The organism is Streptomyces monashensis (assembly GCF_001866665.1).
In the GTDB taxonomy this organism is placed as follows: Bacteria; Actinomycetota; Actinomycetes; order Streptomycetales; family Streptomycetaceae; genus Streptomyces; species Streptomyces monashensis.
The window spans coordinates 56,645-112,624 of the sequence record NZ_MLYO01000035.1; the positions used below are offsets into that span (position 1 = coordinate 56,645).

General features: G+C 72.5%; 51 protein-coding genes, 1 other RNA gene and 1 pseudogene (1 of these 53 running past the window's edge). 26 read left to right on the forward strand and 27 right to left on the reverse strand.

From position 1 onward, the window contains the following. Positions 1-282 precede the first annotated feature (282 nt). Positions 283-1,317, forward strand: a complete 1,035-nt coding sequence (locus BIV23_RS21430) for a LacI family DNA-binding transcriptional regulator (RefSeq protein WP_071382533.1) — start codon at positions 283-285, stop codon at positions 1,315-1,317. A gap of 68 nt (positions 1,318-1,385) precedes the next feature. Further along, positions 1,386-2,282, forward strand: coding sequence for a phosphatase PAP2 family protein (locus BIV23_RS21435; RefSeq protein WP_079173279.1), 897 nt, complete (start codon positions 1,386-1,388; stop codon positions 2,280-2,282). On the opposite strand, the gene BIV23_RS21440 is transcribed toward BIV23_RS21435, so the two are convergent. Continuing rightward, positions 2,264-5,278, reverse strand: a complete 3,015-nt coding sequence (locus BIV23_RS21440) for a bifunctional [glutamine synthetase] adenylyltransferase/[glutamine synthetase]-adenylyl-L-tyrosine phosphorylase (protein WP_071382534.1) — start codon at positions 5,276-5,278, stop codon at positions 2,264-2,266. The genes BIV23_RS21435 and BIV23_RS21440 overlap by 19 nt on opposite strands. 963 nt (positions 5,279-6,241) lie before the next feature. Between BIV23_RS21440 and BIV23_RS21445 the strand changes: the two genes are divergently transcribed. Genes BIV23_RS21445 through BIV23_RS21455 form a run of 3 tightly spaced genes read left to right on the forward strand, consistent with a single transcriptional unit; the run spans position 6,242 to position 9,415 of the window. Further along, entirely contained in the window at positions 6,242-7,129 is an 888-nt protein-coding gene (locus BIV23_RS21445; RefSeq protein ID WP_071382535.1) for an alkaline phosphatase family protein, read from the forward strand. A gap of 1 nt (position 7,130) precedes the next feature. Next, positions 7,131-8,399 carry an MFS transporter gene (locus tag BIV23_RS21450; protein WP_079173280.1) on the forward strand — a complete coding sequence of 423 codons (1,269 nt, stop codon included), beginning with the start codon at positions 7,131-7,133 and terminating at the stop codon, positions 8,397-8,399. Continuing rightward, the gene (locus BIV23_RS21455; RefSeq protein ID WP_071382536.1) at positions 8,396-9,415 is read left to right on the forward strand and encodes a TolB family protein; all 1,020 of its coding nucleotides are present in this window, start codon (positions 8,396-8,398) and stop codon (positions 9,413-9,415) included. The genes BIV23_RS21450 and BIV23_RS21455 overlap by 4 nt, the downstream gene beginning before the upstream one ends. A 9-nt stretch (positions 9,416-9,424) precedes the next feature. On the opposite strand, the gene BIV23_RS21460 is transcribed toward BIV23_RS21455, so the two are convergent. The 4 genes from BIV23_RS21460 to BIV23_RS21475 form a co-directional block, all read right to left on the reverse strand. Continuing rightward, positions 9,425-10,396, reverse strand: coding sequence for an antibiotic biosynthesis monooxygenase (locus BIV23_RS21460; RefSeq protein ID WP_071382537.1), 972 nt, complete (start codon positions 10,394-10,396; stop codon positions 9,425-9,427). Next, the gene (locus BIV23_RS21465; protein ID WP_071382538.1) at positions 10,393-13,119 is read right to left on the reverse strand and encodes a molybdopterin-dependent oxidoreductase; all 2,727 of its coding nucleotides are present in this window, start codon (positions 13,117-13,119) and stop codon (positions 10,393-10,395) included. Before BIV23_RS21465 ends, BIV23_RS21460 begins: the two co-directional genes overlap by 4 nt. Continuing rightward, positions 13,116-13,943: an FAD binding domain-containing protein gene (locus tag BIV23_RS21470; RefSeq protein WP_071382539.1), complete on the reverse strand. Its 828-nt coding sequence runs from the start codon at positions 13,941-13,943 to the stop codon at positions 13,116-13,118. Before BIV23_RS21470 ends, BIV23_RS21465 begins: the two co-directional genes overlap by 4 nt. Positions 13,944-14,171: 228 nt before the next feature. Beyond that, positions 14,172-15,533, reverse strand: a complete 1,362-nt coding sequence (locus BIV23_RS21475) for a glutamine synthetase family protein (protein ID WP_071382540.1) — start codon at positions 15,531-15,533, stop codon at positions 14,172-14,174. A gap of 328 nt (positions 15,534-15,861) precedes the next feature. Here BIV23_RS21475 and BIV23_RS21480 point away from each other — a divergent pair, with 328 nt between their 5' ends. Beyond that, positions 15,862-17,055, forward strand: a complete 1,194-nt coding sequence (locus BIV23_RS21480) for a globin domain-containing protein (protein WP_071382541.1) — start codon at positions 15,862-15,864, stop codon at positions 17,053-17,055. Between the two features lie 86 nt (positions 17,056-17,141). Here the strand turns inward: BIV23_RS21480 and BIV23_RS21485 are convergent, their stop codons facing one another. Further along, complete coding sequence (locus BIV23_RS21485) at positions 17,142-17,582, reverse strand: RrF2 family transcriptional regulator (RefSeq protein WP_071382542.1); 441 nt, start codon at positions 17,580-17,582, stop codon at positions 17,142-17,144. 137 nt (positions 17,583-17,719) lie between these two features. On the opposite strand from BIV23_RS21485, the gene BIV23_RS21490 reads away from it, so the two are divergent. From BIV23_RS21490 to BIV23_RS21510, 5 genes are all read left to right on the forward strand, one after another. After that, positions 17,720-18,409 (forward strand): thioredoxin-like domain-containing protein, encoded by a 690-nt coding sequence (locus BIV23_RS21490; RefSeq protein WP_071382543.1) that lies wholly within the window; start codon positions 17,720-17,722, stop codon positions 18,407-18,409. Next, positions 18,406-19,044: a DUF305 domain-containing protein gene (locus tag BIV23_RS21495; protein WP_071382544.1), complete on the forward strand. Its 639-nt coding sequence runs from the start codon at positions 18,406-18,408 to the stop codon at positions 19,042-19,044. The genes BIV23_RS21490 and BIV23_RS21495 overlap by 4 nt, the downstream gene beginning before the upstream one ends. A gap of 270 nt (positions 19,045-19,314) precedes the next feature. Continuing rightward, complete coding sequence (locus BIV23_RS21500) at positions 19,315-21,264, forward strand: S53 family peptidase (RefSeq protein WP_071382545.1); 1,950 nt, start codon at positions 19,315-19,317, stop codon at positions 21,262-21,264. A gap of 372 nt (positions 21,265-21,636) precedes the next feature. Beyond that, positions 21,637-22,182: a hypothetical protein gene (locus tag BIV23_RS21505; RefSeq protein ID WP_071382546.1), complete on the forward strand. Its 546-nt coding sequence runs from the start codon at positions 21,637-21,639 to the stop codon at positions 22,180-22,182. Positions 22,183-22,576: 394 nt separating this feature from the next. Further along, positions 22,577-23,044, forward strand: coding sequence for a hypothetical protein (locus tag BIV23_RS21510; protein WP_245790599.1), 468 nt, complete (start codon positions 22,577-22,579; stop codon positions 23,042-23,044). A gap of 47 nt (positions 23,045-23,091) precedes the next feature. Here the strand turns inward: BIV23_RS21510 and BIV23_RS21515 are convergent, their stop codons facing one another. From BIV23_RS21515 to BIV23_RS21530, 4 genes are all read right to left on the reverse strand, one after another. After that, complete coding sequence (locus tag BIV23_RS21515; protein ID WP_071382547.1) at positions 23,092-24,309, reverse strand: MFS transporter; 1,218 nt, start codon at positions 24,307-24,309, stop codon at positions 23,092-23,094. Between the two features lie 90 nt (positions 24,310-24,399). Then, positions 24,400-25,437 (reverse strand): endonuclease/exonuclease/phosphatase family protein, encoded by a 1,038-nt coding sequence (locus tag BIV23_RS21520; protein WP_079173281.1) that lies wholly within the window; start codon positions 25,435-25,437, stop codon positions 24,400-24,402. Between the two features lie 188 nt (positions 25,438-25,625). Beyond that, the gene (locus BIV23_RS21525; protein ID WP_425443507.1) at positions 25,626-26,285 is read right to left on the reverse strand and encodes a TetR/AcrR family transcriptional regulator; all 660 of its coding nucleotides are present in this window, start codon (positions 26,283-26,285) and stop codon (positions 25,626-25,628) included. A gap of 105 nt (positions 26,286-26,390) precedes the next feature. Then, complete coding sequence (locus BIV23_RS21530) at positions 26,391-27,977, reverse strand: MFS transporter (protein ID WP_177239984.1); 1,587 nt, start codon at positions 27,975-27,977, stop codon at positions 26,391-26,393. 178 nt (positions 27,978-28,155) lie between these two features. Here BIV23_RS21530 and panB point away from each other — a divergent pair, with 178 nt between their 5' ends. The 3 genes from panB to BIV23_RS21545 all read left to right on the forward strand — a co-directional run bounded on the left by panB (position 28,156) and on the right by BIV23_RS21545 (position 31,077). Then, positions 28,156-29,022 carry a 3-methyl-2-oxobutanoate hydroxymethyltransferase gene (gene panB / locus BIV23_RS21535; RefSeq protein WP_071382549.1) on the forward strand — a complete coding sequence of 289 codons (867 nt, stop codon included), beginning with the start codon at positions 28,156-28,158 and terminating at the stop codon, positions 29,020-29,022. A gap of 214 nt (positions 29,023-29,236) precedes the next feature. Further along, positions 29,237-30,265, forward strand: a complete 1,029-nt coding sequence (locus BIV23_RS21540; RefSeq protein WP_071382550.1) for an ATP-binding cassette domain-containing protein — start codon at positions 29,237-29,239, stop codon at positions 30,263-30,265. Next, positions 30,262-31,077 (forward strand): ABC transporter permease, encoded by an 816-nt coding sequence (locus BIV23_RS21545; protein ID WP_071382551.1) that lies wholly within the window; start codon positions 30,262-30,264, stop codon positions 31,075-31,077. Before BIV23_RS21540 ends, BIV23_RS21545 begins: the two co-directional genes overlap by 4 nt. Positions 31,078-31,090: 13 nt before the next feature. On the opposite strand, the gene BIV23_RS21550 is transcribed toward BIV23_RS21545, so the two are convergent. Further along, entirely contained in the window at positions 31,091-34,357 is a 3,267-nt protein-coding gene (locus BIV23_RS21550) for an AfsR/SARP family transcriptional regulator (protein ID WP_071382552.1), read from the reverse strand. A 182-nt stretch (positions 34,358-34,539) separates the two neighbouring features. Here BIV23_RS21550 and BIV23_RS21555 point away from each other — a divergent pair, with 182 nt between their 5' ends. Further along, complete coding sequence (locus BIV23_RS21555) at positions 34,540-35,340, forward strand: site-2 protease family protein (RefSeq protein WP_071382553.1); 801 nt, start codon at positions 34,540-34,542, stop codon at positions 35,338-35,340. Here BIV23_RS21555 and BIV23_RS21560 read toward each other — a convergent pair. The 3 genes from BIV23_RS21560 to BIV23_RS21570 all read right to left on the reverse strand — a co-directional run bounded on the left by BIV23_RS21560 (position 35,330) and on the right by BIV23_RS21570 (position 37,440). Beyond that, on the reverse strand, positions 35,330-35,521 hold the full coding sequence (locus BIV23_RS21560; RefSeq protein WP_071382554.1) for a hypothetical protein: 192 nt from the start codon (positions 35,519-35,521) through the stop codon (positions 35,330-35,332). The two genes, BIV23_RS21555 and BIV23_RS21560, sit on opposite strands and share 11 nt — an antisense overlap. An 84-nt stretch (positions 35,522-35,605) precedes the next feature. Beyond that, a complete protein-coding gene (gene npdG / locus BIV23_RS21565; RefSeq protein WP_071382555.1) occupies positions 35,606-36,319 on the reverse strand; it encodes an NADPH-dependent F420 reductase in 714 nt (237 codons plus the stop codon). A gap of 38 nt (positions 36,320-36,357) precedes the next feature. Then, positions 36,358-37,440, reverse strand: a complete 1,083-nt coding sequence (locus BIV23_RS21570) for a sialidase family protein (protein WP_071382556.1) — start codon at positions 37,438-37,440, stop codon at positions 36,358-36,360. A gap of 126 nt (positions 37,441-37,566) precedes the next feature. On the opposite strand from BIV23_RS21570, the gene BIV23_RS21575 reads away from it, so the two are divergent. The 3 genes from BIV23_RS21575 to BIV23_RS21580 are packed head-to-tail and all read left to right on the forward strand — an operon-like array spanning position 37,567 to position 39,616. Continuing rightward, positions 37,567-38,166, forward strand: coding sequence for a hypothetical protein (locus BIV23_RS21575; RefSeq protein ID WP_071382557.1), 600 nt, complete (start codon positions 37,567-37,569; stop codon positions 38,164-38,166). A 10-nt stretch (positions 38,167-38,176) separates the two neighbouring features. Beyond that, positions 38,177-38,320 carry a hypothetical protein gene (locus tag BIV23_RS50430; RefSeq protein ID WP_177239985.1) on the forward strand — a complete coding sequence of 48 codons (144 nt, stop codon included), beginning with the start codon at positions 38,177-38,179 and terminating at the stop codon, positions 38,318-38,320. Positions 38,321-38,326: 6 nt separating this feature from the next. Then, positions 38,327-39,616, forward strand: a complete 1,290-nt coding sequence (locus BIV23_RS21580; RefSeq protein WP_177239986.1) for an MFS transporter — start codon at positions 38,327-38,329, stop codon at positions 39,614-39,616. On the opposite strand, the gene BIV23_RS21585 is transcribed toward BIV23_RS21580, so the two are convergent. After that, a complete protein-coding gene (locus tag BIV23_RS21585) occupies positions 39,617-39,850 on the reverse strand; it encodes a hypothetical protein (RefSeq protein ID WP_071382558.1) in 234 nt (77 codons plus the stop codon). Between the two features lie 58 nt (positions 39,851-39,908). Between BIV23_RS21585 and map the strand changes: the two genes are divergently transcribed. Together map and BIV23_RS21595 are read left to right on the forward strand one after the other, a co-directional pair. After that, positions 39,909-40,766, forward strand: a complete 858-nt coding sequence (gene map, locus BIV23_RS21590; protein WP_071382559.1) for a type I methionyl aminopeptidase — start codon at positions 39,909-39,911, stop codon at positions 40,764-40,766. Positions 40,767-40,866: 100 nt separating this feature from the next. Then, positions 40,867-41,514 carry a biliverdin-producing heme oxygenase gene (locus tag BIV23_RS21595; protein ID WP_071382560.1) on the forward strand — a complete coding sequence of 216 codons (648 nt, stop codon included), beginning with the start codon at positions 40,867-40,869 and terminating at the stop codon, positions 41,512-41,514. Here the strand turns inward: BIV23_RS21595 and BIV23_RS21600 are convergent. Next, a complete protein-coding gene (locus tag BIV23_RS21600) occupies positions 41,511-42,155 on the reverse strand; it encodes a PhzF family phenazine biosynthesis protein (protein ID WP_071382561.1) in 645 nt (214 codons plus the stop codon). The two genes, BIV23_RS21595 and BIV23_RS21600, sit on opposite strands and share 4 nt — an antisense overlap. A gap of 47 nt (positions 42,156-42,202) precedes the next feature. On the opposite strand from BIV23_RS21600, the pseudogene BIV23_RS52010 reads away from it, so the two are divergent. Both BIV23_RS52010 and BIV23_RS21605 read left to right on the forward strand, forming a co-directional pair. Next, positions 42,203-42,346: pseudogene (locus BIV23_RS52010) on the forward strand (iron transporter); the annotation flags it as partial. Continuing rightward, positions 42,300-43,316, forward strand: a complete 1,017-nt coding sequence (locus BIV23_RS21605; RefSeq protein ID WP_071382562.1) for an SCO2278 family lipoprotein — start codon at positions 42,300-42,302, stop codon at positions 43,314-43,316. The pseudogene BIV23_RS52010 and the gene BIV23_RS21605, both read left to right, overlap by 47 nt. A 27-nt stretch (positions 43,317-43,343) precedes the next feature. On the opposite strand, the gene BIV23_RS21610 is transcribed toward BIV23_RS21605, so the two are convergent. The 5 genes from BIV23_RS21610 to BIV23_RS21630 all read right to left on the reverse strand — a co-directional run bounded on the left by BIV23_RS21610 (position 43,344) and on the right by BIV23_RS21630 (position 48,555). Further along, complete coding sequence (locus BIV23_RS21610) at positions 43,344-44,072, reverse strand: bifunctional DNA primase/polymerase (RefSeq protein ID WP_071382563.1); 729 nt, start codon at positions 44,070-44,072, stop codon at positions 43,344-43,346. Between the two features lie 153 nt (positions 44,073-44,225). Further along, a complete protein-coding gene (locus BIV23_RS21615; RefSeq protein WP_071382564.1) occupies positions 44,226-44,840 on the reverse strand; it encodes a TetR/AcrR family transcriptional regulator in 615 nt (204 codons plus the stop codon). 26 nt (positions 44,841-44,866) lie between these two features. Then, a complete protein-coding gene (locus BIV23_RS21620; RefSeq protein ID WP_071382565.1) occupies positions 44,867-45,862 on the reverse strand; it encodes a small ribosomal subunit Rsm22 family protein in 996 nt (331 codons plus the stop codon). Positions 45,863-46,138: 276 nt separating this feature from the next. Further along, positions 46,139-47,320, reverse strand: a complete 1,182-nt coding sequence (locus BIV23_RS21625) for a serine hydrolase domain-containing protein (protein ID WP_245790593.1) — start codon at positions 47,318-47,320, stop codon at positions 46,139-46,141. Further along, positions 47,260-48,555 (reverse strand): multidrug effflux MFS transporter, encoded by a 1,296-nt coding sequence (locus tag BIV23_RS21630; RefSeq protein ID WP_071382566.1) that lies wholly within the window; start codon positions 48,553-48,555, stop codon positions 47,260-47,262. Before BIV23_RS21630 ends, BIV23_RS21625 begins: the two co-directional genes overlap by 61 nt. Before the next feature lie 157 nt (positions 48,556-48,712). Here BIV23_RS21630 and BIV23_RS21635 point away from each other — a divergent pair, with 157 nt between their 5' ends. Further along, positions 48,713-49,471, forward strand: coding sequence for an SDR family oxidoreductase (locus BIV23_RS21635; RefSeq protein WP_071382567.1), 759 nt, complete (start codon positions 48,713-48,715; stop codon positions 49,469-49,471). Positions 49,472-49,757: 286 nt separating this feature from the next. On the opposite strand, the gene BIV23_RS21640 is transcribed toward BIV23_RS21635, so the two are convergent. From BIV23_RS21640 to BIV23_RS21650, 3 genes are all read right to left on the reverse strand, one after another. Continuing rightward, positions 49,758-50,987: a D-alanyl-D-alanine carboxypeptidase family protein gene (locus BIV23_RS21640; protein WP_079173282.1), complete on the reverse strand. Its 1,230-nt coding sequence runs from the start codon at positions 50,985-50,987 to the stop codon at positions 49,758-49,760. A gap of 243 nt (positions 50,988-51,230) precedes the next feature. Then, the gene (locus BIV23_RS21645) at positions 51,231-52,220 is read right to left on the reverse strand and encodes an aldo/keto reductase (protein WP_071382569.1); all 990 of its coding nucleotides are present in this window, start codon (positions 52,218-52,220) and stop codon (positions 51,231-51,233) included. An 83-nt stretch (positions 52,221-52,303) separates the two neighbouring features. Further along, positions 52,304-52,630 carry a hypothetical protein gene (locus BIV23_RS21650; RefSeq protein ID WP_071382570.1) on the reverse strand — a complete coding sequence of 109 codons (327 nt, stop codon included), beginning with the start codon at positions 52,628-52,630 and terminating at the stop codon, positions 52,304-52,306. 129 nt (positions 52,631-52,759) lie between these two features. On the opposite strand from BIV23_RS21650, the gene BIV23_RS21655 reads away from it, so the two are divergent. Both BIV23_RS21655 and BIV23_RS21660 read left to right on the forward strand, forming a co-directional pair. After that, positions 52,760-53,305: a DoxX family membrane protein gene (locus BIV23_RS21655; RefSeq protein WP_071382571.1), complete on the forward strand. Its 546-nt coding sequence runs from the start codon at positions 52,760-52,762 to the stop codon at positions 53,303-53,305. 46 nt (positions 53,306-53,351) lie between these two features. Continuing rightward, the gene (locus tag BIV23_RS21660) at positions 53,352-53,690 is read left to right on the forward strand and encodes a MazG-like family protein (RefSeq protein ID WP_071382572.1); all 339 of its coding nucleotides are present in this window, start codon (positions 53,352-53,354) and stop codon (positions 53,688-53,690) included. 62 nt (positions 53,691-53,752) lie between these two features. Here BIV23_RS21660 and rnpB read toward each other — a convergent pair. From rnpB to BIV23_RS21675, 3 genes are all read right to left on the reverse strand, one after another. Further along, positions 53,753-54,157: RNase P RNA component class A (rnpB, locus tag BIV23_RS21665), an RNA gene on the reverse strand. A gap of 195 nt (positions 54,158-54,352) precedes the next feature. Beyond that, positions 54,353-54,610, reverse strand: coding sequence for a hypothetical protein (locus BIV23_RS21670; RefSeq protein WP_071382573.1), 258 nt, complete (start codon positions 54,608-54,610; stop codon positions 54,353-54,355). Between the two features lie 29 nt (positions 54,611-54,639). Next, positions 54,640-55,287: a TetR/AcrR family transcriptional regulator gene (locus BIV23_RS21675; RefSeq protein ID WP_071382574.1), complete on the reverse strand. Its 648-nt coding sequence runs from the start codon at positions 55,285-55,287 to the stop codon at positions 54,640-54,642. Between the two features lie 48 nt (positions 55,288-55,335). Between BIV23_RS21675 and BIV23_RS21680 the strand changes: the two genes are divergently transcribed. After that, positions 55,336-55,980, forward strand: the 5' portion of a protein-coding gene (locus BIV23_RS21680; protein ID WP_071382575.1) for an FAD-dependent oxidoreductase. 903 nt of this gene lie beyond the right edge of the window; the window shows 645 of its 1,548 coding nt (coding positions 1-645); it begins with the start codon at positions 55,336-55,338; the stop codon falls past the right edge of the window.

Here is a 55,980-nt window from a genome sequence, read left to right on the forward strand (position 1 = left end):
GCGCCGTCGCGGCGGCCGGGCGACTGGGAACGTAACAGCGTTGTAAGCGTGGCGAAAGACCTTGCAGAAAAAAAGTGCAAGGGAACACGATGGTTACGCTGTTGTGACCGCTCAGCAGACGAGTGGTGCTTGTGCAAGACTCTGCAAGTTCTTGCCATCACCAGGCCGACAGAAGGACGAGGAGTGCCCGTGGCACAGCAATCCGCACGGGGCCGGCAGGCCGCCCGTGCCCGGCGTCCGGCTGGTGGGCAAGGCGTCATACGACCGGTACAGTCCAGTGCCGTGACCACACGGCTTGCCGATATCGCTGCGCAGGCGGGGGTGAGCGAAGCGACCGTCAGCAGGGTCCTCAACGGGAAGCCGGGCGTCGCCGCCACCACCCGTCAGTCCGTGCTGGCCGCGCTGGACGTCCTCGGCTACGAGCGCCCGGTGCGGCTGCGGCAGCGCAGCGAGGGGCTGGTCGGTCTGATCACCCCCGAGCTGGAGAACCCGATATTCCCGGCCCTGGCCCAGGTCATCGGCCAGGCGCTGACCCGCCAGGGCTATACGCCGGTGCTCGCCACGCAGACCCCGGGCGGGTCGACCGAGGACGAGCTGACCGAGATGCTCGTGGACCGCGGGGTCGCCGGGATCATCTACGTCTCCGGGCTGCACGCGGACACCACCGCCGACATGCAGCGCTACGAGCGGCTGCGGGCGCAGGGCGTGCCGTTCGTGCTGGTGGACGGCTTCTCGCCGAAGGTGCAGGCGCCCTTCATCTCCCCCGACGACCGGGCCGCGATGACGCTCGCGGTGACCCACCTGGTGTCCCTGGGCCACACCCGGATCGGGCTGGCGCTCGGGCCGAAGCGGTTCGTGCCCGTGCAGCGCAAGATCGAGGGGTTCGTGCGGGCCGTGCAGGACCAGCTGGGGCTGGACGCCGGCACGGTCGAGGCGGAGCTGATCCAGCACTCGCTGTACACCCTGGAGGGCGGTCAGGCGGCGGCGAGCGCGCTCATCGACCGCGGGTGCACGGCCGTGGTGTGCGCGAGCGACATGATGGCGCTCGGCGCCATACGGGCCGCCCGGCAGCGGGGGCTGGAGGTGCCGCGCGACGTCTCGGTGGTCGGTTTCGACGACTCCCCGCTGATCGCGTTCACCGATCCGCCGCTGACCACCGTGCGCAAGCCGGTGCCGGCGATGGGGCAGGCGGCGGTGCGCACACTGCTGGAGGAGGTCGGCGGAACGCCCGCGCCGCACAGCGAGTTCGTCTTCATGCCGGAGCTGGTGGTGCGCGGTTCGACCGCTTCGGCGCCGAACGTCCTCCGCACGCCGTAGAAGGTGCGGTTCGGACCCGACCTTGGGATGATCTGTCGGAGAAGCCTTTTCTGGCAGACTTGATGCCTATGAGTGACTCGACCGTGACGCAGTCGGAAGGTCGCGAACAGGCGGCCGTTCCGAGGGCGGTCACGGACGAGGGCGCCCCGGGTCCGCGCCGCGGGTTGCGCCGGCCCCGGCGGCCCCGGCTCTGGTTCGAAGTCCTTCTGATCGCGGTGAGTTACTGGACGTACTCACTGATCCGCAACGCCGTCCCGGAGCAGAAGGCCGAGGCGCTGCGCAACGCGGACTGGATCTGGCGCGCCGAGCACGTTCTGGGCATCGCCGTGGAACAGTCGGTCAACCACGCCGTGAATTCGGTGACTTGGCTGATCATCGGGATGAACTACTACTACGCCACACTGCACTTCGTCATCACGCTGGGGGTGCTGGTGTGGCTGTACCACTGGCATCCGGGGCGGTACGCGGCGGCCCGGCTGGTGCTCTTCGCGACCACGGGCGTGGCGCTCGTCGGTTACTACCTGTTCCCGCTCGCACCGCCCCGGCTGATGCGCGGCGGGCACTTCGTCGACACCGTGCTGGTGCACCACACCTGGGGCTCGATGGCCTCCGGCGACCTCAAGCACATGTCCAACCAGTACGCCGCGATGCCGTCCATGCACATCGGCTGGTCGCTGTGGTGCGGGCTGACGATCTTCGCGCTGGCGTCCGTGCCGTGGGTGCGGGTGCTGGGGCTGCTGTATCCGATGACCACGCTTCTCGTCATCGTCTCCACCGCCAACCACTTCTGGCTCGACGCGGTGGGCGGTGTGCTCTGCCTGAGCTTCGGGTTCGGGGTGGCCCGGATCGTGTACGGGGCGGTGCCGCACCGGTTGCCGCGGGTCGTGGCGGAGCCGGTCGCGGGGGGTGCGGTTGCGGGGGACGCGGTCGCGGCACCGGCCGATCGTCACGTTCCGTCGCCGTAGAACAGCTCCTCGACGGTGGTGCGCGCCCGGCGCGTCGTACGGCGGTACGCGTCCAGCATGTCCCCCGCGTGACCGGAGCCGTAGCCCAGGTAGCGGCCCACCGCCGCCAGCTCGCGCGGCTCCGTGGGGAAGGTGTCGCCCGCCCGGCCGCGGACCAGCATCACCGCGTTGCGCACCCGGGTGGCCAGGACCCACGCCTCGTCCAGGATCTCCGTGTCCTCGGCGGACAGCAGCCCGGCCTCGCGGGCGGCGGCGAGGGCCTCGCGGGTACGGGTGGTGCGCAGGCCGGGCAGTTCCCAGCCGTGCCGGAGCTGGAGCAGCTGGACGGTCCACTCGACGTCCGACAGGCCGCCCGGGCCGAGCTTCGTGTGCAGCTTGGGGTCGGCGCCGCGCGGGAGGCGCTCGGACTCCATGCGGGCCTTCAGCCGGCGGATCTCGCGGACGGCGTCCTCGGTCAGGCCGTGGCGGGGGTAGCGGTGCGGGTCGATGAGCTCGGTGAAGCGCCGGCCGAGGTCCTCGTCCCCGGCGACCGGCTCGGCGCGCAGCAGGGCCTGCGACTCCCAGACCAGTGACCAGCGGCGGTAGTACGCCTCGTACGCCTTCAGCGTGCGCACCAGCGGGCCCGACTTGCCCTCCGGGCGCAGGTCGGCGTCGATGAGCAGCGGCGGGTCGGCGCTGGGGATCTGGAGCAGGCGGCGCATCTCGGCGACCACCTTGTTCGCGGCGGCGGAGGCCTCGTGCTCGGGCACGCCGTCCTGCGGTTCGTGGACGAAGAGGACGTCGGCGTCCGAGCCGTAGCCCAGCTCGTGGCCGCCGAACCGGCCCATCCCTATCATCGTGAAACGGGTCGGGAGCGTGTCGCCCCAGCCGTCGCGCACCACGGCGCGCAGGGTGCCGGCGAGGGTGGCCGCGGTGAGGTCCGAGACCGCCGCGCCGACCCGGTCCACCAGGGCGCCCTGGTCGGCCTCGGCCGGGCGGGTCTCGGTGCCGTAGGAGCCGACGATGTCGGCGGCGGCCGTGCGGAACAGCTCGCGCCGGCGTACGCCGCGGGCGGCGGTGACGCCCTGCTCGGCGTTCTCGGCGCGGCCCACCGCGGCGAGGATCTCCTGCTCCAGGGGGGTGCGCTCGCGGGGGGTGAGGCCGGCTCCGGGCATGCCGGTGCCGTCGCCGTCGCCCAGCAGGGCCACCGCCTCGGGGGCGCGCATCAGGAGGTCGGGGGCGAGGCGGCCCGCGGACAGGACGCGGGCGAGGTTCTCCGCCGCCGCGCCCTCGTCGCGCAGGAGGCGCAGGTACCAGGGGGTCTTGCCGAGCGCGTCGGAGACCTTGCGGAAGTTCAGCAGGCCCGCGTCCGGGTCCGCCGAGTCGGCGAACCAGCCGAGGAGGACGGGCAGGAGGGTGCGCTGGATGGCCGCCTTGCGGGTCACGCCGGAGGCCAGGGCCTCCAGGTGGCGCAGGGCCGCCGCCGGGTCGGCGTAGCCGAGGGCGACGAGGCGTTCGCGGGCCGCCACGGCGCTCAGCCGGGCCTCGCCCGGGCCGAGTTGGGCGACGGCGTCGAGGAGGGGGCGGTAGAAGAGCTTCTCGTGCAGGCGCCGTACGACGCCGGTGTGTCTCCTCCATTCGCGGTTCAGTTCCGCGACGGGGTCCGTGCGCAGGCCGAGGGAGCGGCCGAGGCGGCGCTGGTCCTCCTCGGCCACGGGAACGAGGTGGGTGCGGCGCAGGCGGTACAGCTGGATGCGGTGCTCCATGGCGCGCAGGAAGCGGTACGCCTCGTCCAGGCGGGCGGCGTCCTCGCGGCCCACGTAGCCTCCGGCGGCCAGGGCCTGGAGGGCGTCCAGGGTGGTGCCGCTGCGCAGGGCCTGGTCGGTGCGGCCGTGCACGAGCTGGAGGAGCTGGACGGCGAACTCGACGTCGCGCAGGCCGCCGGGGCCGAGTTTGAGTTCCCGGTCGATCTCGGAGGCGGGGATGTTGTCGATGACGCGGCGGCGCATCTTCTGGACGTCCGGTACGAAGTTCTCACGTTCGGCGGCCTGCCAGACCAGGGGTTCGAGCGCGTCGACGTAGGCCCGGCCGAGGGCGGCGTCGCCGGCGACCGGGCGGGCCTTGAGCAGGGCCTGGAACTCCCAGGTCTTCGCCCAGCGTTGGTAGTAGGCGAGGTGGGAGGAGAGGGTGCGGACGAGGGGGCCGTTGCGGCCCTCGGGGCGGAGGTTGGCGTCCACCGGCCAGATCGAGCCCTCGACCGTGGTCTCCGAGCAGATGCGCATGAGGTGCGAGGCGAGGCGGGTGGCGGCGGTGAGGGCCTTGGCCTCGGTGGCGGACTCCGTCGCCTCCGCCACGAAGATCACGTCCACGTCGGAGACGTAGTTCAGTTCGTGGCCGCCGCACTTGCCCATCGCGATCACCGCCAGGCGGCAGGCCGCGGCGTCCTCGGGGGCGCCCGCCTGTGCCATGGTGAGGGCGGTGCGCAGGGTGGCGGACGCGAGGTCCGCGAGTTCGGCGGCGGTCTGGGCCACGTCCGTGGTGCCGCAGACGTCGCGGGCGGCGATGGAGAGCAGGCAGCGGCGGTAGGCCACGCGGAGCGAGACCGGGTCGGTGGCGTCGGCCAGGCCGCGCTCGAACTCCGCGAGGCCGGGGTGGAGGTCGTGCGGCTCGTAGGTGACCAGGGCCTGCCAGTCGGCGGGGTGGCGGGCGAGGTGGTCGGTGAGGGCGGTGGAGGCGCCGAGGACGCCCAGGAGGCGGTCACGGAGGGGTTTGGCCGCGATGAGGGTGTCGAGGAGTTCGCGGTGGTCCGTGGGGGTGGGCTGGGCCTCCAGGAGGCGGACGAGGCCGTGCAGGGCCAGGTCGGGGTCGGCGGTGGCGCCCAGGGCCGCGAGGAGGACGGGGTCGTTGCGGACGGGGGCCAGTTCGGGGCCGTCGAGGAGGCGCTCGGCGGCGGAGGGGTCGGTGAAGCCGTGTCGTAGCAGGCGGGTGAAGGTGCTGCTCCTGCGGCCCGGCGTCATGCTCGGCCTCCCCTGGATCTCGGTCGTCCTGGGCTGAGCCTAGCCGGAGGCGGGGGTGGGCAGCCCGGGCGACGGCGGTGGGGCAGCCCGGGCGACGGCGGTGGGGTGGCCCGGGCGACGGCGGTGGGCGGCCCGGGCGACGGCGGTGGGCGGCCCGGGCGACGGCGGTGGGGTGGATGCCTGCGGCGGCCCGTGCCGGTCCGTGGGGGTTCAGGTCGCGCCCCGGCGGGGCGGTGAGTCGGTGCCGCGCCGGGTGGTGTCCGTCCTCGGTCCGGCGGACTCTTGGGAGAGGGGCGGGGCGGTGTACGCGCCGGCCGCTGCGGGCGGACACCACCCGGCACGTCCCCTTCCCGCCGCGCGCGGCCGTCCGTCCCATCCGGTTCGGGTCGCGGCTCCCGGGAAGCCCCGGTCATCGGCCGCGGCCCCCCACTCGGTCCCAGGGAGGCGTCGTGCGCGGCCGTCCGCACCATCCGGCTCCGGGCGCGGCTCCCGGGAAGCCCCGGTCATCGGCCGCGGCCCCCCACTCGGTCCCGGGGAGGCATCGCGCGCGGCCGTCCGCACCATCCGGTTCGGGTCGCGGCTCCGGTCAGCGCCGGTCATCGGCCGTGGGCGGCCGTTCGGTCCCAGGAAGGCGGCGTGCAGTGATCCGGCCCATCCGGCTCCGAGCGCGGCTCCCGGGAAGCCCCGGTCATCGGCCGCGGCCCGCCACTCGGTCCCAGGAAGGCATCGCGCGCGGCCGTCCGCACCATCCGGTTCGGGTCGCGGCCGCGAGAAGTGGCCGGCAGCCTCCGTGGGTCGCATTCGGACCGGGGAAGGCCGTCGGATCGGGGGGTGGTGGGCGCATCGGGCGTTCATCTCGTCTTCACCGTCTGGGTTGGGGGGCTTGGGGTGGGGGAATGTTGGCGTGTGCATGCTCTGTCCGCACCGCCAACCCCGTTCCTCTCCCCCCACCCGGAGGTTGATGTGTCCGGCAGTTCCGTCTACCGCCGTGCCCGTACGGTCGTGGCATCGGCAACCGCCTTCGCCGCGGCAGCGGTCGGGCTGTGGGCCGGGCTCGGTGGCGCGTCCGCGCACGCCGCGAGCGCCGTTCCGAGCCCGGATCACGTGGTCGTCGTGGTCCTTGAGAACCATGCGTACAGCCAGGTCATCGGTTCCTCCAGCGCCCCGTACATCAACTCGCTGGTGTCGGGAGGTGCCAAGCTGACGCAGTCGTACGCCGAGACCCACCCGAGCCAGCCGAACTACTACGCCATGTTCTCCGGCGACACGCAGGGGGTGACGGACGACAGCTGTGTCACCCCCGGGTTCTCCTCGGCCGCGAACCTGGCGTCCGAGGTGATCGCCGCGGGCCGGACCTGGGCCAGCTACAACGAGGATCTGCCCAGCCAGGGCGACACCTCGTGCAGCAGCGGCGACTACGCCCAGAAGCACAACCCCTGGTTCGGGTTCAGCAACGTCCCGACGGACAGCGCCATGACGTTCGACCAGTTCCCGACGGACTACACCCAGCTCCCGCAGATGTCGTACGTCATCCCCAACCTGTGCAACGACATGCACGACTGCTCGGTGTCCACCGGTGACACCTGGCTGAAGAACAACCTCGGCGCGTACGCCACGTGGGCCAAGACCCACAACAGCCTGCTCGTCGTCACGTTCGACGAGGACAACCGGCTCAGCGGGAACCGCATCCCGACGGTTCTGTACGGGCAGCCGGTCACGGCCGGGGCGTCCAGCTCCACGACGTACAACCACTACGACCTGCTGCGCACCCTGGAGGACACGCAGGGGCTGAGCACGCACGCGGGCAACGCCTCCTCCGCGCAGGACATCACCGGTATCTGGGCGTCCTGACGTGTACGTAGCGGACAGCCGCGCGACGCAGACGTCCGCTGACGGCGCCGTCCGGCCTCCGGCCGGGCGGCGCCGGGGCGTGGTCGCTCCCGCCGTCCTCGCCCTGGGTGCCGTCAGTCTCGTCACGGACGTGTCGTCCGAGATGGTCACGGCCGTGCTGCCGTTGTACCTGGTGACGGGGCTCGGTCTGTCGCCGCTGGGCTTCGGGCTGCTGGACGGCATCTACAACGGCTTCTCGGCGCTCGTCCGGCTCGTGGGCGGGCATCTGGCGGACCGGGGCGGCGGGCGGCACAAGTGGGTCGCCGGGTTCGGGTACGCCGTCTCGGCCCTGTGCAAGCCGCTGTTGCTGGTCGCCCACTCCCTGACGCCGATCGGGCTGGTGCTCGCCGCCGACCGGACGGGGAAGGGGCTGCGGACGGCGCCGAGGGACGCCCTGATCTCGTTGTCCAGTACGCCGGAGGCGCGAGGGCGGGCCTTCGGGGTGCACCGGGCCATGGACACGGCGGGCGCGCTGCTCGGACCGCTGGTGGCGTTCCTGATCCTGCGGGCGACGGTGGACGGGTACGACGCCGTGTTCACCGTCAGCTTCTGCGTCGCGGTGCTCGGCGTGCTGGTGCTGGTGCTGTTCGTGCCGGGCGGGCACGGGGACGGCGGTGGCGCGGTACCTGGTGAGCGGCCCACCCTGACGGCCGCCCTGCGGCTGCTGGAGCACCGGGATCTGCGCCGGATCACCGTGTGCGCCCTGCTGCTGGGCCTGGCGACGGTCAGCGACTCGTTCGTGTATCTGCTGCTCCAGCGGCGGCTGGGCGTCCCCGACCGGTGGTTCGCCTTGCTGCCGCTCGGTACGGCCGGCGCGTTCCTGCTGCTGGCGATCCCGCTCGGCCGGCTCGCGGACCGGGTGGGCAGGTGGGCCGTGTTCCTGGGCGGGCACGGGGCGCTGCTCGTCGCCTACGCGCTTCTGCTCACGTCGTGGCACGGCACCGCGCTGCCGTACGTCGTCCTCGCCCTGCACGGCACCTTCTACGCGGCCACGGACGGGGTACTGATGGCGGCGGCCTCGGACGGGGTGCCGGAGGCGCTGCGCTCGTCCGGGCTGGCGCTCGTGCAGACCGGGCAGGCGACGGCCCGGTTCGCCTGCTCGCTGCTGTTCGGGGCGGCCTGGACGGTGTGGGGCGACCGGGCGGCGCTGTCCGGGGCGGCGGTGGCGCTGGTCGGCTGTGCCGTGTTCTCCCTGACCGTGCGTCCGAAGGGGACGGTGACCACCGCATGAGCGTACGCAACCGCATCCTGGTCCTGGTCTCGGCCGTCGCCGCGCTGGCCGCGATCGGGGTGGCCTCCGTCCTGCACGCCTCGGCCCGGGCCGAGCGTCGTGATCAGGTCCAGGCGGGCGGGCCGCGTGTCACCGCGGGGACGGTCACGTTGCGCGGGGGCGGGCGGATGGTCTTCCGGAACATGGCGTGGGGGCCGCACCGGGACGAGCTGACATCCGTTCCGGCGGACGATCCGGGCGGGACTCGCACGGCCTCCGGCGTCAAGTGCCTGCGTTTCGACGCCGCTTCGGGGGTGGGGGTGTGCCTCCAGGCCGTGCACGGTCCGGTGTCGGACACGTACCGGGCGGTGATCCTGGACGCGCGGCTGCGGACGGTGCACCGGTACGACGTCCCGGGCATTCCGTCGCGGGCGCGGGTGTCGCCGACCGGTCACTTCGCCGCCTGGACCGCGTTCGTGGGCGGTGACAGCTATGCGGGTACGAACTTCTCCACGCGCGCGGCCATCGTGGACACGCGCAGCGGCGAGCTGATCCCGTCGCTGGAGGACTTCCGGATCGTCAAGGACGGGCATCCGTACCGGGCGGCCGACACCAACTTCTGGGGCGTCACGTTCGGGGCGGACGACCGCACCTTCTACGCCACGCTCGCGACGGGTGGGAGCACCTATCTGGTCCGGGGCGACCTGCGCACGCGTACGGTCACGACCCTGCACGCGAACGTGGAGTGCCCGTCGCTGTCGCCGGACGGTACGCGCGTCGCCTACAAGAAGCGGGTCAAGGGGCTGCCCAAGGACGCCCCCTGGCATCTGTACGTCCTCGATCTGCGGACGATGAAGGAGACCGCGCTCGCCGAGTCGAGGAGCGTGGACGATCAGGTGGTGTGGCGCGACGGGCGCACGCTCGTGTACGCGCTGCCGGGCGACTACGGCGCCGATCTCCACACCGTCCCCGCGGACGGCTCCGGTGTGCCGCGCCGGATCGCCTCCGCCGCGCTGTCCGCCGCGTTCCCGAAGTGAGCGCCCCGGTCAGGGCAGCGTCCAGAACCTGACGGTGACCAGATAGACGACGGCGGCCCAGAACATCATCGCCGTCGCGACGATGCCCAGGCCGCGGACGTCGGCTCCGAGCGACGGCTCGGCCGCGGGGTGGCGCAGCCAGCGGCCGAGCAGCGGGTTCACGTAGTAGGGCATCGTGAGGAAGCTCATGAGGAAGCTCGACAGCAGGTTGCCCACGAGCAGGCCGATCCAGAGCGGCAGGTGCAGCGGGGACAGGGCGAGCGTCAGGAACACGACGGTCGGGTAGAGGCCGACCCAGACGGCGAGCGAGGTCTTCGTCCCGGAGGGCGGCGGTGTCTCCTTGCCGTCGCCCTCGAAGGCGAACCAGCTGCCGAAGGAGTTGTCGATCGTGCGCAGTGCGAAGTCGTCGAACTTCTCGCCCTCGGCCAGGATCCGCCGCCGCTCGGGTGACGTCAGCCAGGCGTCGAGGTGCTCCGCGCTGTCGTAGCGGTACAGGGTGGTCCACTCCTCCTGGAGGCCCTCGACGGGGCGGAACAGCTCGCTCCCGCGGAACCCCTCGAACCTGCTCTCCTCCTGTGTCATGCGGCGCTGCCAGTCGAGGAACTCGTCGACGTGACACGGGGCGACCCGGTGGGTGACCACCACGGTCACGAGGGGGTCGAGGGTCCGGGTGCCGCTGCTGACCACCTGCTGGGTCGCCGGGCCGTCGAAGTACGCGGCGCCGGAGTCGAGATACGTCTGCCGGGTCGCGCTGTTGATCCACGTCTGCAGATGCGGCACCGAGTCGAAGCGGTACACGACGACCCAGTCGGGTTGCAGCGGGGTGGGCCGGGAGGTCTCGGCGCCGAGGAAGCCGGGGTAGGAGGAGGCCGCGGTGTTGAGGTCCGCCTGCCAGGACGCGAAGTCCTCCTCCGCCCCGGGCAGCACCTTCTGACCGATGATCGCCGTGGCCGCGGCGGCCACGTTCTCCGCGGTGTTCATGGTGCCCGGCCCGCCGCCACCGACTGCTGTGCCTGGAGTCGGCCGTAGATCCGTTCCGGGGTCAGCGGCAGTGCGCGGTAGCGGACGCCGGTCGCGTCGTGGACGGCGTTGGCCAGCGCGGGGGCCACCGGATTGATGCAGCACTCCGCCATGCCCTTGGCGTGCAGCGGCCCCACCGAGTCCGCCGAGCCGACCAGGAGGACCTCGGTGCGCGGGATGTCGGCGTAGGTGGGGATGCGGTAGTTCCGCAGGCTGGGGTTGGTCATGACGCCGTGGTCGTCGACGTGGTGGTTCTCGGTCAGCGCGAAGCCGATCCCCTGGGCGACCCCGCCCTCCACCTGCCCGCGGACCTGAGCGGGGTTGATCACCACGCCGACGTCCGCCGCCTGCACGCTGTACAGGATCCGTGTCTCGCCCGTCACCCGGTGCACGGCGACCCGGAACCCCTGGGTGTTGGAGGTGACGCTGCGGGGCGAGCCGTAGGCCTTGCGGGCGGCGGTGAACCGGATGCCGCGTGCCCGGGCCGCCGCGACGAGCTCGGCCAGCGACACCCGCCGGTCCCCGCAGACGACCCCGTCGTCGTCCATGGAGCACAGCACGACGTGCACGCCCGTGTGCGCCGCGGAGAACTCGAGGATGCGGTCGCGTACAGCGGCGGCCGCACGCAGCACGGCGTTGCCGGCCACGGACAGGCCCGCGCTCGCGAAGGCGCCGGTGTCGAATCCGGTGCGGTCGGTGTCGGACTGCACCAGACGGATCCGCGCCGGTGTCGTGCGCAGCTGGTTGGCCGCGATCTGGACATGGGCGGTGGAGGTGCCCTCCCCGAACTCGACCGTTCCCACGGCCAGTTCGTAGACGAGGTCGTCGCCGAGCGTCACCCAGGCCTCGGAGAGGTGCTCGGTCGGGGGCGCGGTCTCGTGCAGGGAGCTCGCCACGCCGGTTCCGACGAGCCACTCCGGGCCGGGTGGCGGCTGGTCGGCCGTACGGGCCAGGGCGTCGCCCACCAGGTCGATGCACCGCGCGAGGCCGTCCTCGGTGAAGACCACGTCGTCGGGGCCGTCGTGCAGGGCGACCAGGGGCTCGCCCGGCCGCACGATGTTGCGCCGGCGCAGTTCGAGCGGGTCGAGGTGCAGGGCGCGGGCCAGTTCGTCCATCGCCGACTCGACCGCGAACGCCGGCTGGGTCATCCCGTAGCCGCGCAGGGCACCGCTCGGCACGGTGTTCGTGTAGACGGAGTAGGCGTCGTACCTCTTGTTGGGACAGCGGTAGATCATGACGGCGGCGCCGCCCGCGTGCAGCGTCTCGCCGCCGTGGTTGCCGTAGGCGCCCGTGTTGGACACGTTGCGCACCTGGACGGCGGTGAGCGTGCCGTCCGCCTTCGCGCCGAGCTTGACCGTCAGGGTCATCGGGTGCCGCGGCGAGGCCGTGGTGAACTCCTCCTCGCGGGTGTACTCGAAGCAGGTGGGCCGACCGGTGTCCAGGGTGGCGAGCGCGACCAGGTCCTCCGTGAGCACCTCCTGTTTGCCGCCGAAGGCACCGCCGACGCGCTTGCAGAACACCCGCACCTGGTCGGGCCGCAGCGCGAAGAGGTACTCCAGTTTGGCCTTGGCGATCGACGGCGACTGCGAACTGGTGCGGACGTTCAGCCGGCCGCCCTCCATCCAGGCGATCGAGCCATGGGTCTCCAGGTGGGCGTGCTGCACCCGTGGCGAGACGTACGTGCCCTCGTGCACCACGTCGGCCTGGGCGAAGCCCGTGTCGACGTCGCCGACGTGGGAGTGCAGTTCGAGCAGGACGTTGTGCTCGGGGTCGCGGACGAACGGGTCGTCGGAGCCGTGCAGTCGGGGCGCGCCGTCGGCCATCGCCGCCTCGGGGTCGAACACCGCCGGCAGCACCTCGTACTCCACGGCCAGACGCCGGCAGCCCTCCTCCGCCGCGCCGACCGTGTCGGCCAGGACCGCGGCGACGCGCTGGCCGGCGAAGCGGACCGTGTCGTCGAGGACGAAGGTGTCGTCCGGGTCGACCAGGTGGTCGGTGTGGATCGCCGTGGTGAAGCGCTTACGGGGCACGTCCTGCCAGGTGTAGACCCGGTGCACGCCGGGCACCGCGAGCGCGGCGCTCTTGTCGATCGAGACGATCCGGGCGTGCGCGTGGGGCGAGTGCAGCACCTTGAGGTGCAGCATGCCGTCGATGTGCGTGTCCATCGTGAACTCGGCGTGGCCGGTGACCACGTCGTGGCCCGCGGGCGCGCCGACGCTCGTCCCGACGGCCTTGCCGGGCGCGGCCGTCCGCACCGCGCCGACGCCCTTCACGGCGTCTTCGATCGCCCGGTAGCCGGTGCAGCGGCAGAGGTTGCCCTTCAGCGCCCGGGGCAGATCGGCCTTCTGTTCCTCGGTGAAGGTGGCCGACGTCATGATCATCCCGGCGGTGCAGAAGCCGCACTGGAATCCCGGGGCGTCCTCGAACCGCCGCTGCAGGGGATGCGGTGCGCCGGGCCGCCCGAGGCCCTCGATCGTGGTCACCGCACGGCCGTCCGCCCGGAACGCGGGGGTGATGCAGCTGTGTACGGGTTCGCCGTCCAGCCATACCGTGCAGGCTCCGCAGTCGCCCGCGTCGCACCCCTTCTTGACGCCGAAGTGGCCGAGTTCGCGCAGGAAGGTGCGCAGGCACTGGCCGGGCGCCGGTTCCCGGTCGAACGTCCGGCCGTTCACGAGGAAGGTCATGGCAGGTCCCCAGCCGTGAGCTCGCGGCGGATCTCCTCGGCGAAGTGGTACGTCAGATGGCGGCGGTGCTCGGGGGTGCCGTTGGCATCGGCGAACCAGACGTCGGCCGGCAGGGCGTCGATGCGCTGCCGCAGGGTCCGGGCATCGGGTACGGAGGCGAAGTCGAGGCGGACGGGCCGGGTGGTGCCGGCGGTGAGGGTGAGCGACAGGTCGGTCCCGCCCCGTCCCTGGGTGCCGACGAGGAACACGGTCGAACGGCCGAGCCGGGTCAGGCTGAAGCGGCGGTGCGCGGTGCGTCTGCGCAGCGCGTGCGCGGGAATGGTGACGCGCCGCAGGATCTCGCCGGGGGTGAGGACGTTGCGGTGCTCGCCCGTGACGAAGTCGAGCGCGTCGACGAAGCGCCCGGAGCCGTCGGGAGCCCATAGTTCGCAGCGCGCCTCCAGCGCCACGGCCAGCGTGATCATCGGGCCGGCGGGCAGGGCCATGCAGATGTTGCCGCCGACGGTCGCCGCGTTCCAGACCTTGAACGAGGACAGGAAGGCCTCGCAGGCCGCGTGGAAGAGGATGCCCGCCGTCCAGTCCAGGGGCCAGGTCTGGGCGTACAGGTCACGGATGGTGCAGGTGGCACCGATCTCCAGGCCCTCGTCGCTCCGGACGAGCGGCTCCCAGCGCAGCGCGGTCAGGTCGATCAGCCGGCTCAGCTCCGGTTGCTCCACGGAATAGAGCCAGGTCCCCCCGGCGAGCCAGGCGTCCCCGTCACGCCAGTCCGCGCCCGGCCGTTCGGAAGGCCGCCGGACTACTTCGGTGATGGTGTTGAGGTCCATGAGTACCGACCTACGGAGAACCGGCCCACACCTTTGTCCCAGCGTATCCCCGCGCACCCACGACGTCCCGGGGACGCGAACAACCGACCGTAGCCGATCAGCGCCGGAGAGTCACTCCGGCGCCGTGCCGCCAACTCGGCCCGCGGAGGGCCGGGTTACGTCCACGGCGGCCACCGGGCCGGATGCCTCGCGGCACCCTCGCCGGCAGCCCCCGCGACGCCGGTGGCCCTACAGCACCGGCAGGTTCTTCCGCAGCTCGAACGCCGTGACCTCCGAGCGGTACTCGTGCCACTCGGCCTGCTTGTTGCGCAGGAAGAAGTCGAAGACGTGCTCGCCGAGGGTCTCGGCGACCAGGTCGCTGCGTTCCATCAGGGCGAGGGCCTCGCCCAGGTTCTGGGGCAGGGGCTCGATGCCCATCGCGCGGCGTTCGGCGTCGGAGAGGGCCCAGACGTCGTCCTCGGCGCCGGGCGGGAGTTCGTAGCCCTCCTCGATGCCCTTCAGGCCGGAGGCCAGGAGCAGGGCGTAGGCCAGGTAGGGGTTGGCACCCGAGTCCAGGGAGCGGACCTCCACGCGCGCGGAGCCGGTCTTGCCGGGCTTGTACATGGGGACGCGGACCAGGGCGCTGCGGTTGTTGTGGCCCCAGCAGATGTACGACGGGGCCTCGCCGCCGGCGCCGGCCGTGCGCTCGGAGCCTCCCCAGATGCGCTTGTAGGAGTTCACCCACTGGTTGGTGACCGCCGAGATCTCCGCCGCGTGCCTGAGCAGACCCGCGATGAAGGAACGGCCGACCTTGGAGAGCTGGTACTCGGCGCCCGACTCGTAGAACGCGTTGCGGTCGCCCTCGAAGAGGGACAGGTGGGTGTGCATGCCGGAGCCCGGGTGCTCGGAGAAGGGCTTCGGCATGAAGGTCGCCTGCACCCCCTGCTCCAGGGCCACCTGCTTCATGACCAGGCGGAACGTCATGATGTTGTCGGCCGTGGAGAGCGCGTCGGCGTAGCGCAGGTCGATCTCCTGCTGGCCGGGGGCGCCCTCGTGGTGGGAGAACTCGACCGAGATGCCCATCGACTCCAGCATGGTGATCGCCTGGCGGCGGAAGTCCATGCCGACGTTGGTCGGGGTGTGGTCGAAGTAGCCCGAGTTGTCGGCCGGGGTGGGGCGGGTGCCGTCCAGCGGGCGGTCCTTCAGCAGGAAGAACTCGATCTCCGGGTGGGTGTAGAAGGTGAAGCCCAGGTCGGAGGTGCGGGCCAGGGCGCGCTTGAGGACGTAGCGCGGGTCCGCGAAGGACGGGGAGCCGTCCGGCATGAGGATGTCGCAGAACATGCGGGCGGTGCCGGGGGTCTCGGCGCGCCACGGCAGGACCTGGAAGGTGGAGGGGTCCGGCTTGGCGATCATGTCGGACTCGTAGACGCGGGCGAAGCCCTCGATGGCGGAGCCGTCGAAGCCGATGCCCTCGTCGAAGGCCTGCTCCAGCTCTGCGGGGGCCACGGCGACGGACTTGAGGAAGCCCAGCACGTCCGTGAACCACAGGCGTACGAACCGGATGTCGCGCTCCTCCAACGTCCGGAGCACGAACTCCTGCTGCTTGTCCATCTTCCGCTTCCCCATCCTTGCTGGTCAGGCCGTCTTCACGCGCGATGGCGGGAGACGGTCGGGCACCCGAGCATCACACCACAACAGCGTTTCGAGCGCGTTGCGGACCTTGATCGCCCGGGCGTCCTCGGCCTGAACGGCTCTCGTACGACAGGTGTACTGCCGTCTCTCGCCCATCTTGCCCGCTCGGACCGGCATTCGTCATGGCCGGGTCCACGCGGGACGTGAGGCAGACCACCTCCATTTAATTTGCATCTCAGATGCAAGTTTTCATAGCGTGGCGATCAGTCGAGATGTGAAGAGATCCGACGAGATCCGAGGAGATCCGATGCTGTCCGAGCAGTCCGCGAGCACCGTCCGCGCCACCCTTCCCGCCGTCGGCGCGGCCATCGGCGAGATCACCGAGCGCTTCTACGCGCGGCTCTTCGCCGCCCGCCCCGAGCTGCTGCGCGACCTGTTCAACCGGGGCAACCAGGCCTCCGGCGCCCAGAAGCAGGCCCTCGCCGGCTCCATCGCCGCGTTCGCCACGCATCTCGTCCAGCACCCGGAGCAGCGGCCCGACGCCATGCTCGGCCGGATCGCGCACAAGCACGCCTCCCTGGGTGTGGCCCCCGACCACTATCCGATCGTCCACGAGCACCTCTTCGCCGCGATCGCCGAGGTCCTCGGCGAGGCCGTCACGCCCGAGGTGGCCGCGGCCTGGGACGAGGTCTACTGGCTGATGGCCAACGCACTCATCGCCATCGAGAAGCGGCTGTACGAGGAGAGCGGCAGCACGGAGCGGCGGCCGTGGGAGGTCGTGGAGCGCATCGAGGAGACGGCGGACGTCGCCACCTTCCGGCTGCGCCCGGCCGACGGCGGCCCGGTGCGCGGCTTCCGGGCCGGCCAGTACGTCTCCGTCCAGGTCGAACTGCCCGACGGCGCCCGCCAGATACGGCAGTACAGCCTGTCCGGCGCGTCGGAGGAGACGGTGCGCCAGTTCAGCGTCAAGCGCGTGGCGGGCGACGGCGGGGCTCCCGACGGCGAGGTCTCGAACCACCTCCACGCGCGCGTGCGGGCCGGTGACGTCGTGCACCTGTCCGAGCCGTACGGCGACCTCGTCCTCGGCGACACCGAGGACCGCCCCCTGCTGCTCGCCTCCGCGGGCATCGGGGTGACCCCGATGGTCGCGATGCTCGCCGCGCTGGCCGCCGACGGCCACCAGGCGCCGGTCACCGTCGTGCACGGCGACCGCTCCCCCGCCGACCACGCCCTGCGCACCGACCACGAGGCCTACGCCGCGAAGCTCCCGGACGCCTCGGTCCACCTCTTCTACGAGCGAGACGCCGAGCCCGGCACCCGCACCGGCCTGGTCGACCTCGCCGACGTGGGCGTGGCCCCCGGCACGCGCGCGTACCTGTGCGGCCCGCTGCCCTTCATGCGCGCGGTCCGCACCCAGCTGATCGACAAGGGCGTGGCCCCGGCCGACATCCACTACGAGGTGTTCGGTCCGGACCTGTGGCTGGCGCGGCAGGCCGGCTGAGGGGATCGGCCCCGGTCGTGTCCGGCGGCCGCCTCGGTCACGCGCGCACCACAGCGCCGCCGGTGAACGCCGCGCGGCGCAGGCCGTCAGCCGCCGGGCGCCCGGGAGATCCCCAGCAGCAGGCGTCCCGTCGGCTCCGCGACGATCTCCCCGATCGTGATCGGGTCCAGGCTGGCGTAGAACGCCTCCTGGGCCCGTCGCAGCGCGCCCCGCAGCCGGCAGCCGGAACGCAGCGGGCACGGCGTCGCGCCCTCGCACTCGACCACGTCGCCGTCGCCCTCGAAGACGCGCACGACCGCGCCCACCGACGCCGTACGGCCCTTCTCGGTGAGCGCGAGGCCGCCGCCCCGGCCGCGCCGGGCGTCCACCAAGCCCAGGTGCTGGAGTTCGGCGACGACCTTCGCGGCATGCGTGTAGGGCACCTCCATGTCCGCCGCCACCTGGCGGGTGGTGGGCGTGGCGTCGGCGGCGACGGCGAGTCGCATCAGGACCCGCAGGGCCAGGTCGGTGGAGCGCAGGAGCCGCATACCGCGAGCCTAGGTAATACGCATCCAGGGTTCAAATTATCTGTTCGCTGTCGCGCCCTACGGTGCGGCACGGGTTCCCCACTACGATCAGCACGCCCCACCCGACCCGTCCCTTTCCCCAGAAGGACACACGCCTCATGGGTTCCGCCAAGAACAACAGCAGCGCGGCGCGCACGGCGCGCATAGAGGAGATGCGACGCGCGGAGCGCGCCCGCGAGCGCCGCAACCGGATCCTGGTCGTCGCCGCGAGCGTGGTGGTCGTCGCCGCTCTCGTGGTCGGCGGAGTGGTCGTCATGAACTCCCGGTCCGCCTCGACCAAGACGTCGGACACGGCGAGCGACAGCAAGAACGGCGGGACCTCCGGTGACTCCGGGCACTTCGTCGAGGGCAAGGACGGGGTGATGACCTGGAGCGGCACCCTGTCGCGCACGCACGTGACGACGAACGTGTCGTACCCGATGCACCCGCCGGTCGGCGGCAACCACAACCCGGTCTGGCTGAACTGCAACGGCGACGTCTACACCGAGCCGGTGCAGGACGAGAACGCCGTGCACGCGCTGGAGCACGGCGCCGTCTGGGTGACGTACACCGCCAAGGCGGACAAGGCGGACGTCGACGCGCTCGCGGCGAAGGTGAAGCAGACGCCGTACTCGCTGATGAGCCCGTACGAGAACCAGGCCGCGCCGCTGATCCTGTCGGCGTGGGGTCGCCAGGTGACCGTGAAGAGCGCGAAGGACCCCGAGGTCGCCAAGTTCTTCGCCGCCTATGTGCAGGGCCCGCAGACGCCCGAGCCGGGTGCCTCGTGCACCGGCGGAGCCATGAAGTGATCCGCCGGCGCATCGGCTGGCTCGCCGGGGCCGCGGCGGCGGTGCTCGTCGCGGCCGGCGGGGTCACGTACGCGGTCGCCGAGGATTCGGGCGTCGGTGGGACGCGGTTGACGGTGCCCGGCGCGGAGTCGGCGGACGCCGGCTTCGCCCGGGACATGGCCGTGCACCACCAGCAGGCCGTCGAGATGTCGTACATCGTCCGCGACCGCACGACGAACGCGGACGTCCGGCGGCTCGCCTACGACATCGCGCAGACGCAGGCCAACCAGCGCGGCATGCTGCTCGGCTGGCTGGATCTGTGGGGGCTGCCGAAGGTGTCGGCCAAGCCGCCGATGGCCTGGATGGGCATGGGCGACATGCCCGAGCGCGGCGACGGCTCGCTGATGCCGGGGATGGCGACCGACACGGAGCTGAGGAAGCTCCAGTCGCTGAGTGGGAAGCAGGCCGAGATCTTCTACCTCCAGCTGATGACGGACCACCACAAGGGCGGCATCCACATGGCCGAGGGGTGCGTGGCCAGGTGCACGGTCGACGTGGAGAAACGGCTCGCGCAGGGCATGGTCGACGCCCAGCAGTCGGAGCTTCAGGTGATGGCCGGGATGCTCAAGGAGCGGGGAGCGAAGCCGCGTTCGTGATCGCGCATGTGAAAAGCGGGCGGGCAGTTGTGAACAGGGGGCAAGCGGTTTCGTAACGCAGTCGTAAGGATAAAGAGGCTCAAATCGCCCCACCTGACGGGCACTTGAGCGTCTCTTGACCTTTTCGTTCCCCTGGCATGAACGGTTCATCGGAGAGAGTGACCCCCATCGTGTGATCCATACGGTCGGCCGAACCGCCGCCGGGCCGGCACGCGGACCGCATGACGTACCGACCACGACATGCATGCGAACCGCATCGCAGGGGGTTCTATGAGATCCAACCGCGCCAAGCTGCGCACCGTGAGCATGGCAGCCACGCTGCCCATGATCGCCGGTGCGCTGGCGCTGGGCATACCCGCGGCCCACGCCGCGGACAGCCCCGCTCGTCAGTCCCTGAAGGGCACCAAGCCCCTCTGGGCGACGGCCAAGGCGGACAAGGGTGCGACCGCGAACAGCGCCCAGGTGAACGCCAAGGTCTACCTGGCCGGCAAGGACGCGGCGGGCCTCGCCGCGTACGCCAGGGCCGTGTCCGACCCCAGCTCGCCGCAGTACGGCAAGTACCTGAGCGCCAAGTCGACACAGGCCCGTTTCGGGGCCACCAAGGCCCAGGTGGCCGCGGTCAAGTCCTGGCTGACGTCGGCCGGGCTGAAGGTCACCGAGGTCACCCAGCACTACGTCGCCGTCTCCGGTGACGTGGCCGCCGCCGAGAAGGCGTTCGGCACCCAGCTGCACAACTATGCCAAGGGTGCGAAGACCTACCGCGCCCCCGCGCAGGCCGCCTCGGTCCCGGCCGGCCTGAAGGGCGCCGTCCTGACCGTCACCGGCCTGGACAGCGCTCCGCACATGGCGAACCACGACGACACGCTGCCGGCGCCGGACGCCGTGTTCAAGAACGCCGGCCCGTTCTCGTCGTACTACGGCTCGAACATCGCGAGCACGCTGCCGGACGCGTACGGCCAGAAGATCCCGTACGCCATCAAGGGCTACACGGGCAAGCAGCTGCGCGCCGCCTACGGCGCCGGCACCTACACCGGCAAGGGCGTCCGCGTCGCCATCACCGACGCCTATGCCTCGCCGACCATCGCCTACGACGCCGGCACGTACGCGGCGAAGAACGGCGACCAGGCCTGGAAGACCAGCCAGCTGCACCAGTCGCTGCCGGACAACTGGACCAGGACCACCGAGTGCAAGGCGGCCGGCTGGTACGGCGAGGAGACCCTCGACGTCGAGGCCGTGCACGCCGTGGCCCCGAACGCCGACGTCACGTACGTCGGTGCGGCCTCCTGCTACGACGACGACCTGCTCGGCGCGCTCAGCAAGGTGGTCGACAACCACCTCGCCGACATCGTCTCCAACTCCTGGGGCGACGTCGAGGCCAGCCAGACCCCGGACCTCGCGGCCGCCTACGACCAGGTCTTCCAGCTGGGCGCGGTGCAGGGCATCGGCTTCTACTTCTCCTCCGGCGACAACGGCGACGAGGTCGCCAACACCGGCACGAAGCAGGTCGACACCCCGGCCAACTCCGCCTGGGTGACCGCGGTCGGCGGTACGTCCCTGGCCGTCGGCAAGGGCGACACGTACCAGTGGGAGACCGGCTGGGGTACCGAGAAGGCGACCCTGTCGGCCGACGGCAAGAGCTGGACGGGCTTCCCCGGCGCCTTCACCTCGGGCGCGGGCGGCGGCACCAGCAAGACGGTGGCGCAGCCGTACTACCAGAAGGGCGTCGTCCCGGACGCGCTCGCGAAGGCGAACGGCACCACCGCCAACCGCGTCGTCCCGGACATCGCGGCCATCGCCGACCCGAACACCGGCTTCCTGGTCGGCCAGACCCAGACCTTCCCGGACGGGTCGCAGCAGTACAGCGAGTACCGCATCGGCGGCACGTCGCTGGCCGCGCCGACCATCGCGGCCATCCAGGCCCTGGCCCAGGAGGCGCGCGGCAAGGCGATCGGCTTCGCCAACCCGACGATCTACGCCGACTACGGTAAGAAGGGCGTCTTCCACGACGTCACGGACAACCCGACGGGCTCCGGCCTGGCGGTCGCCCGCGTGGACTTCGCCAACGGCCTGGACGCCAAGGGCGGCCTGCTGTACTCGGTCCGCAGCCTCGGCAAGGACAGCTCGCTGTCCGCGACGAAGGGCTACGACGACGTGACGGGCGTCGGCTCTCCGGCCGCCGGCTACGTGCTGTCGTACGCGAAGGCCGCGAAGAAGCACTGACGCTCCACCGAGCGGCGGGGGCGTGGGGTCCTGACGGACCCCACGCCCCCTTCCTTCTTCTCCGGGGGAGCCTTGCGGGCGGGGCCGTTTAGCACGACTCGCCCCACCGCATAAGCACCGACACGTTTTGACGACGGGTGAGAGGAGGTCCACAGATCACCCCGAAGGGCTAATAGTATTTCAATCCCACCTTTTCTGCGGCGAATTGATCTCCTACCGCCCTGCGCGAAACGCGGTACTCGACGCCACAAATACCCCGATTGGCTCTCTGGTGGCACTCTCCTGAAATTGCCGACATGTCAGATCTCAGTACTTTTGATCTCGAACCGGCCGACGGTCGGCATCTCCGAGAGACGAGACAGGAGCACCACAATGAAGCTCGCCCGTTCCACCATGATGGCAGGCGCCGTCGCAGGCGCTGCGGGTCTTGCCGTGACCGGCATCACCTACGCCTCCGCGGCCTCCGCCCCAGCCCCGCAGGCGGCCCCGGCCGCCGCTGTCTCCGCCCCCCTCGGCGGCAACGGCAGCAACAACAACCAGAACAACAACAACGAAAACTGGGGCAAGGGCAACGAGGGCAAGGGCAACGAGGGGCGCGGGGGCGGTGAGCGCAGGGAGCACAGGGAGGGCCGCGTCTTCATCAACGAGCGGTCCTACTCCGCGCACCCCGGTGACTGCATCACCGTTGTCAGCGGCCTGGGTGCCAAGAGCCTGAACATCCGCAACGACAGCCACCGGACCGTCGAGGTGTTCCGTGGGGCGGTCTGCGACAACGGCGCTCCGATCGCCACCGTCGGCCCCTTCAGCGACAGCAACGGCGTGCACGCGTGCCCGCCCGAGGGCGTCCACGTCGAGCACGGTGTGCTGGCCAGCTTCCGTGTGGTCCGGCACCACGGCCACGGCGGGGACTGGGACTAGTCCGACGCCGACCCCGTGATACGGAACCCCGGCCCGCCGCAATCGGGCCGGGGATTCCGTCCCCGTCATTGTCCGACACCCCCGCGCCGTGCACACCCTGCCGAGCCGCACGCCAGACACCTCAGCCTGTCGTACGGGCGGCCGTCTCTGCCCTCACCAGCCGACCCTTCCTGGTGCCAACCACCCGACCGCCTCCTGTGGGCGCTACCCCCGTGGCGTGGCCGCCGGCCTCCTTCCCCGGCGTAACCCCACCCCGAACGGGTGAGAAAGGGCGCGCACGTCACCTCGGCGGAAGCGGCACGGCGCAGTGGTCGTCCCGGCCTCCCCGCCCGCTGTCCGGCGGCCGGGGAGGCACCCTTCGTATCCGCGACACCGCAGGGTGAGCGAGGTGAGCATGCGCCTGGTGGAGGACACGAGCGACGACACCTACGTCCTGGACATCCTCGACATCACGTTGACCCCCGCATTGCCGTGGCTCGGGCGCCAGGTCCGTTGGGAGATGAGCGGTCGCCTCAAGGAAACCGTCGACCTGACCCGGGTTACCTGCAATGTGATCATGAAGTTCGGTCCGGTGAAGATGCTGGACCGGAGCTACCGGCTGCCCGACCTGCTGGCGCGCATAGGAGCGAGACTGCCCGGTGACCCGAGGCTGCCGGCCGGGCCGTGGCAGCAGACGTGGACGCTTCGGATTCCCGAGACGGTGCCGGTGGCCCGGCACCGGATCCGGCTGCGCGCACGGACGGGAACCGGGAAGAACTTCCTCGCCCTGGACATCCCTGTGGACTTCAGCTGCAAGTTCCGTCCGGTCGCGGCGACCTGCGGCGGCAGCTCACGCGTGCTGCACAGCACGCGCCGCCGCTGACCGTCGGCCCTGCCTGCCCGTCCCGGGACGGGCAGGCAGGGCCGGAGTCAGTGGTGCAGCGCCGCCGGCTCGTCCGGCATGTGGGAGGTGACGATCCGCCCCGCCGAGGGGATCCCCCGGCGCCGGTCCACCGCGTACGCCACGCTCGCCACGCCCAGCCCCAGTACGGCCAGAGCCGCGCCGGCCGGTGCCGGGGACGTGACGCCGAAGCCGGCCGCGATGGCCAGGCCGCCGATCCAGGCGCCGCCGGCGTTGGCCAGGTTGAAGGCCGCCTGGTTGGCCGAGGAGGCCAGGGACGGGGCCGCCGAGGCCTTCTCCATGACCATCAGCTGGAGCGGGGAGCCGGTGATGAACGCCGCCGTGCCCAGCAGGGTCACCGCCAGGGCCGCGCTCCACTCCGCCCGCATCAGCAGCGGGAACAGCGCCAGCACCGCGCCCAGGGACGCCAGGCCGCCGAAGAGCGTGCCGCGCAGGGAGTGGTCCGCCAGCCGGCCGCCCAGCAGGTTGCCCGCCGTCGCGCCCACTCCGAACAGCGCCAGGAGCAGGGTCACGTTCGACTCGGCGAAGCCGGCCGACTCCGTCAGCATCGGGGTGACGTAGCTGTACGCCGCGAAGAGCGCGCCGAAGCCCGCCACCGTCGTACCGAGGGCCAGCCAGACCGGCAGTGACCTCAGCGCCGCCAGTTCGCCGCGCAGGCCCGTCGACGGGGCGGCGTGGCCGCCGTCCCGCGGGATCAGCAGGGCGAGCGCGGCGATGGCCGCGAGGCCGATCGCGCTCACGCCCAGGAAGGTCGCCCGCCAGCCGAGGTGCTGGCCCATCAGCGTGGCCGCCGGGACGCCCGCGATGTTGGCGACGGTCAGGCCGAGGAACATCAGCGACACGGAGCGGGCCTTGCGCTCCGGGGCGACCATCGAGGTCGCGACGACCGCGCCGACACCGAAGAAGGCGCCGTGCGGCAGACCGCTGAGGAAGCGGGCCGCGAGGAGCGAGTCGTCGCCCGGGGCGAACGCCGACAGGGCGTTGCCCACGACGAACAGTCCCATCAGGGCGATCAGGACCGTACGGCGGGACATCCGGGCCGTCACGGCGGCGAGCAGCGGGGCGCCGATCACGACGCCCAGCGCGTAGGCAGAGACCAGGTGTCCGGCCGCTGGGATGGAGATGTGCAGGTCGTCCGCGACGTCGGGCAGCAGGCCCATCATCACGAACTCGGTCGTACCGATTCCGAACGCGCCGACGGCCAGGGCGAGCAGGGCCAGGGGCATGAAGGGCCTTTGCCTTTCAGGGAGAGGGGGTTCCGTACAGTCTAAGTTCAGCTACGGAACAAAGTCTCTCAGGCCCGGTATTCCGACGGGTTACGACGACGTGTCCAGCTTCACACGGGCCGCCACCGGGAGGTGGTCGCTGCCCGTGCGCGGCAGGGTCCAGGAGCTCGTGGGCTGGATGCCCTTGACCATGATCTGGTCGATCCGCGCCATCGGGAACGACGCCGGCCAGCTGAAGCCGAATCCGCTTCCCGCCGCGCCCTGCGTGGAGCGCATCTGGGACGTGACCGCGTTGAGCGAGCGGTCGTTCATCGTACCGTTCAGATCGCCGAGCAGGATCACGCGCTTCAGCGGCTCCGCGGCGATGGCCTCCCCCAGCGCGTCGGCGCTCGTGTCGCGCTGCCGCGCGGTGAAGCCGGCCTCCACCTTCACCCGGACCGAGGGCATGTGGGCGACGTACACCGCGATCGGGCCCTCGGGCGTCGTCACGGTGGCGCGCATCGCCCGCTTCCAGCCGAGCTTGATGTCGACGGCCTGGACGTCGGTCATCGGGTACTTGCTCCACAGCCCGACCGTGCCGACGACCGCGTGGTGCTTGTACGTCGGCGCGAGCGCCTTCTCGTAGACGGGTACGGCGGTGTTCGGGACCTCCTCGAGGGCCAGCACGTCGGCGCCGGAGGCGGCGACGGCGGTGGCCGTCCCGGTGGGGTCGGGGTTCTCGGCGTTGACGTTGTGCGTGGCCACCATCAGGTTGCCGCCCGATCCGGTGCGGTCGACGATCAGCCCGCCGAAGAGGTTCAGCCACACGAGCACCGGGAGGAGCAGCGCGAGCAGGGCCGTCGCCGACCTGCGGAGCACGGCGCAGACCAGCAGCAGCGGGATGGCGAGGCCCAGCCAGGGCAGGAAGGTCTCCGTGAGGCTGCCGAGGTTGCCCACCTGGTTGGGGACGTGCGAGTGCAGCAGCATCACCAGGGCCAGCAGCAGCGCGAGGACCGCGAGGACGATGCCCCGGCGCCAGACGCGCGGGTCGCCGCGCCAGCCGGTGAACAGGCGTCGGAGCCGGGATCCAGGTCGCTTCGGCCCCGAGCCGTCGCCCACCGTCTCCGAAACGTACGCCTGCTGCGCCATACCGTCTGCCTCACTGCCTGCCGTGCACGCCGTCGTTCCCCCGCGCTGCTGTCGACCCTAGGGGATGATCGGCTCTGGTCCCGCCGTCCCGTGACGGCCGTTCGGAAGTCGAGGACGAACGGGTCGGGGCCGCGAGTTCCGTTCACCCTGGGACAGGCGTGGTCTGTGACGAAACGCGCACATGGATGCTACGAGGCTGTCGACCTGACGGGACGCAGGCCTTCGAGGACCGTGTCGACGATCTCCTCCGCGAGGCCCTCGGGCAACTCGCCGTCGGGGCGCAGGGTGCTGCGGACGAGCATGGGGCCGACGAACAGGTCGTTGGCCAGTTCGAGGTCGATGTCCGGCCGGAGTTCGCCGCTCTCCTGCCCCCGGCGCAGCACCTGCATGACGAGTTCCCGGCGGGGGGCGACGACGCCGGCGTGGTACGCGGACCAGATCTTGGGGCTGGACTTCATCTGGGCGTACACGTTGTGCAGGATCGCCGAGGAGCGGGTGGCGAGGCCGCGCCGGCGCAGGGACTCCAGCAGGGTGACGAGGTCGTCGCGCAGGCCGGTGCCGGGGAGTTCGGGGTCGGGCGGCTCGGCGGCGCGCACGACGTCGATGAACAGCTCGTCCTTGCCGTTCCAGCGGCGGTAGATGGTGGCCTTGCCGACCCCGGCCGTGCGGGCGACGCGCTCGATGGAGAGCTCGGCGAGGGGGACGCCGTCCTCCAGGAGCTTCATCACGCCTTCGAGAATGGCGCGTTCGACGGCCTCGCTGCGGGGCCTGCCCCGTGCGGGTCCGCAGGGTCGCAGCCGGCCGTCGGTGTCGCGGTCGGTGCCGCTGCCGGTGTCGGCAAGGCTCACGTCGTTCCCGTCCTCTCACTGCGCTGCGGGAATGGTCCCGCAGCCGCCTCCTTCCCCCGTGGATGGCCGTGTCCGGCCCTGTCCGTCTTCCTGCCGTGCTCCGCGTCAGTCCGCGGCCGCGACCAACTCCGTCTCCTTCTGCCCTTCCTGACCGGCCGTCGGCCTGCCCGGCAGGAACAGGACGGTCACCACGGCGCCGATCAGCGCGACGCCGGTACCGCACAGCGCGGTGACGTGCATGGCGTGCAGGAACGCGTCGTTGGCGGGCGTGACGAGGGCCTTGCCCTGCGGGCCGAGCTTGCCGGCGATGCCGAGGGTGGCCTCGATGGACTCGCCGGCCTTCTCGCGCAGGGCGGGCGGCAGCAGGCCGAGCTTGCCCTCGACGCCGTTGCGGTACGACGTGGCGAGCACCGAGCCGAGTACGGCGATGCCGAGCGCGCCGCCGACCTGGCGGAAGGTGTTGCTCAGCGCCGAGGCCGAACCGGCCTTCTCGCGCGGCAGGGCCTGCATGATGACGACCGAGGTCGGCGTCATGATGTGCGCCATGCCGGTGCCCATGAGGAAGAAGATCACCTCCAGCAGCCAGATGGGGGTGTCGGCCTCGAAGGTGGCGAACGCGGCGAGCGTCGCGGCGATCAGCACCAGGCCCGCGGTGGTGGTGGCCCGGTTGCCGAACCGGTCGACCACCAGCCGGGCGCGCGGCGCGAAGATCATCTGCGCGGCGGCCAGCGGCAGCATCAGCACGCCGGACTTCAGCGGCGAGTAGCCGCGCACGCTCTGGGTGTAGAAGACCGAGAAGAAGGTGACGCCCATCAGCGCGAAGAAGACCAGCGCGATGGCGGCCATGGCGGCCGAGAAGACCTTGTTCTTGAAGTAGGTGACGTCGAGCGACGGGTGGTCGCTGCGCTTCTCGAAGATCACGAAGCCGACGAGGACGACGACGCCGGCACCGGCCGTCGCCAGCACCTTCGGGTCGGTGAAGTCGGCCAGCTCGCCGCCCTTGATGATGCCGTAGACCAGCAGGACGAGGCCGACGACGGACAGGACCACGCCGACCGGGTCGAGGCGGCCCGGCCGGGGGTCGCGGGAGTCGGGCACCAGCCAGGCCATCAAGGCCAGCGCGACGATCACGATCGGCACGTTGATGAGGAAGACCGAGCCCCACCAGAAGTGGTCGAGGAGGGCGCCGCCGGTGATCGGGCCGATGGCGATGGCGAGGCCGACGCCGCCGGCCCAGATGCCGATGGCCTTCGGCTGCTCCTCGCGCTCGAAGACGTTCATCAGGACGGCGAGCGTGGCGGGCATCACGAAGGCGGCGCCGAGGGCCATCAGCGCGCGGAACGCGATCAGCTGGGCCGGGGAGCCGGACTCGGCGGCCAGCGCGGAGCCGATGCCGAACACGGCGATGCCGCCGATCAGCACCTTCTTGCGGCCGAGGCGGTCGCCGACGAGGCCGGCCGTGAACAGCAGCCCGGCGAAGACGAGGGTGTAGGCGTTGATCGCCCACTCGATCTGCCCCTGGCTGGCACCGAGGCCGGTGGGCGCCGGGGTGGAGATGGTCTTGATGGCGACGTTCAGGATCGAGTTGTCGAGCACCACGATGAGCAGGCTCAGCATCAGGACGCCGAGGATCGCCCATCGGCGCCGGTGCACCGCTTCCGGTATTCGGGAGGCAGGGACGGGACTTGTCATGTGTTCGAGGCTACGCACATTTCGATACGGAACGGTCTCGTATCTAATTCCTTTACCAAGGCCTTACGCGAGCGGATCACAGGGGACCCCTCTGGCCCTGCTCGGCACGAAGTGCCACCATGGAGGCGATCCGGGGACGCCGTACGGGCGCCTCGAGATGACTGAAGGAGCTGTTCCCATGACGCAGCTTTCGGCTGCCCAGACGAAGCCCTCCGACGGCAGCAAGGCGCTGTACGGGGGCAAGGGCACACGCCGCATCACGGTTCGCGACATCGCCCTCGCCAAGGAGCGCGGCGAGAAGTGGCCCATGCTCACCGCCTACGACGCGATGACCGCGTCCGTCTTCGACGAGGCCGGGATCCCGGTGATCCTGGTCGGCGACTCGGCGGGCAACTGCCACCTCGGGTACGAGACGACCGTGCCCGTCACGCTGGACGAGATGACCATGCTGTCGGCCGCCGTGGTACGCGGCACGCAGCGCGCGCTCATCGTGGCCGACCTGCCGTTCGGCTCGTACCAGGAGGGTCCGGTGCAGGCGCTGCGCTCGGCGACCCGGCTGGTGAAGGAAGCGGGGGCCGGCGCGGTCAAGCTGGAGGGCGGCGAACGCTCGCACGAGCAGATCCGCCTGCTGGTGGAGGCCGGCATCCCGGTGTGCGCGCACATCGGGCTGACCCCGCAGTCCGTGAACGCGATGGGCTACCGGGTGCAGGGGCGCGGCGAGGAGGCGGCGCAGCAGCTGCTCCGCGACGCCAAGGCCGTGCAGGACGCGGGCGCCTTCGCGGTGGTCCTGGAGCTGGTCCCGGCGGAGCTGGCGGCCGAGGTGACGCGCGTCCTGCAGATCCCGACGGTCGGCATCGGCGCGGGCCCCGAGTGCGACGCGCAGGTCCTGGTCTGGACGGACATGCTGGGCCTGACCTCCGGCCGGGTCCCCAAGTTCGTCAAGAAGTACGCCGACCTGCGTGAGGTCATGACCAGCGCGGCGAAGGCGTACGCGGAGGACGTCGTCGGTGGAACGTTCCCGCAGGAGGAGCACTCCGTCCACTAGGCGTTGCCACTGAGCCACTGCGGAAACACCCCGGGCAGCCCGCCGATCTTCCCCCGTCGGCGGGCTGCCCCCTTCTGTGCGCCTGAACCGGCGTCGCTCTCGCGGAGGTGGTTGCTCGCCGTCGTGGTTCCTCAATCGATGGTTGCGGTAGGCGTGGGCACCTTGTCGGTGGGCTGTCGGTCGTTTGTCGGTGGGGCCTGGCACCGTCTGCGGCATGACGCGAATCGATGACAACCCCGTCGGCGCGGGCCATGCGGTGACGGTGCGGGGACTGGTCAAGCACTACGGCGAGACCAAGGCGCTGGACGGCGTCGACCTGGACGTGCGCGAGGGCACCGTGATGGGCGTGCTCGGGCCGAACGGCGCCGGCAAGACGACCCTCGTACGGATCCTGTCCACCCTGATCACCCCCGACGCCGGACAGGCCACCGTGGCCGGGTACGACGTCCTGCGCCAGCCCCGGCAGCTGCGCCGGGTCATAGGGCTCACCGGGCAGTACGCCTCGGTCGACGAGAAGCTGCCCGGCTGGGAGAACCTGTACATGATCGGGCGGCTGCTCGACCTCTCCCGCAAGGACGCCCGCGCCCGCGCGGACGCGCTGCTGGAGCGGTTCTCCCTCACCGAGGCGGCCAAGCGGCCCGCCAGTACGTACTCCGGTGGCATGCGGCGGCGGCTGGACCTCGCCGCGTCCATGATCGGACGGCCCGCCGTGCTGTATCTCGACGAGCCGACCACCGGGCTCGACCCCCGCACCCGCAACGAGGTGTGGGACGAGGTGAAGGCCATGGTCGGCCACGGCGTCACCGTGCTGCTCACCACCCAGTACATGGAGGAGGCCGAGCAGCTCGCCTCCGAGCTGACCGTGGTGGACCGCGGCAAGGTCATCGCCACCGGCGGGATCGAGGAGCTGAAGGCCAGGGTCGGCGGCCGCACCCTGCGCGTGCGTCCCGTCGATCCGCTGCAGCTGCGCCCGCTCGCCGACATGCTGGACGAGCTGGGCATCACCGGGCTCGCCGCCACCACCGTCGACCCCGAGACCGGGACGCTGCTGGTGCCGGTCCTCAGCGACGAGCAGCTGACCGCGGTGGTCGGCGCGGTCACCGCGCGCGGCATCACCATCTCCTCCATCACCACCGAACTGCCCAGCCTGGACGAGGTGTTCCTGTCCCTCACCGGCCACCGCGCCGGTGCTCCGGAGAAGGACGCCACGCCCGCCGACGCCCGTCAGGAGATCGCCGCATGAGCTCGATCACCACCACCGTCGCCGAGGCCGACGGCCGTATCCCGCTGCGCGGGCATCTGCGGCACACCGGCGCGCTCATCCGCCGCAACCTGCTCTGGATCCGCCAGGACCCGGAGTCGATGTTCGACGCGCTGCTCATGCCGATCGTCTTCACCCTGCTGTTCGTGTACGTCTTCGGCGGCTCGATCGGACAGGCGCTCGGCGGCGGCCAGGGGCAGTACGTGCAGTACGTCATCCCCGGCATGATCGCCATGATGAGCATGACGCTGTCGCAGGGCGTCGGCACCGGCTTCAGCCAGGACTTCAACAGCGGGGTCATGGACCGGTTCCGCTCGCTCCCGATCGGCCGCGGGTCCGTGCTGTTCGCGAAGATCGCCGTGGAGCTGGCGCGGATGCTGTTCGCCACGGCCGTCCTGATGGTCGTCGCGGTCCTGGTCGGGTTCCACATCACCAGCTGGCCCGGGCTGCTCGCGACCGTGGGGCTGTCCGCGCTGTTCGCCACCTCGATCATGTGGGTGTTCCTCACCCTCGGCGTCGTCCTGAAGAACGCGCAGTCCGTGCAGGCGATGGGCTTCCTGGTGCTGTTCCCGCTGCAGTTCGGGTCGTCCATCTTCGCCCCGCCCCGGTCGATGCCGGGCTGGCTGCGGCACTTCACCGACTACAACCCGCTGTCGACGCTCGCGGACTCGGCCCGCGGCCTCATGAACGGCGGTCCGATCGCCCACTCCGTGTGGATGACGGTGGGCTGGTCGGTGGCGATCACCGTGGTGATGGCGCCGGTCGCGATCCACAAGTTCCGCACGAAGAGCTGACGCCCGCCGTGCGTCAGAACAGGGCGGTGGCCTCCGCGAGGGAGAGGCCACCGCCCTCGGCGTACGCCGCCGCGTACCCGGCGGCGTCGAGCCGCTCGCGGACGCGGGCCTCGGTCAGGTCGTGCGACCGGCGCTCCATGCCGGAGCGGACATGGCCGGGCGGCAGCAGGGCGTCGGCGGCGCCCAGGCAGCGGGCGCCGTCCGCGGCACCCGCGTCGCCGCGCTCGGCCAGGGCCGTCGCGGCGACGGCGAGGCAGACGGACGGCAGGTGCGGGCTGATGGCCTCGGACAGCGGGTCGCCGGCCAGCCGCAGCGCCTGCCGGACCCGGTCCAGGGCCTGCTCCGGCAGCCGGTCGAGGGCGTCCAGCCAGGCCTCCTGGACGAGGATCATCGCGTCGAAGACCACGAAGTGCGCGATCTTGAACTCCGCACGGAGCAGCCGGAGTTGCTCGCGCGCCTCGCCGATGCGGCCGTACACGCCGAGCCAGGCGGCGAGGAAGAGCCGGGCGGCGGGCATCGCCTCGTTGAAGGAGCTGTCCTGGCTGGCGATGACGTCGCGGAGCATCCGCTCGCCGCGCTCCAGCTCGCCCTGCTCCATGAGCACGCTGCCGAACCGGGCGCCCAGGACAGCCGCCTGGGCGCGGGCGCCGAGGCGTTCGGCGCAGGCGATGGCGGCCTGGTAGTCGTCGGCGGCGGCCTCGTAGGCGCCCTTGCGCTCATGGGCCTCGCCGCGTGCGGACAGCGCCTCGGCGGTGCCCCACGCGTCACCGAGGCGGCGGTAGATCTCCAGCGCCTCGTCGGCGTCGCGGGAGGCGTCGCCCGCCCAGGCGGTGCGGTTGGCGAGCAGGCCGGCGCGCATCTGGAGGGCGCAGGCCAGCTCCCACTCGAAGCCGGGGGTGTTCCGGCACGTCTCCACCGTGGTGTCCGTGATCGTGTGCAGCCGGTCCATGCCGCCGGTCATCATCTCGGCGAAGAACCACAGCATGCCCGGGGCCCGGCAGGTCTGCGGCAGGCCGGGCTCGTACACCTGCGTGACGGTGCGCAGCTTGGCCTGCGCCTCGGGGGTCTGCCAGGCCTCCAACTCGGTTTCCATGCAGGCGAGATGGGCCAGATGGACGCCGCGCCGGGCCTCGGCGAGCACCTCTCCGGTGTACGGGGGCGGGGCGTCGGTGCAGCGCTGCCACACCGGGCGGGCCGGGCGGGCCGGTGCGGCGAACGGGTCGGGGCCGAGCCGCATCACCTCCACGCACCAGGTGCGGGTCTCCAGGCGCTGGTCACGCATCTGCCAGAACCACAGCAGGGACAGCACCAGGCACAGCGCCTCCTGCTCGTCGCCGAGGGCGACGGCGTGCCGCAGGGCGGTGCGCAGGTTCTCGTACTCCAGCTGGAACCGCTCGATGGCGGTGCGCTGTTCGCGGCCGCGCAGCAACGGGTCGGTGGTGCGGGCGAGTTCGCGGTAGTACGTCAGATGCGCGTGTTCGGCGCCGCCGCGGCCACCGGTCTCGGCCAGCCGTTCGGCGGCGTACTCGGCGACGGTCTCCAGGAGGCGGTAGCGCATCGCGCCGTCGCTCGACGGAGCGGCCACCACCAGGGACTTGTCCACCAGGGAGCCGAGCGCGTCCAGTGCGACGGGACCGCACACGGCCTCGGCGGCGGCCAGGTCGCAGCCGCCCGCGAACACCGACAGCCGGGCGAGGACGGCGCGTTCGTCCGCGTCCAGCAGGTCCCAGGACCAGTCCACGACGGCCCGCAGGGTCTGCTGGCGGGGCAGCACGGTCCGGCTGCCGGAGGTGAGCAGCCGGAACCGGTCGTCCAGCCGGGCGGCTATCTGCCGGGGGGTGAGCATGCGCAGCCGGGCCGCGGCCAGCTCGATCGCGAGGGGCAGCCCGTCGAGCCGCCGGCAGATCTCGGCGCAGGCGTCCGGATCGTCCTCGGTGCGGAACCCGGGCCGGGCCGCCGCGCCCCGCTCGGCGAGCAGCCGCAGCGCGACCGGTTCCGGCAGCGGCTCCACCGGCCGCACCAACTCCCCCGGCACGCCGAGGGGTTCGCGGCTGGTGGCGAGGACGACCAGCCCCGGGCAGCGCTCCAGCAGCCGGGCGACCAGCTCGGCGGCGGCCTCCACGACGTGCTCGCAGTTGTCGAGGACGATCAGCATCCGGCGCCGGGCGCAGTGCTCCAGGAGCCGCTCGAGGGGTTCGTCGTGCCGGTCGGCGGCCGCGCGCATGTTCTCGACACCGGCGCCGTGCAGCACGGTCTCGCGGGCGCCGATCGCGGTGACCACGGCCTGCGGCACGGCCCCGGGGTCGTCCACGGGGGCCAGCTCGGCCAGCCACACACCGTCGCGGACGGTGTGCCGTACCGCCTCGGCGGCCTCCTGGGACAGCCGGGTCTTGCCGGCGCCGCCCGGCCCGAGCAGGGTGACCAGCCGGGCCCGCGCGAGATCGGCGCCGATGGCGTCGATGTCGGCCTCCCGGCCCACGAAGGAGGTGAGCCGGGCGGGCAGGTTGCCCACTACGGGCCGCGCCGGCTGCGGCTGCGCGGGTTCCTGCACCTCGGCCGACAGCAACTCGGCGTGCAGGGCGCGCAGTTCGGGCCCTGGGTCGACGCCGAGCCGGTCCGCGAGCAGCCGTCGTACGTCCTCGTAGGCGGCGAGCGCCCCGGCGGGGCGGCCGGTGTCGCGCAGGGCACGCAGCCGCAGCGCCTGGAGCGGCTCGTCCAGCGGGTGCTCGTCGCACAGCGCGGTCAGCTCGGGCAGCGACTGCTCGGCCCGGCCGAGGGCGAGGGCGGCGGTGTGCCGGGCGCGCAGCGCGTCCAGCCGGCGGGTCTCCCAGCGCGCCGCCTCGGCACCGTGGTCGGGCAGGTCGGCGAGGGCGGGGCCGTGCCACAGGGCGAGTGCGTCGTCCAGGAGCACGGCGGCCTTGGCCGGGTCGCCGTCGGCGAGCGCGGCGAGCCCGTCGCCGGTCAGCCGCTCGAACCGGTTGAGGTCGACGTCGTCGAGGGCGGCCGCGAGCCGGTAGCCGCCCTCGGCGGAGGCGACGGCGGCCGCGCCGAGGGTACGGCGCAGCCGGCCGACCAGCGCCTGGAGCGCGCCGGCGGTGTCGGCGGGCGGGTCGGCGCCCCACACCTCGTCCACGAGCACGCCCACGGGCACGGTCCGCCCGGCCCTGAGCGCGAGCACGCTCAGCAGGGTGCGCAGCCGCGCCCCGCCGACCGGGACGGTCGTACCGTCGGGGCGGAGTGCCTGGGTGGTGCCGAGAAGCCGATAGCGCACGGGGTCCATTGTCTCCGGAGGCTCAGGTTCGGTCAGGGCGGCCGTCGGACGCGTCGTCGTGGGAGACACCCTCATCCGTGGCATCCCCCCACCTTTCCAGGAACCGGACGGCGCTCGCGAGACGTTTCCCCCACGACCGCACGGCCGGTACGGTCGCCTTTCCGACGGTCCCCGCACACAGGAGCCCACAGATGACCACCGCCACCACCCGCCACGGCGATCGCCGGGTCAGTCCCGTGTTCGTCGGGATCATGGCCGTGACGGCGGTGACCGGCTGGGCCACCTGGAGCGGGTACGCGGCGCAGCCGGGCGTCGCCGTGTTCCTGTTCGTGACGGCGGCCTGGATCGTCTCCCTGTGTCTGCACGAGTACGCGCACGCGCGCACGGCGCTGCACGGCGGGGACATCACGGTGGGCGCGAAGGGCTACCTCACGCTGAACCCGCTGAAGTACACGCACGCGTTGCTGAGCATCGTGCTCCCGGTGGTCTTCCTGATCATGGGCGGGATCGGGCTGCCCGGCGGCGCGGTGTTCATCGAGCGCGGCCGGATCCGGGGCCGCTGGAAGCACAGCCTGATCTCGGCGGCGGGCCCGCTGACGAACGTGCTGTTCGCGGTGGTGTGCAGCGCGCCGTTCTGGCTGCACGCGCTGGACGGGGTGCCCGCGGACTTCCGGTTCGCGCTGGCGTTCCTGGTGCTGCTCCAGGTGACCGCGTCGATCCTGAACTTCCTGCCGGTGCCGGGCCTGGACGGCTACGGCGTGATCGAGCCGTGGCTGTCGTACCGGATCAAGCGGCAGCTGGCGCCGTACGCGCAGTTCGGCCTGCTGTTCGTGTTCGCGCTGCTGTGGGTGCCGTCGGTCAACAGCGTGTTCTTCGACGCGATCGACGCGATCCTGCGCGGCCTCGGCGTCGACGACTACTCCCGCTACTGCGGCCAGGAGCTGTACCGCTTCTGGCGCGGCACCCCGGAGATCTGCACGATCAGCCGGTGACGGACTCGCCCCGCGCCGCCGCCTGCCGGCCGCGCTTCACGTAGTACCAGCTCATGTTGGACGACAGGCCCGCCAGCAGCACCCAGACGATCCCCAGCCAGCTGCCCTGGACGAAGGAGACGACGGCGGCGGCCACGGCGAGGACGCAGACGACGAGGGGGTAGAGGGCGATGCGGGGCATGGCGGGGTGGCTCCTGTCGGATCCGGTCGGGGACACTGCTCGGAACTGCTTCGCCGACCAGTGTCCCCCATCGCCCCTCGCGGCTCACACGTCGGTGACGCGGAGCCCGGCGTGTGCCTTGTAGCGGCGGTTGACGGAGATCAGGTTCGCGACGAGCGACTCGACCTGGTGGGCGTTGCGCAGCCGCCCGGCGAAGATGCCGCGCATGCCGGGGATGCGCCCGGCGAGGGCCTGCACGATCTCCACGTCGGCCCGCTGCTCGCCGAGCACCATCACGTCGGTGTCGATCTCGTCGATCTCCGGGTCCTGGAGCAGGACGGCCGACAGGTGGTGGAAGGCGGCGGCGACCCGGGAGTCCGGCAGCAGGGCGGCGGCCTGCTCGGCGGCGCTGCCCTCCTCGGGCTTGAGGGCGTAGGCGCCCTGCTTGTCGAAGCCGAGCGGGTTGACGCAGTCCACGACGAGCTTGCCGGACAGGTCCGCGCACAGGGCGGCCAGCGTGTCGCCGTGGCCGTCCCACGGTACGGCGACGATCACGATGTCGCTGCGGCGCGCGGTCTCGGCGTTGTCGGCGCCCTCGACGCCGTGGCCGAGCTCGTCGGCGGCGGCCTGTGCCCGCTCGGCGGACCGCGAGCCGATGATCACCTTCTGGCCGGCCCGGGCGAGCCGGTAGGCGAGGCCCTTGCCCTGCGGGCCGGTGCCGCCGAGGACGCCGACGACGTACCCGGAGACGTCGGGCAGGTCCCAGGGGTCCTTGGCCGGGGCCTTGGCAGGGGTCTGTGCGCTGTCGGTAGAGGTCATGCGCCCGACTCTACGTCCGTGGCGGGTACGGCACCGGGTCAGGTGAGCCGGTGCAGCGGGACCCGGCGGAACGCGATCCTCTCGTACGGGCCGAAGTCGCCGGTCTCGTAGAGGAGTCCGACCGTCCCGGCGTCGACGCGGACCAGGTCGCAGTAGGCGGCGGGCAGCCCGTCGGCGGTGAACGCCGGGCGCCAGGTGGTGCCGCCGTCGACGGAGACGCGGAGGGCCATCAGGGCGCGGGCGGCGGGGTCGGCCGGGCCGGCGTAGAGGAGCAGGTCGGGGTCGCGGAGCTGGAGGACGGAGGCCTGGCAGACCGGTCCGGCGAGCCCGGCCTGGGGCCGGAAGGGCAGGGCGAGGGTGCGGCCGCCGTCGGTGGAGTGGGCGTCGGCGCGGGTGCCGGGGGCCGGCCTGGCGCCGGGGATGTTGCGGGTGTTGAAGTACACGCGTCCGTCGGGGAGTTCGGCGGCCGTGGTCTCGTTCGCGTTGATGTACCCGTCGGTGTCTTCGTCGACGTACCCGAGGTGCCAGCTCTCGCCCCGGTCGTCGCTGAGCAGGCAGTGGCCGCAGTAGTACCGCGGCTCGGCGCCGGTGTCGGTGCCGGTGGGCGGCACGGAGTGGTTGGCGGGGACGACCACGCGCCCGCCGCCGAGCTGGAGGGCGTGCCCGGGGGTGGTGGCGTACCAGCGCCAGCCGGGCCGCCTGACCTGCGCGGTGATCTCGGTGGGCGCGGACCAGGTCAGGCCCTCGTCGTCGGTGTGCCGCACCCACACCCGGCGCCCGTCGGCGTCCGGGACCTGTCCGCGCAGAACGGCGTCCTCGGTGGCCCCGGCGGCGGCGCGGATGTGCACGAGCAGGACCCGGCCGGTGTCGAGGACGACGGGGGCGGGGTTGCCGGCGAGGCCGGTGCCGTTGCTCGCGGCGACGGTGAGCGGGCCCCAGGTGCGGCCGCCGTCGGTGGAGCGCTTGAGCACGATGTCGATGTGGCCGTGGTCGGCGCCGGAGTCGTGGCGTCCCTCGCAGAAGGCGAGCAGCGTGCCGGCGCCGGTGGCCACGATCGCCGGGATCCGGAAACCGGCGTAGCCGTCGTGTCCGGCGCGGAAGGGGACGGTGACGTCGCTCATGGGCGCTCCTCGGGATCGCGTCGGGGTCGTCGGCGTCACGTACGTGAGCGGTGCTTGTCCCCGAGGCGGGCGAATTCCGGGTGAACTCCGCGTCACGAGTGACCGGTTGCGGCAGGATGCCGTCGCATGGACGCCGTACGGGTCGCGTTGCTGCGGGAAGTGCTCGCCGGGACGGAGTGGCTGGGGGCCACCCGGCGGTTCGCGGGGGCGCTGCGCGGGTCGGTGGTGGCGCACGGGGGCGGGCTGCTGCTGGTCGGCACGCCGGAGTACGAGCCGTGGCACCTGGCGGCGCATCTGGTGGACGAGGCCGCGTGGTCGGGCACGCCGGAGCTGGCGCCGACGCTGGTACGGCACCGGGTGCGCCCCTCGGACCCGCCGCACCTGGCCGTCGGACCGGGCCGCATCGAGGCGGCGGGGCGCGGCGAGACCCTGCTGGTCGTGGCGCCCGAGGAGCCCGCGCCGCTGCTGGAGCGGGTGCACGCGGCCCGGCGGGCCGGGGTGACGGTGCTGGCGCTCGGCGCGGGCGGCGGCGAGCTGGCCGCGATGGCCCACGAGTCGCTGGCGGTGCCGGAGGGGGCGGAGCTGGACCTGGACTCCGTGCAGCACCTGGTGAGCGCGGGGGCAGGCGAGAACGGCGCGGGCTCTCCGAGGGTTCAGCGGGGTTTCCGCGACCGGCTGTCGAGGCTGGCGGAGATTCTGACGGCACCACCGCCGGCCCCGTGGTGACCGCGCCCTGGTGACCCGCGTCTTCGTGGTCCGCGCCGTCGTGGTCCGCGCCGTCGTGGCCCGCGCCGTCGTGGCCCGCGCCGTCGTGGCCCGCGCCGTCGTGGCCCGCGCCCGGAAATACGGTTGCCCGGAGTGCGCGGCCGACCGAGCATGACCCCTTGTGCCCCGCGACCTCCTCCGTGACCTCCTGCCCGACCTCTCCCCCTGGAAGGCCTCCGCGGACTTCCGACGGCTGTGGACATCAGGGCTGATCAGCAACTTCGGCAGTTTTCTGACCCTCGTCGCGGTGCCCGTCCAGCTGAAGGACCTCACCGGTTCCGCGGCGGCGGTGGGCGCGATCGGTGCCGTGGAGCTGCTGCCGCTCATCGTGTGCGGGCTCTACGGCGGCGCCCTCGCCGACGCCCTGGACAAGCGGAAGCTGATCGCGTGGACGGAAGCCGGGCAGGGGCTGCTGAGTGCGGCACTGCTGGTCGACGCCCTGCTCCCGCACCCCGCGGTCTGGCCGCTGTACGCCGTCGCGGCCCTCTCCGCCGCCCTGGGGTCGGTCCAGCGCCCGGCGCTGGATTCCCTCTGGCCCCGGCTCGTGGCCCACGCCGACCTTCCCGCCGCAGCCTCGCTGAACTCGCTGCGCTGGACGGTCGGCGGAGTCGCCGGCCCGGCGGTCGCGGGCGTGGTCGTCGCCTACGCGGGCCTCGGCTGGGCGTACGCCGCCGACATGCTGACCTTCGCCGTGTCGCTGGCGTTCATCGTGCGGATCGCCCCCTCCCCCGCCGCGCACGAAGCCGCCAGGCCCTCGCTGACCACGGTCCTGGAGGGTGCCCGGTACGCGTGGAGCCGCAAGGAGCTCCTCGGCACCTATGCCGTCGACCTCGCGGCGATGTTCCTGGCCATGCCGCTCGCGGTCCTGCCGTTCCTCGCCGACGAACTGCACGCCGACTGGGCGCTCGGACTGATGTACGCCGCCCTCCCGGCCGGTTCCCTGCTGGTGAGCCTGACCGGCGGCTGGACCTCCCGGGTGCACCGGCACGGGCTGCTGGTCGTGGTGTCGGCCACCGGCTGGGGCCTGGCCGTCGCGGCGGCGGGCGCGTGCGGGAACGTCTGGCTGGTGCTGCTGTTCCTGACCGTCGGCGGCGGCTTCGACATGGTCTCCGGGATCTTCCGGGCCGCCCTGTGGAACCAGACGATCCCCGACGAGCTGCGCGGTCGGCTCGCCGGGATCGAGCTGCTGTCCTACTCGGTGGGCCCACAGCTCGGCCAGGTCCGCGCGGGCTCGCTCGCCGCCTGGGCGGGCGTGCGGACCTCGGTCGTCTCCGGCGGTCTGGCCTGCGCGGGCGCGATGGGGCTGCTCGCGCTGTGCCTGCCGGGGCTCATGACCTACGACGCCCGGACCAACGAGCACTCCGTCCGGATGCGCGAGCGGCGCGCCGCCGCCGGACGGGCCGTGGGGTGATCACTCGTCGTCGGTGTTCCCCCGCGCGGACGCGTCGTGCCAGCGCGGGTCGTTCTCCCACTCCAGGTTGCGCTCGGCGGCGGTCTCCATCGCCCGCCGGGCCTCCTCGGGCGAGGCGTAGGGCCCGAAGCGGTCCTTGCCCGGGCACTCCGGGCCCTCCTCGACCTTCTTGTGTTCCAGGCAGTAGAACCACTCGCCCGGCTTGCCGACGGTGCGCTTCTTGAACAGGGGCATGGACAGCTCCTCTCGCCACGGACATGTTCCCCCATCTCCGCTCGATAGACTCGCTGGCATGTCTGGCCAGTCACTGCTCGTACCAGGGGAGCTGTCCCCCACCCGTTCGGTCCCCGGAAACATCCGCCGCCCCGCGTACGTCGGCAAGCCCGCGCCGGCGCCGTACACCGGGCCCGAGGTGCAGACCCCCGAGACCATCGAGGCGATGCGGATCGCCGGCCGCATCGCCGCGCAGGCGATGGCGGAGGCCGCGAAGATCATCGCGCCCGGGGTCACCACGGACCAGCTGGACAAGGTCGCCCACGAGTTCATGTGCGACCACGGCGCCTACCCGTCCACGCTCGGCTACCGCGGTTTCCCCAAGTCGCTGTGCACGTCGGTCAACGAGGTCATCTGCCACGGCATCCCGGACTCGACGGTCCTGAACGACGGTGACATCGTCAACCTGGACGTGACGGCGTACATCGGCGGGGTGCACGGCGACAACAACGCCACGTACCTGGTCGGCGACGTGGACGAGGAGTCGCGGCTGCTGGTGGAGCGCACCCGCGAGTCCCTGAACCGCGCGATCAAGGCGGTCCGGCCGGGCCGGCAGATCAACATCATCGGCCGGGTCATCGAGTCCTACGCCAAGCGGTTCGGCTACGGCGTCGTCCGTGACTTCACCGGGCACGGCATCAACTCGTCGTTCCACTCCGGCCTGATCATCCCGCACTACGACAGCCCGCACGCGACAACGGTCATGCAGCCCGGCATGACGTTCACGATCGAGCCGATGCTGACGCTGGGCACGTACGAGTACGACCTGTGGGACGACGGCTGGACGGTCGTGACGAAGGACCGCAAGCGGACGGCCCAGTTCGAGCACACGCTGGTGGTGACGGACTCGGGCGCGGAGATCCTGACTCTTCCCTGATCACCGACTTGCCCACCCCCTGCCGGGGTGGGCTTTGTCCTGTAGACTTTTACCGACAAGGTGTCGGCAAAGGCTCCGCGGACCATCCAGGGACGGGCTCATGGACTCCTTCTCGGCACTCATCCGCACCGCCTCCCACGAGCAGCACATGGCGGCGGAGACCTCGACCTTCATGAGCGACCTGCTCGGCGGCCGGCTGGGCGTGGCCGCGTACGGGCGCTACACCGAGCAGCTGTGGTTCGTGTACGAGGCGCTGGAGAGCGGCGCCGGGCGGCTGGCCGCGGACCCGGTGGCGGGACCGTTCATCCGGCCGGAGCTGCTGCGGCTGCCGGCGCTGGAGCGGGACCTGGCGCACCTGCGGGGTCCCGGCTGGCGGGCGGCCCTGTCCGCACTGCCCGCGACCCGGGCGTACGCGGACCGGGTCCGCGCCTGCACCGAGCACTGGCCCGGCGGCTACGTCGCCCACCACTACACCCGCTACCTGGGCGACCTGTCCGGCGGCCAGGTCATCCGCGACAGGGCGGAGAAGACCTGGGGCTTCACGAAGAAGGGCGACGGGGTCCGCTTCTACGTCTTCGAGGGTGTCGCCAACCCGGCCGCGTTCAAGCAGGGTTACCGGCGGACGCTGGACGCGATCACCGTGGACGACCTGGAGAAGCAGCGGATCGTGTCGGAGTGCAATCGGGCGTTCGCCCTGAACACGGCCGTGTTCAGGGCGCTGGGCGAGGAGTTCCCGCTGAGTGCCTAGCGCTCCAGGTACACCCGTCCGCCGACCTCCACCCAGCCGTGCGGCTGCGGGGCGGTGAGGAGCTGGGAGCCCTTGCCCTGGGTGATGTTGAGGGCGCGGCCGAGCCGGTCGGTGAGGAGGATCGCCGCCGCGCCCGTCGCCTCGTCCTCGTCGATGCCGTCACCGCGGCCGGGGAAGGCGCGGGCGCGGATCCGGCCGGCGGCCTCGTCCTGCCAGGCCCAGGCGTAGATCCACTCCCCCGGTGGCGGCACGTCGAGGGCGTCGACCTCGGCCGGGCTGCCGTACTGGCGCAGGGTGCGCGGCGGGGCCCACTCGGCGCGGGCCTCGATCCAGCTGAACTCGCCGTCCAGCCGGGCCCCGACGACTCCGGCGGGGGTGACGAGCTCGGGCACATCGAGCAGCCAGGCGGTGCCGACACAGGGGTGACCGGCGAAGGGCAGCCGCAGGGTGGGGGTGTAGATGTCGATGACACCGCGCTCGGGGTCGTCCACGAACACGGTCTCGCTGAAGCCGAGTTTGGCCGCCAGCTCCTGCCGGTCGCTCCGCTCGGGCAGCACCGAACCGTCGCGGACGACACCGAGTTCGTTGCCGTGGCCGCCGTCCGGTCCGCAGAAGACGCGGAGAATGTCGTAGTCAGTCACCCGGGAATTGAAACATCGCGGCCCGCCGGGCCGTGGGGCGGCTCGGCCAGGTCACGGTGTGGCCGCTGTACCCGGTCCCGGCACGCGCGGTGTTCCCCGCCCCGGTAGGGTTCGCCTCCGGGAAGGGGAAGGTGAAGGGACCCGATGAGCAGGGATCGCAGCCCGCGCAGGCTCCGCAGGCGTGCCGGTGACGCACGCGCGGCGGTGCGCCGGGGCGCACTCATGGCGGCCTCGCTGACCGCTCTGTCGCTGACGGCGAGCGGATGCGTGGTGGTGCACGGGGAGCGCGAGGTGCTGCCCGCCGCCACCCGCGCCGAGGCCGCCAGGGCGGTCGCCGCGTTCACGGCCGCGTACAACAAGGCCGACAAGGCGTTCGACAGCTCCCTGGACGCGCCCTATGTCACCGGCCCGTTCGGTGACATCGACGCCGCGCGGCTGAAGGCCGGGCATGTCAACAGCCCCTCGGGCAACGCGGACCACGTGCCGTTGAAGCTGTCGGACGTGAAGATCACCATCCCCAAGAAGGCGGGCTGGCCGCGCTGGTTCCTCGCCGACGCCCGGGGCAACAAGGCGGGCGACGCGCGCTGGCTGCTGGTGTTCACCCGCAGCGGCCTGAACGAGCGCTGGCAGGTGGCGTATCTGACGCTGGTCGCGCCGGGCGCCGTGCCGCGGTTCACGACGGACCAGGACGGCTGGGCCGAGGCCGTACCGACCGGATCGGCCCAACTCGCCGTCGCGCCGGACGCGTTGAGCGCGGACTTCGCGACGTACCTCCAGAAGGGCGGCAAGACCTTCGCCGACGGCGCGTACACGAGCGTCGAGCGGGCGAACCGCGCCCAGCGGGCCCGCAAGCCGGGTCTGGTCACGCAGTTCATCGACAAGCCGCTCACGAACGGCGACTACCGGCCGCTGGCGCTGCGCACCGCGGACGGCGGGGCGCTGGTGTTCTTCTCCTCGCGGCACTACGAGAAGCGGACGGCCGCCGCGGGCACCACGATGCCGCCCGACAACAAGGACGTGCAGGCGCTGACCCAGGGCGAGGTGAACCAGTCCCTGACGCTGGAGTTCATGTCCAACGAGGTCGCCCTGGACCCGGCGGGCAGCGGCGCGGTGTCCCTGCTGGGACGGGTGCCGGGGCTGACGTCGGCGCAGGGCGGATAGCGCCCGGAAGCTCGGTGGCTCGGTGGTTCAGTGCCGCAGCGGCCAGGCGGTGGCCTGGTGCTCGGCGCCCGCGTACCGGGCGCAGGCGTCGGTGAGGACCTCCAGCAGGCTGAGCGGGTCCGGGAGCGCGTGCTCCGGGCCGCGTGCCCAGCGCACCCGCTGGTCGTCGCCGGGCAGCCGGGCGGGCGGCACGAGCACGTACGACCCCCGGCAGTGCCAGCGCAGGCCGGGGTGCTCGTCCATGGTCTCGGGGTGGCAGTCCAGCTCGCACGGCCACCACTCGTCCTCGTCCTCGGGGGTGCCGCGGGTGAGCGTGAAGAACAGCATGCGGCCGTCGTCGCTCTCGGCGACCGGGCCGACCTCGACACCGGATCCGAGCAGCCGCTCCAGCGCCTGCCGGCCGGCCGGCAGGGGTACGTCCAGGACGTCGTGGGTCATGCCGGTGGCGGTGATGAAGTTGGCCTGCGGCTGGTGGCGGACCCAGCGCTCGATCTGGGCGCGGTCGGTGGTGGACTGCGTCTGCCAGGCGAACGACACCGGGTGCCGGGCCGGGGTGGGACAGCCGACCCGGTCGCAGGAACAGCGGTAGCCGGGGGCGGGGTGCGCGGCGGGGGCGAGCGGCAGGCCCGCCCCGGCGGCGGCGAGCAGCAGGGCCTCACGGCCGCCGTCGTCGGCGGCCTCCTTCGGTCGGCGTCCGCGCAACCACTGGGAGAGTCTGCCCTGCCGGCCGGACCGGCCGCCGAACGTCGCGCTCATCTATCCCCTCGCCTCGCAGATCGCCTCACCGATGCGTCTCGCTGGTGCGCCTCGCTGGTGTGCGGACAGCATGCCTTATCGTCCCATCTTCCTCCGCTTCGGGGGGCCGCGGGGCGGATCCGGAGGAACCGGACGAGACGCGCCTCACACGGATCAGCGGGGGGCCAGTCCGTACAGGGCGTAGTCGACGAGGGTGTCCGTGTAGGCGTAGGTGATCGGGCCCGTGTGCTGGAGCCAGCGCTGGGCCAGGGGCGAGACGAACAGCTCCAGGGCGACACGGGGATCGGCGTCGGCCCGTACCGCCCCGGCGGCCTGCGCGGCCCGCAGCCGGTCGACGTACAGCTGGAGCTGGGGTTCGAGCAGCTTGGTGACGAACTCGCGGCCCAGCGGCTCGTTGACCAGGCCCTCGGCGGCCAGCGCCCGGGCGGGCACCGCGAAGCGCGGGTCGGCCATCTGGTCCACCGTGATCCGCAGCACGGCCTTGAGGTCGGCGGCGAGGTCGCCGGTGTCCGGGATGACGTACGGCGCCTGCCCCGCTTCCTGTGCCGCCTGCAGGGAGAGGTCGAGGAACGCCTCCAGCAGCACGGCCGCCTTGGACGGCCACCAGCGGTAGATCGTCTGCTTGCCGACCCCGGCCCGGGCGGCGATCCCCTCGACGGTGGTCTTCGGGTACCCGACGTCACCGACCAGGGCGAGGGCGGCTTCGTAGATCGCCCGACGGGACTTCTCGCTGCGACGGCTGGCGTCGGGGGCGGGGTTCTTGGCCATGGGGGGACGCTAACAAGCTCCGCCGGTCACGCGTCCGCCTCCGGTGGCGGCCAGGGGTCTCCCCACTCGGCGTCCCGCGCCGCCTTGTAGAGATCGCCGTGGCGCTTGGTGACCGTCGTACGGGCCAGCCGTTCGTCGGTCTCGCACAGGTCCAGCAGCACCTGGCCCTTGCGGATCTGGGGGCGGCGGACGATCCGAGCGGGCGCCGGCCGCGCCGGCAGGCGGGTCGCGGCGACGTAGGAGAACTTCTCGTCCTCGTAGGGCAGGGTGCCGCCCTTGACCTGGCGGTGCAGGGAGGAGCGGCTCACCCGGGCGGAGAAGTGGCACCAGTCCCGGCCGGGCTCGATGGGGCAGGCGGCGCTGTGCGGGCAGGGGGCGACGACGCGCAGCCCGGCCCGGACCAGGCGGTCACGGGCCTCGATGACGCGGGCGTAGCCGGCCGGGGTGCCGGCCTCCACGATCACCACGGCCTGCGCGGCGGCGGCAACGGCGTCGACGAGCGCGGCCCGGTCGGGCTCGGCGAGCTCGTTCAGGACGTACGACACCGTGACGAGGTCGGTGTCCTCCAGGGTGAGGTCCGCGCCGATCCGGGCGCGCTGCCAACGGGCGCCCCGCAGGGCCGGGTTGGCGGCGGCGAGCTCCCGGCCGAGGGCGAGGGCGGGCTCGGCCCAGTCCAGCACGGTGACCTCGCGCCCGCCGGGCCAGGTCGCGGTGACGGCCCAGGTCGCGGCGCCGGTGCCGCCGCCGACGTCGACATGGCTGTCGGGCGTCCAGTCGGGGGCGGCGTCGGCGAACGCCGCCAGCGCGGAGCGGACGGCCTCGAAGGTGGCGGGCATCCGGTAGGCGGCGTAGGCGGCGACGTCGGCGCGGTCGCGCAGGATCGGGGCGGAGGTGGGGGTGTCGCCCCGGTAGTTGGCGATGAGCCGGTCGACGGCGGCGGTGGCCTGCCGGGGCGGGAGTCCGTCGAGCAGTTCGGCGAGGCTTCGGCGGAGGGCTTCGGCCGGTGGTACGGGGGCGTTCACCCGGCGATTCTACGGCGCCGCCCGGACCACCGGACCTGGCCCTGTCGTCACGTTCCCGTCCGCCCCACGACGCGTGGCACGCCCGTCGGGCGACGACGGGAATGTGACGACGAGCCCTACGGCGATGCTCAGATCACCGCCCTCGCCAGTCGCGTCGCCAGCGCCGCCCGGGGTCCGCTGTCCGGTGACCGGCGCCTCGGGCCCGTCCGCCCCACGACGCCTGGCACGCCCGTCGGGCGACGACGGGAATGTGACGACAGGGCCCTACGGCGATGCTCAGATCACCGCCCTCGCCAGTCGCGTCGCCAGCGCCGCCCGGGGTCCGCTGTCCGGTGGCCGGCGCCTCGGGTGGACCGTGTTCGCCAGGAGCACCAGGAACGTGTCCGTCGCCGGGTCCAGGACCAGCGACGTACCGGTGAAACCGGTGTGGCCCGCCGCTCCGCCGCCCGCCAGCTCGCCCATGAACCAGGGCTGGTCGACGGCGAAGCCGAGCCCGGGCGGGGTCAGCAGCAGTTCGACGAAGTCGGGGCCGAGGATGCGGGCGGGGCCGTAGGAGCCGCCGGCGAGCAGGGTGCGGCAGAAGACCGCCAGGTCGGGGGCGGTCGAGAAGAGGCCCGCGTGGCCGGCGACCCCGCCGAGCGCCCAGGCGTTCTCGTCGTGGACCACGCCCCGCAGCATCCCCCGCTCCGCCTTGGCCCACGGCCGCCGCTGGTCCTCGGTGGCCGCCGCGCCGGGGCAGGGCCCGAAGCGGGTCGCCGTCATGCCGAGCGGACGCGTGATGCCGTCCTCGATCAGGACGTTCAGGGTGCGGCCGGTGATGCGCTCCAGCACGGCCTGGAGCAGGAGCATGTTCAGGTCCGAGTAGACGTGGGTGCCCGGCTCGCTCGTCGGGGCCTGCGCCCGCAGCAGCGAGCGGCGGGCGGCGTCGTCCGGGCAGTCGTACAGCGGGAGTTCGGGGGGCAGCCCCGAGGTGTGCGTGAGGAGTTGGCGGACGGTGATGCCGTGGGCGGCCACGGCGTGGAAGTCGGGCAGGTAGTCGCCGACGCGGGCGTCCATGCCGAGGGTGCCGCGCTCGATCTGCTGCACGGCCGCCACCGAGGTGAACAGTTTGGTCAGGGAGGCCAGGTCGAAGGGCGTGTCGACGGTCGCCGGGACGCGGTCCTCGGGCGGCAGTTCGATGCCGGTGCCGGTCTCGGCGTCATGGCCGGCGTACCGCACCGCCCAGCCCGCGGCCGCGGCGACGGCGATCACGGGGCCGCGGCCGGCGAGGGCTACGGCGCCGGGCGCCCAGGGGCGGTCCCCGTGGGTGAGGGCGTGCAGCTCGCCGATCAGGTGCTCGACGGCGGCCGGGTCGAGCCCGGCCCGTTCCGGCGTGTCGACGCGCAGTCTCGGTGCGCTCAGTGCTCGTCTCCCTCCGACCCCGCACGGGTGTTCCCCCGTGTGTCCCAGGGACGGCACATTCCCACGAAGCAGGCCGCCGCGACCAGTGCTCCCGCCAGTTGGACGAGCGCCATGGGTACGGCGGTGCGTTCCCCGGCGACGCCGACGAGGGGGGAGGCGACCGCGCCGACGAGGAAGGAGGTGGTGCCGAGCAGCGCGGAGGCGGAGCCGGCGGCGTGCCGGGTGCGCAGCAGGGCGAGGGACTGGGCGTTGGGGAGCGTGACGCCCATCGCCGACATCAGGACGAACAGGGCCGCGGCGACGGGGGCGAGGCCGACGTCGCCGAAGGTGCCCGTCGCCGTCAGCAGCAGCGCCGTCGCGGCGAGGACGATCACCGCGAGGCCCGCGCCCAGCACCTTCTCCAGGGCGACCCGGCCGACCAGCACCTTGCCGTTGAGCTGTCCGGCGGCCACCAGGCCGACCGAGTTGAGGCCGAAGAGCAGGCTGAAGGTCTGCGGGGAGGCGCCGTAGATCTCCTGGACGACGAAGGGGGACGCGGAGATGTAGGCGAACAGCGCGGCGAAGGCGAAGCCGCCGGCCAGCATGTAGCCGGTGAAGGGCAGGTCGGCGAGGAGCGCCCGCATGGCGCGCAGGGCCTCCGACGCTCCGCCGCCGTGCCTCTCCTCGGGCGGGAGCGTCTCGGGCAGCCGCAGCCAGACGAGCGCGGCGAGCAGCGCGCCGACGACGGTGAGCAGGACGAACACGCCCCGCCAGTCGGTCACCCGGAGGATCTGGCCGCCGATCAGCGGGGCCACGACCGGGGCGACCCCGGAGATCAGCATCAGGGTGGAGAAGAAGCGGGCCATGGCCACGCCGTCGTACAGGTCGCGTACGACGGCCCGGGCGATGACGATCCCGGCGGCGCCCGCGAGGCCCTGGGCGAGGCGGAAGGCGACCAGCGTCTCGACGTTCGGCGCGAACGCGCACAGGGCGGTCGCGAGGACGTAGACGGCGAGGCCGGTGAGCAGCGGGCGGCGGCGGCCCCAGCGGTCGCTCATCGGGCCGACGACCAGCTGTCCGAGCGCCATGCCGGCCAGGCACGCGGTGAGCGTGAGCTGGACCGTGGCGGCGGAGGCGTGCAGGGACGTGGTGACCTCGGGCAGCGAGGGCAGGTACATGTCCATCGCCAGCGGGGGTGTCGCGGTGAGGCCGCCGAGGACGAAGGTGACGAGCAGGCCGGTGCGGCGGGCGGCGGCCGGGAGCGGTGCCGGGTGTCCGGACCGCGCTGCGGCCGGGGCCGTGCGCTCGCGCATGTTTCCCTCCCTCTGCGAGACAACCGGCACCCATGCTCTCAGCTCGTACACATGGCCGGGGCACGCATGAGCGAGAACGGTGCGGCCAGGACGCCGAATAGCCGTATGGCGGACATGGCGTTCCGCATCGCGGACTTCCCGCCTACGCTGCGGAGCCATGACTGACAGGCAATCGAAGATCGCGGTGGTGACCGGCGCCGGTTCCGGTATCGGGCGGGCCGTCGCGGTGGAGCTGTTGCGGGCCGGCTGGTCGGTGGCGCTGGCCGGCCGGCGCACCGGGACGCTGGAGGAGACGGCGGCACTGGTCCCGCGGGGCGCCGCGCTCGCCGTGCGCACCGACGTCTCCCGGCCCGAGGACGTGGACGCGCTGTTCGCGGCGGCCGTGGAGCGGTTCGGGCGGGTGGACCTGCTGTTCAACAACGCGGGGACCTTCGGGCCCGGCGGGGTCCCGGTCGAGGAACTCCCCTACGACGCCTGGCGGCACGTGGTGGACACCAACCTCACCGGGGCGTTCCTGTGCGCGCAGGCGGCGTACCGGCGGATGAAGGAGCAGGACCCGCAGGGCGGCCGGATCATCAACAACGGCTCGATCTCGGCGCACACGCCGCGCCCGCACTCGGTGGCCTACACGGCGACCAAGCACGCGCTGACCGGGCTGACCAAGTCGCTGTCGCTGGACGGGCGGCCGTACCGGATCGCGGTCGGGCAGATCGACATCGGCAACGCGGCGACCGACATGACGGCCCGGATGCAGGTCGGCGCGCTGCAGGCGAACGGCGAGACGGTGCCGGAACCGGTGATGGACGCGGCCGACGTGGCGCGCACCGTGCGGCACATGGCCGAGCTGCCGCTGGAGGCGAACGTGCAGTTCGCGACGGTGCTGGCGACGGCGATGCCGTACGTCGGGCGGGGCTGAGGGCGCGCCGGGTCCGCTTTTCCGGTTCTGCTTTTCCGCCTTACCACAAACGGAGCTCGAACATCCGCGGTATTGCGGCCGGTCGAGCACATGTGCTCAACTTTCCTCCACGAGAGCTTCACACTTGGAGCGCGTGGATTCCGCAAGCCATACCGAGGGGGGGAAGGCGGCGGCCGTTCCACCGGGCCGGAGTCGGGGGTGGACCTCGCGGGGACGCGAGGTGCGCACCGGCCGGTGGAACGCCGCCGCACCGTTCAGCGGTTCGAGCGGTTCGGGGGCAGCCGGTTCAGCGCCGGTGGCGGCCGGCGGCCGGCTCCGTCGGCTGGGGCTCGACCGGCGCGGCCGCCTCGGCCGCCGCGACCGCCCTGCGCCGCCGCTTCACCACCCAGGCACCCGCCGCCGCCAGCAGCAGCGCCGTACCCGCGGCGCCCTCCACCAGACGGCCGGCGGACGGGCCGCCGGACGACGTCGACTCGCCGCCGCCCGCCAGCTGCGCCCCCTTGGCCCCCGGCGCCGGGTTCGCCTTCGCGCCGCCCTCGCTGAGCGGCTCGACGAGTGTGCCCACCGGCTGGGCCGAACGCCCGCCCCCGAAGCCCCAGTCGAGCAGCGCGGCCGTCTGCTCGTAGACGGCGTTGCTGCCCTCGGCGGGGTGCATGACCGTCACCAGCAGGGTGCGACCGCCCCGGGTGGCGGCACCGGTGAAGGTGTTGCCGGCGTTGCTGGTGTAGCCGTTCTTGACACCGATCAGGCCGTCGTACGTCCTCAGGCCCAAGGCCCCGGTCAGCAGGCGGTCGGTGTTCTGGATCTGGAAGGTCTTCCTGCCGCCCGCCGGGAAGTTCGCGACGCGGGTGCCGCAGTAGCCGCGGAAGTCGGTGTTCTTCAGGCCGTGGCGGGCGAAGAGCGTGAGGTCGTACGCCGAGGAGATCTGGCCCGGGTGGTCGAAGCCGTCGGGACTGACCACGTGCGTGTCCAGGGCCTGCAGGTCCGTGGCCTTGGCCTGCATCTCGGCGACCGTCGTGCCGATGCCGCCGTTCATGTGGGACAGCACGTGCACGGCGTCGTTGCCGGAGCGCAGGAACACGCCCTGCCACAGCTGCTCGACGGTGTAGGTGATGCCGGACTTGATGCCGACCAGGCTGGAGCCGGCCGGAATGTCGGCGAGGTCGGAGTCCTTGACCGTGTACCGCTCGGTGCGGTCGAACTTCTGCAGCACGGTGTCGGCGAACAGCATCTTCAACGTGGACGCGGGCGGGAGCCGCCGGTGCGCGTTGAACGCGGCGAGCACCTCGCCGCTGTCGCAGTCGGCGATCAGCCAGGAGCGGGCGGTGATCTTCGCGGGAAGGCCGGAGGCACCGCGCACCTGGACGCCGTCGCGGGCCAGTTGCTCGCCCCCGATGACGGCGGGCTCGGCCGCGGCGGCCGTGGCCAGGGGGAGGGTCGCAGCCGTGGACAGAGGAAGGGCGGCGGCCGTCAGACCGAGGACGGCACGCCGGCTGATCCGGGAACATTCACGCACTCCGGGACCGTACACCGCGACGAGCTGCGACTTCCTGAACCCGGGTGTCGGACGGCGCGGAATTTGCCGCGTTATGAAAATCCTATGAGTTACTCGCGTTTCCCGGCTCCTCCCTGCCTTGCGGCGTGTCTGGTGGCGCCCTCTCCGCCCCGGCGTTCATGACGACCGTCGCGCTCGCGGTCGGCCTCGCGGTCGCCGGCGGTCCGATCGCCAGTACCGGGCAGGAGTGCGGCCAGGGGCCGCTCACCGCCCCAGCAGACGCTCGACCTCGGTCAACTGCCCGGCGGTGAGAGGCCCCTTCGCCATGGCCCCGGCGTTCTCCTCGGCCTGCGCGACCGTGCGGAACCCGGGGATCGGGATCGTGCGCGGGCTGCGGGCCCACAGCCAGGCGAGGGCGCCCTGGGCGAGGGTTCGGCCGTCGCTCGTGAGGATGTCCCGCACGGCGTCGATCCGGGCCAGCCACTCCTCGTCGGCGCCGGACCCGTCCGCGTCGTAGCCAGGGAGCCACGCCGGCGGCCTGCTCCGGATGTCACCGGCCGCCGGCCGGCCCCGCCCCTTCCCGGCCAGCAACCCCATGGCCAGCGGGCTCCTGTTGATGCTCGCGAGCCCCCACTCCTCGCACCGCGCCAGCAGGTCGGGGGCGTCCTGCAGCACGTTGAGCGTGTGCTGGACCGCCGCGCAGTGCTCCCCCGCGGCGAACACGGCGGCGCGGTCGGGGTCGTCGGTGCTCCACGCGTAGGCGCGCACGACGCCCTCCCGCACGAACTCCTCGCAGGCCTCCCGGAGTTCGGCCGCCCGCTCCGGGTCGCCGTCGGAGAGGTGGAACTGGTAGAGGTCGATGTGGTCCGTGCCGAGCCGGCGCAGCGAGTCGGTCAGGGCCCGGCGGGCGTGTGCCGGGGTGTCGTCCTGGCCGTCGGCGGTGCGGGTGCGCTCGTCGAAGAGGTTGCCCCACTTGGTGGCGACGACGACGTCGTCCCGCCGCCTGCCCAGCGCCCGGCCGAGGATGCGCTCGCTGTGCCCGGTGCCGTAGCAGTCGGCGGTGTCGAAGAAGGTGACGCCGAGGTCGAGGGCGCGGTGGACCGCCCGTACGGACTCCTCGTCGTCCACCGCGCCCCAGCCGAGCGGCTGCCCGTCGGCGGCCTGCCACTCACCGCCGATGGCCCAGCACCCGAAACCGAGCGCGCTGACGTCGATCCCCGTGCGTCCCAGGGTCCTCTGGGTCTCATGTGTCATGTGTGCGGACGCTAGGAGTTGAAGCGCACACGAGGACAAGCCCCGGAACGACGACTCCTGGGAGATCCTTCATGCCCGGCCGGTCACGCCTGACCGGTCTCGAACCGGGAGATCTGTCCCTCGTCGTCGACGGTGAAGCGCCACTGGGTGCTCATCTCGCCATAGGTGTCGTTGCGGTAGCGGGCGCGCAGCGCCCGGCCGCCGTCGGACTCGTTCTCGACCTCCATGTGGCCGTTGGAGGAGAAGATCTCGTCCTCGATCCACTGGTCGAGTTCCCGGTCCCGGCCGTCGTCGGCCATGGTCGCGCCGGGCGCGAGGAGGTGCAGCAGGCCTTCCCTGTCATGGGAGTTGACGGCGGTGACGAAGGCCCGGACGGCCGGGTCGCTGAGATTGGCTGGTTTGATCGTCATGGCGCCAGGCTCACACCGCTCCCCCGGCCCCGCCACCCGAACGCCCTCCCCGACGCGCCCGTGAGGGTGATGCCTGCGACGGTGGGAGGCGGGGCCCCTCTCCTGTCCGCCCGTCTCCTGGGAGTCGCCGTGACCTGTTTCGACCGACGTGATCTGGGCCTGCTGCTGCTCCGGCTGGGCACCGGCGGGGTGCTGGCCGCGCACGGCGCGCAGAAGCTGTTCGGCTGGTTCGGCGGGCACGGTCTGGAGGGCACCGGCCAGTTCATGGAGTCCGTCGGCTACACGCCGGGCAAGGCGAGCGCGACGGCGGCGGGCCTCGCGGAGACGGGCGGCGGCGCGCTCCTCGCCCTGGGCCTCGCGACCCCGGCGGCGGGCGCGACGGCGGCCGGCGCGATGGCGGGGGCGGCCGCGGTCCACCTGCCCAACGGCTTCTTCGCCCAGGCGGGCGGCTACGAGTACGCCGCGACCCTGGGCCTCGCGGCGGCCGGCCTCTCGGTGGCCGGCCCCGGCCGGCTCTCCCTCGACCACGCCCTCGGCCACGTCTTCGACCGCGGCTGGATGGTCCCGGTGGCCCTCGGCGTCACGGCGGCGGCCACGGCGGTGGTGGTGGGGGCCCGGAACTGCCGGGTGCGGCTGAAGGAGGAGGGCGAGCAGGAGGCGTTGTTCGAGGAGTGATCCGGCTGCCGGCTGGACGGCGGTACGGCGTGGGACGCTGAACGGCATGACCGATCAGCATCCCGCCGCCCCTCTCTGGCCGGCCGTCGACGACCTCTGGTCCCGCCTGGAGTCCACCCGGACCCACACCGGCCAGGAGGGCCTCCTGCTGCGCATCCTCAAGCTGTCGGAGGAGGTCGGCGAGGTCGCGGAGGCGGTGATCGGGGCGACCGGCCAGAACCCCCGCAAGGGCGTCACCCACGACTGGGACGACGTCCAGGCGGAACTGTGCGACGTCGCCATCACGGCCCTCGTCGCCCTGCGCACGCTGACACCGGAGGCGCGGGAGGTGTTCGAGCGGCATGTGGAGAGGGTGCGGGAGCGGGCGACGAAGCCCTCGGAGTGAACGAGACCAAAGACGCACAAGAGCCCTGGCCAGGCATTTTCTCCTGGTCAGGGCTTCGATGGCAGACGAGTCGGGCTGTACGCCGGGTTCTGTTCCCCGGGACCCTCGCGGGTGCCGGGGCGACGGCCATCCATCTAGGGCCAGCGTTGCCGCCGGCCTCGTGCGGTCTACCCGCGGACTCGGGCGGGCAGCCCTCGAACGTCCGCGCAGAGCGCGTTTCACGGCGCTCCTTTTGACCTTGCTCCGGGTGGGGTTTACCTAGCTGCCCAGGTCACCCTGGGCACTGGTGGTCTCTTACACCACCGTTTCACCCTTACCGAGGACCGAGGTCCCCGGCGGTCTGCTTTCTGTGGCACTGTCCCGCGAGTCGCCTCGGGTGGCCGTTAGCCACCACCCTGCCCTGTGGAGCCCGGACGTTCCTCGGGAAGCCCCCTGGGGGAACTCCACGCGGCCGCCCGCCCGGCTCGTCTGCCGTGTCGACCATGGTACCGGGAGCCGGGAGCGGCGGGGACCGGTGGACACCGTCGCCAGGCCCGTCGTCGTACGCAAGGACGTACCGAACCCCCGGCGACGCCGACGCCCTCGGGGTGAGTGCGGTGTCCGGTCGGTCAGCCACGCCGGGAGCCCTCCTCGGTGCGCCGGCCGTAGCCGAAGGCGCGGTCCTACGAGATGCGGGCGAGCGCGAGCCGGCCGCACTGGGCCGCGAAGGCGGGCGGCCAGGAGGCCGGCAGCACGGTGCAGGCGACGATCAGCGCGAGCGGGACGAGGGCGCGGTGCAGCGCGTTGCGGTACGGCACCGCGCGCGGCGGCAGTCGTCCCTCGGCCCTGCGGGCTGCGTCGCCGAGGGCCACCGGGAAGGCCAGCTTCGGCAGGACGAGAAGGACGAGGGCCAGGGTGCCGGCGAGCCGGCCGTGGTTCATGCCCCCAGCACCGCGAAGGCCGACCACGGCTAGCACCATGAGCCGTCGAGGCCCGTCCGCTCCAGGGCCGTGAACGCGGCCTCCAGGCGCGCCCGGTGGCTCCGGGCCACCTCGGCCACCGGGTCGCCGGCCAGCAGGCGGTCCACGGAGGCGAGGAAGACCGTGCGGTAGGCGGCGACGGCCAGGGCCGCGAGGAGGCGGGGGTCCGGCGTACCCGCGTCCGCGAGGGCGGCGGCGAGGGCCCGCTCCACCTCCTCGACACCCTCGCGGGCACGGGAACGCAGGGCCGGGGAGGCGATGACGATGCGGAAGAAGCGCGGGTAGCGCTCCCCCACCCCGCTCAACGGGTGCCGCTCGTCGAGGAGGCGGAGGGCGAGGCGGCGCAGGGCGGCCAGCGGCGGCTCGTCCGGGGCGCGGTCGCGGACGGCTCCGGCGAAGAGTTCGGCGGCCTGCGGGATGCGGTCGAGGAACAGGTCCTCCTTGCGCGGGAAGTAGTTGAAGACGGTCATCGCGGACACGCCCGCCGCCCGCGCCACCTCGGCGACCGTCACCGCGTCGAAGCCGCGCTCGGCGAACAGGCCCGTGGCGATGTCCGAGATCCGCTGCCGCGTCTCGCGCTTCTTGCGCTCCCGCAGGGGGAGTCCGTCATCGCCGCCAGGCGCGCTTTCGCCGTTCACGAGAAAACTATAGTCGCCCAAAATTTTTAGTGACTACAGTAAGAACCCATGACGACGACGGACTACGACGTGGTGGTGGCGGGCGCCGGGCCCGTGGGGCTCTTCCTCGCCTGCGAGCTGCGGCTCGGCGGGGCGCGGGTGCTGGTCGTGGAGCGGCTGGCCGAGGTGGACGAGACGATCAAGGCGGGCGCGATCAACATCCCGAGCGCGGTCGCCCTCTACCGGCGCGGCCTGCTGCCCGAGCTGGCGGCGGTGTGGGAGGCGGCGCTGGAGCGGATACGCGCCTTCAGGGGCGAGGGCGCCGAGGACCGGATGCCGCCCAGGTTCGCCGGGCACTTCGCCGGGATCCCGATGGACAAGACCCTGTTCGACGGCTCCGACCCCGCCTGGGCCGAGGCCGGCCCGGCCGCCGACTCCGGACTCGGCGTGCCGCAGGCCGCGCTGGAGCGGATCCTGGCCCGGCGGGCCGAGCGGCTCGGGGTCGAGGTGCGCCGGGGCGTGGAGCTGACCGGCTTCGACGCGGGCGCGGACGGGGTCGCCGTACACACCGGTCGGGGGACGGTCCGGGCGGGCTGGCTGGTCGGCTGTGACGGCGGGCGCAGCACGGTCCGCCAGACCGCCGGGTTCGACTTCCCGGGCACGGACCCGGAGATCACCGGCTATCAGGCGATCGTGGAGCTGACCGGCGGCGAG

Coding starts and splice junctions, on each gene's coding strand:
- BIV23_RS21440 (WP_071382534.1), bottom strand. CDS start 5,278: ATGACGCCGGGCCGCAGGAGCAGCACCTTCACCCGCCTGCTACGACAC.
- BIV23_RS21670 (WP_071382573.1), bottom strand. CDS start 54,610: ATGAACCACGGCCGGCTCGCCGGCACCCTGGCCCTCGTCCTTCTCGTC.
- BIV23_RS21630 (WP_071382566.1), bottom strand. CDS start 48,555: ATGCGCGAGCGCACGGCCCCGGCCGCAGCGCGGTCCGGACACCCGGCA.
- BIV23_RS21485 (WP_071382542.1), bottom strand. CDS start 17,582: ATGCGGCTCCTGCGCTCCACCGACCTGGCCCTGCGGGTCCTGATGCGA.
- BIV23_RS21455 (WP_071382536.1), top strand. CDS start 8,396: ATGAGCGTACGCAACCGCATCCTGGTCCTGGTCTCGGCCGTCGCCGCG.
- BIV23_RS21555 (WP_071382553.1), top strand. CDS start 34,540: ATGACCACCGCCACCACCCGCCACGGCGATCGCCGGGTCAGTCCCGTG.
- BIV23_RS21470 (WP_071382539.1), bottom strand. CDS start 13,943: ATGGACCTCAACACCATCACCGAAGTAGTCCGGCGGCCTTCCGAACGG.
- BIV23_RS21480 (WP_071382541.1), top strand. CDS start 15,862: ATGCTGTCCGAGCAGTCCGCGAGCACCGTCCGCGCCACCCTTCCCGCC.
- BIV23_RS21475 (WP_071382540.1), bottom strand. CDS start 15,533: ATGGACAAGCAGCAGGAGTTCGTGCTCCGGACGTTGGAGGAGCGCGAC.
- BIV23_RS21435 (WP_079173279.1), top strand. CDS start 1,386: ATGAGTGACTCGACCGTGACGCAGTCGGAAGGTCGCGAACAGGCGGCC.
- BIV23_RS21490 (WP_071382543.1), top strand. CDS start 17,720: ATGGGTTCCGCCAAGAACAACAGCAGCGCGGCGCGCACGGCGCGCATA.
- BIV23_RS21465 (WP_071382538.1), bottom strand. CDS start 13,119: ATGACCTTCCTCGTGAACGGCCGGACGTTCGACCGGGAACCGGCGCCC.
- BIV23_RS21610 (WP_071382563.1), bottom strand. CDS start 44,072: ATGAGCGCGACGTTCGGCGGCCGGTCCGGCCGGCAGGGCAGACTCTCC.
- npdG (WP_071382555.1), bottom strand. CDS start 36,319: ATGACCTCTACCGACAGCGCACAGACCCCTGCCAAGGCCCCGGCCAAG.
- BIV23_RS21635 (WP_071382567.1), top strand. CDS start 48,713: ATGACTGACAGGCAATCGAAGATCGCGGTGGTGACCGGCGCCGGTTCC.
- BIV23_RS21585 (WP_071382558.1), bottom strand. CDS start 39,850: ATGCCCCTGTTCAAGAAGCGCACCGTCGGCAAGCCGGGCGAGTGGTTC.
- BIV23_RS21520 (WP_079173281.1), bottom strand. CDS start 25,437: ATGGCGCAGCAGGCGTACGTTTCGGAGACGGTGGGCGACGGCTCGGGG.
- BIV23_RS21540 (WP_071382550.1), top strand. CDS start 29,237: ATGACGCGAATCGATGACAACCCCGTCGGCGCGGGCCATGCGGTGACG.
- BIV23_RS21570 (WP_071382556.1), bottom strand. CDS start 37,440: ATGAGCGACGTCACCGTCCCCTTCCGCGCCGGACACGACGGCTACGCC.
- BIV23_RS21560 (WP_071382554.1), bottom strand. CDS start 35,521: ATGCCCCGCATCGCCCTCTACCCCCTCGTCGTCTGCGTCCTCGCCGTG.
- BIV23_RS21605 (WP_071382562.1), top strand. CDS start 42,300: ATGAGCAGGGATCGCAGCCCGCGCAGGCTCCGCAGGCGTGCCGGTGAC.
- BIV23_RS21515 (WP_071382547.1), bottom strand. CDS start 24,309: ATGCCCCTGGCCCTGCTCGCCCTGGCCGTCGGCGCGTTCGGAATCGGT.
- BIV23_RS21510 (WP_245790599.1), top strand. CDS start 22,577: ATGCGCCTGGTGGAGGACACGAGCGACGACACCTACGTCCTGGACATC.
- BIV23_RS21550 (WP_071382552.1), bottom strand. CDS start 34,357: ATGGACCCCGTGCGCTATCGGCTTCTCGGCACCACCCAGGCACTCCGC.
- panB (WP_071382549.1), top strand. CDS start 28,156: ATGACGCAGCTTTCGGCTGCCCAGACGAAGCCCTCCGACGGCAGCAAG.
- map (WP_071382559.1), top strand. CDS start 39,909: ATGTCTGGCCAGTCACTGCTCGTACCAGGGGAGCTGTCCCCCACCCGT.
- BIV23_RS21645 (WP_071382569.1), bottom strand. CDS start 52,220: ATGACACATGAGACCCAGAGGACCCTGGGACGCACGGGGATCGACGTC.
- BIV23_RS21460 (WP_071382537.1), bottom strand. CDS start 10,396: ATGAACACCGCGGAGAACGTGGCCGCCGCGGCCACGGCGATCATCGGT.
- BIV23_RS21530 (WP_177239984.1), bottom strand. CDS start 27,977: ATGACAAGTCCCGTCCCTGCCTCCCGAATACCGGAAGCGGTGCACCGG.
- BIV23_RS21595 (WP_071382560.1), top strand. CDS start 40,867: ATGGACTCCTTCTCGGCACTCATCCGCACCGCCTCCCACGAGCAGCAC.
- BIV23_RS21615 (WP_071382564.1), bottom strand. CDS start 44,840: ATGGCCAAGAACCCCGCCCCCGACGCCAGCCGTCGCAGCGAGAAGTCC.
- BIV23_RS21545 (WP_071382551.1), top strand. CDS start 30,262: ATGAGCTCGATCACCACCACCGTCGCCGAGGCCGACGGCCGTATCCCG.
- BIV23_RS21575 (WP_071382557.1), top strand. CDS start 37,567: ATGGACGCCGTACGGGTCGCGTTGCTGCGGGAAGTGCTCGCCGGGACG.
- BIV23_RS21505 (WP_071382546.1), top strand. CDS start 21,637: ATGAAGCTCGCCCGTTCCACCATGATGGCAGGCGCCGTCGCAGGCGCT.
- BIV23_RS21500 (WP_071382545.1), top strand. CDS start 19,315: ATGAGATCCAACCGCGCCAAGCTGCGCACCGTGAGCATGGCAGCCACG.
- BIV23_RS21650 (WP_071382570.1), bottom strand. CDS start 52,630: ATGACGATCAAACCAGCCAATCTCAGCGACCCGGCCGTCCGGGCCTTC.
- BIV23_RS21660 (WP_071382572.1), top strand. CDS start 53,352: ATGACCGATCAGCATCCCGCCGCCCCTCTCTGGCCGGCCGTCGACGAC.